Here is a 57,671-nt window from a genome sequence, read left to right on the forward strand (position 1 = left end):
GCCGCGTTGTCGAGCGCCAACTCGGCATACATCCGTTTGAGCTTGGCGTTCTCGGACTCGAGCTCCTTGACCCGCCGCAGCTCGGACGCCTCCAAGCCGCCGTACTTGCTCTTCCACTGGTAATAGGTCGCCGTGCTGATGCCGACTTGGCGACAGATGTCTTTGACTGGAACGCCTGCGTCGGCCTGCTTCAGCGTGGCGATGATCTGTGTCTCGGTGAACTTCGATGTGCGCATGGAACCTCCTGACTTGGGAACGATGCCAGAAAGATCTACTTATGCGGTGTCTGCGGATCAGGGGAGCTTACGGAACCGCGATGGGGCGAGGCAACACTCGGCCGCCAGCGTGCGCCGAACGGCGACACCGGACGCAGCCGCGCAGCGGCAGGCGATGCGCTCCCAGCCCATAACGGCAAGCGCCATCGCTGGCGTTTGATCCAGTCTGCCGTCGGGGAATGGACCTGCGCGTGTCGGAATTTAAATCCACACGTGAAAAAAAAATACGCGCCATTCAGCTGCGTCTCCGTCTGAAATATCAACGACCTACAGCTGCTCGCTTTATTTGAAATTCCCGCCCGATCTTTAATCAGAGTGGCGAACTGGTGAATTTGACCTGCCTAACGCACCGGATTACGCACAATGGGCGTCTGCACCTGACCTCGCTTGGTATATTCCCAGCAATACATTCAATTAAACAAAAAAGGGAAATGAGCAAATTAGTATAATTTCGCGGCCAGCAATCCCGCCACGAAGGCGCAGCGCTAGAGTCCGTTAGATCCGCTAACCTGCGCTTGAATTCGATACCAGAGTAGTGATTTCACTGACAACGCTGATGCCATTCCCTGATTCACGAAGACCGCAGTCGCATTTAGGATAGCCGCCCCCCGAGATTTGTGATGCCTCATTGTTGAGTACGCTCCTACACCAATCTGCGGACTGACCTGCCAGTGCGCTCTTAATTCGTTTTGGCTATGGATTAAATCGGCAAAGCCTATGTGCGCAAATTTCTCTGAATAGCAACTGTCCATTCACATTTTAGAGAACGTGGATAGCGCCGTTAAACAATCCGCAAGCACTCGGCTAATGCCGAACGCAATATCCGATGCTCCGCGAGCGCATTCCTTAGGAACGAAAGGCGCAGCGGTCGAGAATGAATAACGCGTGAAATTAATGCCTTCGCTGGCGATCGCCGGCGCGGGGACCTTCTGCGCCAAATTTGAATCACCAGCAGTAGCGGCGCACTCAATAAACTGGAATCGACAAACCAATGAATCGCTCGCTACTCGCAACCACCATCGCCTCCTGCCTCATCCTGACCGCCTGCGGCGGCGGCGGCGGTGGCGGCAACGTCCGTAGCGACGCGCCGCAGACCACCGTGATCGCACCGACACCGACGACCCCGCCGCCGGCAGCGGATCCGCTGCCCGCACCCGCACCCGCACCGACGCCGGCCCCGCCACGCTACCAGGGCGTGGGCAGCAATCTGCTGGTGCCGACCAATGCGGATCTGGCGCAGCAGGCTGGCGCGCGTGGCCAGGGCGTGAAGCTGGCGGTGCTGGACGACAACCTGGTGCCGAGCTACGCGCCGATCAGCGGCAAGGTCGACAGCTTCAACGATTACACCGCCAGCCCGGGCACGCCCGAATCGTCGGCCAATGCCCTGCGCGGCCATGGCACGATTGTGTCTGCGCTGGTGCTGGGCTCCGCGCAGGACGGCTTTGCCGGTGGCGTCGCGCCGGATGCGGACCTGTTCTACGCGCGCATCTGCGCCGAAAATTCCTGCGGCACGCAGCAGACCCGTCGCGCGGCGGTGGACCTGGCCGCGGCCGGCGTGCGGATCGCCAACCTTTCCATCGGTGCCTCCTACCCCGATGCCGCCGCCAGTGCCAACGCTGCGCTGGCCTGGAAGTACGCACTGACCCCGTTGGTGCAGGCCGATGCGCTGATCGTGGCCTCCACTGGCAACGAAGGGGCGGCAGAAGCCTCCTACCCGGCCGCAACGCCGGTGCAGGAAGCCAGCGTGCGCAACAACTGGCTGGCCGTCGGTGCGATCAATATCGATAGCGCCGGCAATGCCGCCGGCCTGACCAGCTATTCCAATCATTGCGGCGCCGCTGCGCAGTGGTGCCTGGTCGCGCCGGGCAGCTATACCGCCCCGGCCCTGGCCGGCACCGAACTGCAGGGCCAGATTGCCGGCACCTCGTTCTCCACCGCCGCCGTCAGCGGTGTCGCTGCGCAGGTGCTGGGCGTGTATCCGTGGATGAGCGCTTCCAACCTGCAGCAAACCCTGCTGACCACCGCCACCGACCTGGGCGACCCGGGCGTGGACGCGCTGTACGGCTGGGGCCTGGTCAATGCGGCCAAGGCGATCAAGGGCCCGGGCCAGTTCGCAAGCAACTGGGCGGCCAATGTGACCGCTGGCTACGACAGCACCTTCAGCAACGACATCTCCGGCGCGGGCAGCCTGACCAAGAGCGGCGCAGGCAAGCTCACCCTGAGCGGCACCAATACCTATAGCGGCGGCACCACGATTCAGGATGGCGTGCTGTCGCTCACCGGCAGCCTGCGTTCGGATCTTCTGGTGGCCAATTCGGCCACCTTCGAATCGCGCGGCGGTGTCGTCAACGGCAACTACAGCCTGGTCAACGCGACCGGCACCACGGCCATCGAACTGGGCAAAGGCCTCGCCGTCACCGGCCAGGCCAGCCTGAAGGGCAATCTGCTGTTGCTGCCGGAGGCGGCCGGCTACACCGTCGGCAGCACCGAGAAGATCGTCAAGGCGGGCGTCCTGCAAGGCACGTTCGACCGCGTGCAGTACGCCAACAATTTCTTCTGGACCGCGGCACTGTCTTACGACCCGACCACCGTCACCGCGACCCTGACCCGCAATGCCTCCGCGGCCAGCGCACAGGCGGCCGGTGCGCCGCAGTCGGTGGTCAACGGTGCGAACCAGGCCGACGCGCTGGTCAAGGTGCTGGATACGCGGGTCGCCTCGGGCGACACCGACAACCTGGGCGGCCTGATCAGCGCCACCGGTTCGCTGATTGCAGCATCCGATGCGCAGGTTGCTGCATCGCTGCCGACCCTGACCGGCCAGGTGCACGGCATCGAGCGTACGCTGGGCTTCCAGTCTGCGCTCAACGACGCACGTGTCGCCGCCGACCGCCTGCCCTACCTGGCCGATACCACCACGCTGACCACCTGGATGCAGGGCAGCTACCTGGACGGCGATCTGGGCCGTAGCGGTTTCGATTCGGCCGATTACACCCAGCAGGCCACCACCTTCGGCGTGGATCTGCCGATGGGCAACGCCGGCACCATCGTCGGTGCGGCCGTGACCTCCGGCCAGGACCGTGCGCACATCGCGGCGTCGTCGAGCCGACTGCGCTCGGACCGGTATGCGATGACCGCCTACCTGTACCAGCCGATCGGCCGGGCGTATCTGTCGGCGACCGGTTCGTACGGCATGAGCAACGTCGAAACCGAGCGCAACGTGCAGGCCGGCAGCATCGGCGAGCGCCTGCAGGACCGTCGCCACGACACCAACTGGTCGGCACGCGCGGAAATCGGCCTGATGCCGCAGGCCGGGTTGTCGCCGTTCGTGGCCGCCGGTGTGGTGAGCCAGACCCAGGATGCCTTCAGCGAAGCCTCGGTCACGGGTCTGGGCTTGAGCGCGAACAGCGACACCCTGCGCGCAGGCTATGGCGAGGTGGGTGTGCGTGGCCATCTGGCACGCGGCAAATGGGGCTTCGATGGTCTGGTGGCGTATCGCTCGCTGCTGGGCAACCCGAATTCCGACTTCTCGGCGTGGTTCACCGGCTTGCCGGAAGCGCGTTTCAATGTCGCCGGCGAGCCGGTGTCCAAGCAGTCGCTGCGCGCCTCGGTCGGCCTGCGTTACCAGCTCAACGATGCGTTCTCCATCTACGGCAACGTGGGTGCCGAGCGCGGTCGTTCGGACACCAACAGCATCAATGCCAACGTCGGCCTGCGCTGGCAGTTCTGATCGCAGCCGATGCAGCGGTGCTGCAGGTGACGCACGTGATGATGTCGCGCACACGGCTGCGCGACAGATAAAAGAAAGGCCCCGGCATGTCCGGGGCCTTTTCGTTGACGGCCGCATGCGAATGCCGAACTGCCAAGCGCTTGGCTGACACGGCGTCCTGCTTGCCGACCGCGCGCAGGCGATACGAAGGTATATCGATGCGATGTCCATGGACTGGCGAAAACGCCCGAAAACCCCTGGTTTCGCGCACTGACGGCTGGCACCATGCACGCCATTGACGCGGCTGCAGCACGCGTTGCAACTGCGCCAGCCCCGGTGGCTGGCGCGCAACCTCACACCTGTAGCGATGCGCCATGGGTGCCAGGCGATGCCGATGAACGCCGCTGCCGGCAGCGAGCGTAGATCCCTCGCCGATGCAACCGCGCCCTGCGTTCGCGCATCGCCGACCGCGGGTGCAAGGCCTTCCCTCTCCCCGTTCGAGTCATCGCATGCCGTCCCCCTTCCTGCGTTCTACGCTGGCAGCTGCCTGTGTGTGCAGCTTGCTCGCTGGCTGCGGAGCCACGCCGCCGCCGGCCGCTCCCTCGCCGCTGCTGATCCACACCAACATGCAGGTGATGGTGCCGGCGCACTCGCCCTTGCGTGCCAGCCTGCGCGTGCAGGCGGTGCGCAGCCAACCCATCGCACCGCTGCTGCAGATGCCGGCCGTGATCGAGGTCTTGCCCGAGCGGCTGGTGCGGGTCGTGCCGCCGTTGGCCGGGCGCGTGGTCGCACTGCCCAAGCCCCTGGGCGACACCGTGCGTGCTGGCGATGTGCTGTGCGTGCTGGATTCTGCCGAACTTGCCAGTGCCTACAGCGATGCCGGCAAGGCGCGCGCCACGCTGGAACAGGCACGTCTGGAACTTGCCCGGCAGAAGGCGCTGGCAGCGGACAGCATTTCCGCCGCACGCGATCTGCAGGCAGCGCAGCAGGCCTTCGACAGCGCGCAGAACGATGCACGGGCGGCCAGCGATCGCCTGGCCCAGCTGGGTGTTGCTGCGCAGGCGAGCTCGCACCGGCGCTATGTCGTGCGTGCGCCCATTGCAGGCCGCGTGGTGGACCTGAGCGCTGCGCTGGGCGGCTTCTGGAACGACACGTCAGCGTCACTGATGACGGTGGCCGATATCTCGCAGGTGTGGCTCACCGCCAGCGTGCCGGAACGCGAGATTGGCCAGGTCTTCGAAGGTCAGCCGGTCACTGCCAGCCTGGAGGCCTATCCAGCCCAACGCTTCGTCGGCCAGGTGCAACACCTGGATGATTTGCTCGACCCCGCCACCCGCACATTGAAAGTCAGGGTGGCCTTAGAGAACCGCGATGGCCTGCTCAAGCCGGGCATGTTTGCGCGCGCCCAGTTCCACTCGCGTCCCCAACAGGCCCTGCTGGTGCCCGACAGCGCGCTCTTGCAGATGGGACTGTACACGCGGGTGTTCATCGAAACCGCGCCGTTCGCTTATCGCTCGCGCATCGTGGCCACCGGCCGCGCGATGGATGGGTATACCGAGATCCTGTCCGGCCTGAAGGCCGGCGAGCGTGTGGTGATCCAGGACGGAGCCTTGCTCAATGATTGAGGCGATCACCACCACCTGCTTCCAGCGGCGCGGCATCGTCTGGCTGGTCTTCGTACTCATTGCGTTATACGGCACATGTAGCTGGACGCAGCTGCCGGTGGAGGCTTACCCGGACATCGCCGATGTCACCTCGCAGGTGGTCACGCAGGTCCCGGGCCTGGGTGCGGAAGAAGTGGAACAGCAGATCACCGTGCCGCTGGAACGTGCGTTGATGGGCACGCCCGGCCTGCATGTGTTGCGCTCGCGCAGCCTGTTCGCTCTTTCGTTGATCACGCTCGTCTTCGACGATGGAACGGAAGGCTACTTCGCGCGGCAGCGCGTGCTGGAACGCATACAGGCGGTCACCCTGCCCTACGGCGCGATTCCCGGGCTCGACCCATATACCTCGCCCACCGGCGAGATTTATCGCTACACGCTGGAATCGAAAACACGCAGCCTGCGCGAGCTGTCCGATCTGCAATTCTGGACGGTGATTCCGCGCCTGCAGAAGGTGCCAGGCGTGGCCGATGTGACCAACTTCGGCGGCCTTACCACGCAGTTTTCGCTGGCGCTGGAGCCGGACCGCTTGACCCGGTACGGGGTGTCGCTGCAGCAGGTCAAGAGCGCCATCACCAGCAACAACGCCGATGGCGGCGGCAGCGTGATGGACCGTGGCGAACAAAGCTACGTGATCCGCGGCATCGGCCTGCTGCATTCGTTGCAGGACATCGGCAACGTGGTGGTGAGCAGCGGCAATGGCGTGCCGGTCCTGGTCAAGGACCTGGGCGAGGTGCGCTACGACAATGTCGAGCGACGCGCCATTCTGGGCAAGGACGGCAACCCGGACACGATCGAAGGCATCGCGTTGCTGCTCAAGGACAGTAACCCCTCGGTGGCCTTGCAAGGCCTCCACAGCGCCGTGGAGGAACTCAACAACAGCGCGTTGCCCAAGGACGTCAAGCTGGTGCCGTATCTGGATCGCACCGCGTTGATCGACGCCACAATGCACACGGTGAGCGCCACGATGACCGAAGGCATGCTGCTGGTGTGCGTGGTGCTGTTGATCTTCCTGGGTAGCCCGCGCGCGGCGGCGATCGTGTCGTTGACCATCCCGCTGTCGTTGTTGATCGCCTTCAGCTTCATGCACCACCTCAAGATTCCCGCCAATCTGTTGTCGTTGGGCGCGATCGACTTCGGCATCCTGGTCGATGGCGCAGTGGTGCTGGTGGAAAACGTCTTGCGCCTGCGCGAAGAAAACAGCCAGCGTGCATTGACGGCGCGCGTTGCCATCGACGCCACCCTGCAAGTGGCGCGGCCCATCTTCTTCGGCATGGCAGTGATCGGGTGTGCGTACCTGCCGCTGCTGGCATTCGAGCGCATCGAATACAAGCTGTTTTCGCCAATGGCCTACGCGGTGGGCGCGGCCTTGATCGGTGCGCTGCTGGTGGCGCTGGCACTGATTCCTGGCCTGGCGTGGCTGGCATTCCGCAAGCCGCGCAAGATGCTGCACAACCGCGTACTGGAAAAACTTGGGCAGCGCTATCGCGCAGTGCTGGAACGCAGCGTGGGCCGACGCGGTTGGCTGCTGGCTTGCGCTGCGCTGGCGCTTTGCGTGCTGGCGGTGTTGGGGGGCAGCATCGGCCGCGACTTCTTGCCCTACATCGATGAAGGATCGCTGTGGCTGCAGGTGCAGATGCCGCCGGGCATCACCCTGGACAAGGCCGCCAGCATGGCCAATGCCTTACGCAAGGCCACGCTGGAATTTCCAGAGGTGTCGTACGTGGTCACCCAGACCGGGCGCAACGACGACGGCACCGACTACTGGACGCCTTCGCATATCGAAGCGAGCGTGGGCCGGCGTCCCTACAAGGAATGGCCCGCCGGCATGGACAAGCAGGCATTGATCGCTGCGCTCGGCGCACGTTATGCCCGGATGCCCGGTTACACGGTGAGCATGATGCAGCCGATGATCGACGGCGTGCAGGACAAGCTCTCCGGCGCGCACAGCGACCTGACCGTGAAGGTGTTCGGCGACGATCTGCAGCAGGTTCGCGGCGTTGCCGACCAGGTGGCCTCCGCCTTGCACAAGGTGCCCGGGGCTGCGGACATCGCCGTGGATGTAGAACCGCCCCTGCCCAACCTGCAGGTGCGTTTCGACCGCGAGGCGGCAGCGCGCTATGGCATCAATGCGGCCGATGTGTCGGATCTGATTTCCACCGGCATCGGCGGCAGCCCGATCGGGCAGATGTATCTCGGTCAGAAGAGTTACGACCTTACCGTGCGCTTTCCGCAACGGTATCGCAACGATCCGCAGGCCATTGGCGCGTTACGCCTGCGCACCGCTGCCGGCGCCGAGATACCGCTCTCGGCGGTGGCCAGCATCGCGACCACCAGCGGCCAGAGCGTGATCGTGCGCGAGATGGGCCGGCGCAACATCATCGTGCGGCTCAACGTGCGCGGCCGCGATCTGTCCAGTTTTCTGAGCGATGCGCAGGCCACGCTCGCGCGGCAAGTGCACCTGGACCCGCAGCACATGCAGCTGGTGTGGGGCGGCCAGTTCGAGAACCTGCAGCGCGCCCAGGCGCGCTTGCTGGTGGTGCTGCCGACCACCTTGTGCATCATGTTCGTGTTGCTGTTCGGCGCGTTCGGCAACCTGCGCCAACCGACATTGGTGCTTGCCGCCGTGCCGCTGGCCATGATCGGCGGATTGGCTGCACTGCATCTGCGCGGGATGACGCTCAATGTCTCCAGCGCGGTAGGTTTCATCGCCTTGTTCGGGGTCGCGGTCCTGAACGCGGTGCTGATGCTCGCGCAAATCAACCGACTGCGCCAAGACGTGGGCATGTCCTTGCGGGAGGCGGTGGTGGCCGGCGCGGTGAGCCGCATGCGTCCGGTCCTGATGACCGCGACGGTGGCAGCGCTCGGCCTGGCACCGGCGATGCTCGCCACTGGCCTGGGCAGCGATGTGCAGCGCCCCTTGGCCACGGTGGTGGTTGGCGGCTTGGTCACCGCCACGCTACTCACCTTGGTGTTGTTGCCATCGCTCTACTACCTGATGGAAGCCTTCGTCGCAACGCGCCAGGGCCGCCAGTGGACGACACCATGACAGACGTTCGCAACGCATTGCTCGCCAGTGCCGTGGCGGCATCGCTCGCCGCCTGCGCAGTAGGACCGGACTTTCAGCGCCCCGCTGCGCCTGCTGCCGATCGCTACACCGCCAACGCGTTACCGGTAACGACCGCAGCCGCCGACGTAGCACATGGTGGTACGCAAGAGTTCGAGCCTGGGCAGGAACTGCCGGCCGCCTGGTGACGCGCATTCGGCTCGCCGCAACTGAATGCTGTGGTGGAGCGGGCATTGCGTGCCAATCCGGATCTGCAAGCCGCCGACGCAGCGCTTCGCCAGGCGCAACAGACGCTGGCCGCGCAACGCGGTGCCTGGCGACCGCAAGCGGATCTGCGTGTGGATGCCAGCCGGCAACGCGACTCGGTGGTGCCAGCGCCGGATGCCGGCATCGACACACCGTATGCGCTACGCACCGCCCAACTCAGCGTCAGCTATACGCTGGACGTGTTTGGCGGCACGCGGCGGCAAGTGGAAGCGGCCGGTGCGCAGGCACAGGCGCAGCGCGATCAGCGCGATGCGGCGTACCTGAGCCTCACCGCCAACGTGGTGAACGCGGCCATCGGCGAAGCGGCCGTGCGCGCGCAACTGGATGCGGCGCGTGCGCAGGTCGCCATCGCCAAGCAGCTCTGCACGCTCACCGAGCGCCAGCAGACGCTTGGCGCACTCGGCGCAGCGCAGGTGCTGGCCCAACGCACTGCGCTGGCACAGGCGCAGGCCGCGGTGCCGGCACTGGAAAAGCAGCTGGAACAACAACGGACCCTGCTCGCGATTCTGGGCGGGCAACTGCCTGGCGACGCTGCGGGTGAGGCATTTACGCTGGATACCTTGCAGCTTCCGGCGCAACTGCCGTTATCGTTGCCCTCGCGGTTGCTCGATCGCCGCCCGGACATCCGCGCCGCCGAAGCGCAGGCGCATGCTGCCAGCGCATTGATCGGCGTGGCGGCGGCTGCGCGCTTGCCGTCCATTAGCTTAAGTGCGGCCAGCGGCGGCTCTGCATCCGGTGTCGGGCGCATGTTCGCGGCCGGCAATACGCAATGGTCGGTGGCCGGCGGCCTGTTGCAGCCACTGTTCCATGGCGGCGCGCTTGCGCATCAGCAACGGGCGGCCGAAGCTGGCTACACGCAGGCAATGGCGCAGTACCGCAGCGTGGTGTTGAACGCATTTGGCGAGGTTTCCAACGCGCTCACCGCGCTGCAGAGCGACGCGCAGAGCCTGCACGCCTGTGCCGATGCGCAAGCGCTGGCGGAGCGCACGCTGGCGCTGGTGCAACGTCAACAGGCGGTCGGTGCGGTGGGCATGGCAGATCTGCTGCAGGCGCAGCAGGCCTACCAGAGCACGCAGGCCGCCACGGTCCAGGCACAGGCCGCGCGCTACACCGACACCGTGGCGCTGTATCAGGCCCTGGGTGGCGGGCCGTGGTGGTCGCCAGCGGCCCGGACGCCCAAGCCCGCGGTTCCATGAATCACGCGCTGCATCCAGCGCCGGTTGCGTAACGGCGGCGCCGCCAGCTGAGACAATCGCCGCCATGCGCATGACCTTTCTCTTCCGCTCGCCACCCACGCGTACCGACCTGCTTGGCATGGTCGGGCTGGTGGCGGGCATGGCGGCGATCTTCGTGGCCGATACCTTCACCGACTACGCGGTGGCGGCAGCCTTGTTCTATACGTTGGTGGTGCTGCTGTCGGTGCGTCTGCTGACGCGCACGGGCGTGGTGCTGCTGGCGGGCACCTGCCTGGTGCTGATCGTGCTCAGCTTCCATCTCACCCCGGCCGGCAGCTACCGCGTGGGCGTAATCAACTCCTGCATCAGCGCGGTGGTGGTGGCGGTCACCACGTATCTAGCGGTGCAGATGGAAGCGGCCAAGGCCAGCGCACATGCCGCACAGGCACGGCTGTTGCGGCTCACCCGCAGCGGCAGCATGGGCGGGCTGGCCGCATCGATCGCGCACGAAGTCAATCAACCCTTGGCCGCCATCGTGACCAGTGGCAATGCCTGCCAGCGCTGGTTGGCGCAGCAACCGCCCAACCTGGCCAAGGCCGCTGCCGCTCTGGAACGCATGCTCGCCGACGCCGGCCGCGCCAGCGCCATCATCGCGCGCATGCGTGCGCTGGCGCGTGGCGAAGCCAGCCAACGCCAGCCGCTGGATCTGAACCGCACCGTGCTCGACATGATTGCCCTCACCCGTGGCGAAACCGAGCGTCATGGCATCGCGCTGTCGCTGGAGCTGGACCCTGCCCTGCCCGCGGTGCTGGCCGATGGCGTACAGATCCAGCAGGTCATCGGCAATCTGTTGCTCAACGCAGTGGAGGCACTGGCCACCTTGCCGGACGAGGCGCGCAGCATCCACATACGCTCGCACATCGATGGTGCGTGGGCATGCCTGTGCATCGACGATACCGGCCCGGGGTTGTCCGACGACGCACTGGCGCATGTGTTCGAGGCATTCTGGAGCACCAAGGACGATGGCATGGGCATTGGCTTGAGCATCAGCCGCACCATCATGGAAGCCAACGGCGGGCAGATCTGGGCCGAGCCGGCCGGTGTCCGCGGCGCGCGCTTCGGCCTGCGTTTCCCCTTGGTCGCGACGGAGCGCAGGCAATGAGCGAGCTGGCTCCGGTGGTGTATCTCATCGACGACGATGCCTCGATGCGCGCCGCGCTGGAGGATCTGTTCGCCTCGGTCGGCTTGCAGGTCTATGCGTTCGGTTCCACCGATCAATTCCTCGCGCATCGGTTGCACGAGGCACCCGCCTGCCTGGTGCTCGACATCCGGATGCCGGGCCAGAGCGGGATGGAGTTCCATCGGCGCATGGTCGACTCCGGCTTCGCCCTGCCCACCATCTTCATTACCGGCCATGGCGATATCGCGATGAGCGTGGAGGCGATGAAGAACGGCGCGATCGAATTCCTGACCAAACCGTTCCGCGATCAGGCCTTGCTGGACGCGATTCAGGACGGCATCCGCCGCGACCGCGTGCGTCGCCAGAACGAGGCGGTCGCCGCAGAACTGCGTGCACGTTGGGAGTCGCTGAGTAGCGGCGAGCAGGATGTCACGCGATTGGTGGTGCAAGGCCTGTTGAACAAGCAGATTGCCGCGCGCCTGCATCTGAGCGAGATCACCGTGAAGGTGCGGCGTGGCCAAGCCATGCGCAAGATGCAGGCTGGCTCGTTGGCCGAACTGGTGCGCCTGGCCGAACGCATCGGGCTGTGATGCGCGCGATGTGACCGGTGTGCGAGCGTGCTGTGCTGCATGCCCGCGCACGCGCCATCGGCGGGCATCCCGCCGCCGTGACGGCCTGCGTGCTCCCGGATGACAGCGCGCCATGAAGCGGTATCCACGCAGCGTTTTTTCGGCTCTCGATGTCATGCATTGACCTGGTCACCGCAACGCACACGAATGTTCCGGTGCGCATCTTGCGACGCGCGCGACAGGCACAGGAATGCAGGCAAAAAAACGCCCCGGCATCCGGGGCGTTTTTCTCATTTCCAGTGTCAAGCACGCCGCAAGACAAGGCTCAGAAGCTTACTCCCCAGGTCACCTGACCACCGTACGCCGTCTGCCCGTCGCCGCTGAGTCCTTGCAGCGACAGTGCCAGCCGGCTGCGGGGCGAGGTGATCAGGCTCACGCCCAGCTCGCCGATGGCCGCGTTCTTGGCCAGGGTGACGCTTTGCACCGAGAACTCCGAGGCGGTGCCGACGAAGCCGGCCGAGCGCTGCACGGAACGGTCGCCGAAGGCATGCCGCCAACCTGCCGACGCATACAACGCCGCCTTCTGGCCGAGGTCCCAATGACCACGCATACCCAGCGTGGCGGTACTGAAGGTGTCGCTGGCACTATCCACCGAGAGCCCGGAAATGCCGCCGCGTTCGGTGAAACCGTCGGTCTTCAGGCGGGTGTAATCGGCCGCGATGAACGGGCTGTACACCGCGCCCTTGGTACGCAGATTCCAGGCCGCTTCCACCGACACCGTCACCGCGGTGGCGTCGTAGCTGCTGTCCAGGCGCTCTTCGAGCACGCCGGGCAACATCACCCGGCGCGTGCTGTCGACGCGATAGCTGGCGTAATCCACCGCACCTTGCAGCGAGAACGCAGACCAGTCGGCCCGGCCATACACGCCGGCATGCGTGCCGTCCACGTCGGCACGGTCGCCCCATTCGCGCGACCAGCTCTCGATGTCCTGGTTGCCCACCGCGATGCCCACCACGCTGCGTTCGCCGAAGCGACGTTCCGCACCGGCCATCACGCCGTTGTCCTCGCGACGTACCGACACCGCATTGGCATCGCCATCGACGCGGTTGGGCAGGCTGCGCCCGGTGATCCACACCGTGGTGTCGCCGACCAGCGTGTCCTGGCTGTCGCCACGCAGATGGTTACCGATGCCGCTGTTGAGGAAGCGGCTGTCCAGCAACGCGGTTGCGGTGCTGGCATGGCTTTCGCCCGACAGCGAGGCGAACGCCGTGCGCACCGCTTCCGGGTCGTCGGGCAAGCGCACGACGGCCTGATAGATCGGGCTGGTGTTCGGCAGGCCGTCCACAGCCGCCGCAGCGGACTGCTGGTTCGGCGTGGTGACCGCGTCCACCATGCCCACCGTATTGCGCCCGAACGTCACCGACAACGCCGTGGCGGTGGTGCTCACATTCGGCTCGATAAACGCGTAGTCGGAAACGACGTTGGTGAACTGCCCGGTTAGGCCACCGCCGGCGCTGATCACCGGAATCTCCGTAAACAGCGGCAGGTCGGTCGCACGCACCAACGCCAGGGTGGTGCCGGTGGCCACGGTGGCTGCGCCACCGACCGTCACTGGCGTCACCACACCGCCGTCGCCGGGCGTCACCTGCAACGTAGAGCCTGGCGCAAACGTGGCGTTGCCGCCGACGCTGATGGTGCCACCGGCACCGCCGATGGCGACCGTGCCCGACGACACCAGGCTGCCGACACTGCCGCTGCCGGTGAGCGTGCCGCCCGGACCCACCGTCACCGGTCCGCCCAGCGCGGCGCCCGGGTTGGCGGGGTTGCCTACGCTCAAGGTGCCTGCCGCGATGGTGGTCGGACCAGTAAAACCACCGCTGTTTGCGGTGATCAGCAGCGTGCCCGCGCCGTCCTTGAGCAAGCTGCCCGCGCCAGACAGCGTTCCCGCATAGGTGCCATTGCCCGCCTGTTGGAAGACCAATGCGCTGTTGTTGGCGATATTGCCTTGCAGGCTGCTGGTATCGCCGATCAATGTGCCCGCGTTGACGGTCGTACCGCCCAGGTAACCGTTGACGCCATCCAGGGTGAGCGCACCGGTGCCGTTCTTGACCAGCACGCCGCTGCCGGTGACGTTGCCGGCGTAGGTCCCATCGGTCGCCTGATCGAACACCAGCACTGCGTTGTCGACAATGTTGCCCTGCAGGCTGTCGGTCGTGCCGATCAGGCTGCCACCGGCGATGGTGGTGCCGCCGCTATAGGTGTTGGGCGCCACCAAGGTCAACGCGCCGGCGCCTTGCTTGATCACGCTACCGGTGCCGCTGACCACGCCGGCGAACGCGCCGTCGCTGGCCTGATCGAAGATCAACGTCGCGTTGTCGACCACATCGCCCTGCAGGCTGGTGGTGTTGCCGACCAGGCTGCCGGCGCTGATGACGGTGCCGCCGGTATACGTATTGGCGCCAAGCAATTGCAGCACGCCGCTGCCAGTCTTTTCCAGCGAGCCACTACCGCTGACCGCGCCGGCATACACACCGCCGGCGGCCTGGTTGAACACCAACGCTGCATTGTTGGTGATATCGCCCTGCAAGCTGGCGGTGTCGCCGACCAGGATGCCGGCCGCAATGGTGGTGCCACCGGTGTAGCCATTGGCGCCGTTGAGCAGCAGTGCGCCGGCACCCTGCTTGATCACAGTGCCAGTGCCGGTGATCGAACCGGAAAACACGCCATCGGTCACCTGGTTGAACGCCAAGGTTGCGTTATCGACGATGGCGCCTTGCAGGCTTGCGCTATCGCCCACCAGCGTGCCGGCTGCGATCGTGGTGCCACCACTGTAAGTATTGCTGCCGTCGAGCGTCAGCACGCCGGTGTTGGTCTTGATCAAGGTCCCGCTACCGCTGATGTTGCCGGCAAGCGTGAGGTCGGCCGGGTTGTCGACGGTAAGCGCCGCGCCCAGCGTGACCGCGTTGCCCAATGCCGCGGCAACCGCATTGCTCAGCACCGAATCGCCGGTGACCGACAAGGTGCCGCTCCCCAGGGCGCTGTTGCCGGACACCGCCAAGCTGCCATCGCTGAGCACCGTGCCCCCGGCATAGCTGTTGTTGCCGCTGAGCGTGAGCGTGGACGTGCCGTTCTTGATCAAGCTGCCTGCACCGCTGATCGCACCGGTCAATGCCAGATCGTTGCTGCCCGGCAGCGTCAGCGCGCCATCGATCACCACCGCGTTGGCGAGCGCCAATGCTTGGTTGGTATCGAGCGTGGTGCCTGCTGCGGCAGTCAGCGTGCCGGCGCCCAGCGCTTGCGCATTGCCCAACACCAGGCTGCCGCCGCCGAGCGCGGTGCCGCCGGTGTAGGTGTTGGCGCCAGACAGTACCAGCGTGCCGGTGTCGAGCTTCTGCAGGGTGCCGGTGCCGCCGATGGCGACATCGATGGTGCCGGTCACGCCGGGGTCGACACGGATGATGGTGTTCGCTGCATTGGCGCTCAATGCGCCACCGCCTGCATCGCTCAGCACATAGCCATCGGTGATGAATTGCATGCCGGTGATGCCCTGGGTGCCTTGCACGCCCACGTTGCCCGCGGCGCCTGCGAAGACCGCAAAGCTGTTCTGCCAATCGCTGTTGGTCAGCCCATCGACCGACGTCCAATTGGTGGCGCCGGCGGTCCACACGCCGGTGCCGCCATCGGCGCTGCCGTTGGCGACGGTCTGCGCGCCATCCCAGAACTGCACGTTGCTGCCAGAAGCCAACAACACCACATTGACCTGCTGCGCCAACGAGGTCTGCAGCGTGAGCTGGGTGGGATCGACCGTGCCCGGCAGTGTGCCGAAACCCATGCCATTGTTGGTCAAGGTGCCGGTGTAATCGATCAGGCGATACACGCCAGTGCCGAAGCCGCCGATGTCGGTGATGTTGAGCGTGCCCCCCAGCGTGAGGTCGCCGTTGACCGCAAGTACCCCGGTCTGGCTGGGAATTCCCAGGAACGCATCGAGCGTGGCATTGGACGCCATGCTCAGGCTGCCGGTGGTCAGCAGCGCACCGCTGGTCACCACCAGGCGGCCACCGTCATTTACCGTGACCGCGGCGTTGACCACGCCGCTGCCGCTCAACGTGCCGCCGGTGCCCACGGTGACGCCACCGGCACTGCCCAGCGTGCCATCCACATCCAGCGTGCCCGCCGTGATCTGCGTGGTGCCGCCGATCGCGCTGGTGCCGGTGAGCTGCACGTTGCCGGTGCCGACTTTTTCAAGATTGCCGGCGTCGTTCAACCCACCTGCGAAGGTGCTACTGACGTTGCCAACGCCCAGTTGCAAGGTGCTGCCACCCTGGATCGCGACATTGCCCAGGCCGGTCAGGCTGCTCAACGCGGTATTGCTGCCGAGCGACAGCCCTGCCCCTGCCGCAACATCCACGCTGGCGGTCGTCCCCAACGTGCCGGTGGCGGTGGTGGCAAGCACGCCGCCCTGCACCGACACCGGGCCACTGATCAGGTTGCTGCCAGACAAGGTCAAGGTACCCAGACCCGTCTTGGTCAGCGCGCCCGCGCCACTGAGCGCGCCGGTCAACGCCAGATCATCCGCACTGGCGATGGTCAGGTTGGCGCCCAGGTTGACGTTGTTGCCCAGGGCCAGGGCAATGGCATTGCTCAACGTCGCATCGCCCAGCACCGACAGGCTGCCTGTGCCGAGTGCGGCGTTGTTGCCCACCGCCAGCGTGCCGGCATTCAACACGCTGCCGCCGAGATAGCTGTTGCTGCCATCCAGCGTGAGCGTGGAGGCGCCGTTCTTGATCAAGCTGCCGGCACCGCTGATGGCGCCGGTCAGTGCCAGATTGTTGCTGCCGGGCACGGTCAACGCACCATCGAGCACCACCGCGTTGCCGATCGCCAACGCTTGGTTGGTATCGAGCGTGGTGCCCGCTGCGGCGGTCAGCGTGCCGGTGCCCAGCGCTTGTGCATTGCCCAACACCAGACTGCCACCGCCGAGCGCGGTGCCACCGGTGTAGATGTTGGGACCACTCAGCACCAGCGTGCCGGTGTCGAGTTTCTGCACACCGCCGGTGCCGGTGATGGCCACATCGATGCTCGCCGTAGCACCCGGGTCGACGCGGATGGCGGTCAACGGGTCGATTACCGCCAGTGCACCCGCGCCGGCATCGGTCAGCTGATATCCATCGGTCACGAACTGCAAGCCGCCAATGTTCTGCGTGCCCTGCACGCCCACCGTGCCCGCCGTACCGGAAAACACGGCGAAGTCGCCTTGCCACGTGCTGTTGGCGCTACCGTCCTGGCCGGTCCAGTTGGTGGCCGCACCCCAGGTGCCGGCGCCGCCATCGACAGTGCCATTGGCCGTGGTCTGCACACCATCCCAGAACTGCACGATGCTGCCCGGCGCGGTCACCACAAGATTGAGTTGCTGACCGATGGCGGTCTGCAGGGCGAGCTGGCTGATGTCCACGCTGCCCGGAAACAGGCCGATCAGCATGCCGTTATTGGTGAGCGCGCCGGTGTAGTCGATCAAGCGATACACGCCGGTGCCGAAGCCGCCGAGATCGGTGATGTTGAGCGTACCGTCCAGGGTGAGATCGCCATTGACGGCCAGCAAGCGGGTTGCGCTTGGCGCGGCCAATGCCACATCGACGAATGCGCCGGGTGCCAGCGTCAACGCGCCCACGCTCAACGACGAACCGCTGGTGAGTGCGAGCCTGCCGCCATCGCTGACGGTGACCGCCGCACCCACGTTACCGGCGGCGCCGGTGCCGGTCAGCGTGCCGCCCGATGCAACGTTCAAGACGCTGGTGCCGAGACTGCCGACCACATCGAGCGTGCCCGCACTGACCTGCGTGCTGCCACCGATCGCACTGCTACCGAGCAAACGCACGGTGCCGGTCCCCACCTTGTCCAGGTTGCCGCCACCGCCCAGGCTGCCGGCGAAATCGCCGCCGCCCAATTGCAGCGTGGCGCCGGTAGCGGTATCGACACCGCCCGCACCGCTGAGCGCGTTGATCAGGCCGCCGTTGGCCAGATTCAACAGCGCGCCTGCCGCGACATCGACAGTGCTGGCGTTGCCCAACGAGGCCGAAGTGCTGGCCACGACGGTACCGGCCTGGATCGCCAGCGGGCCGGTGTAGCTGTTGTTGCCGCTCAAGGTCAGCGTGCCGAGGCCGGTCTTGATCAGGCTTCCGCTTCCGCTGATGGCACCGCTGGCCAGCATGTCTGCGGCGTTATCCACGGTGAGCGCGGCGCCCAGCGCGATATCGTTGCCTAGCGCCACGGCGACGGCATTGCTCAATACCGAATTGCCGAGCACCGACAGGCCGCCGGTACCGAGCGCATTGTCGGCTCCCACCGCGATGGTGCCTGCGGTCAGGCTGGTGCCGCCGCTGTAGCTGTTGTTGGCAGTGAGCGACAGTGTGGTGGCGCCATTCTTGATCAGGCTGCCGGTGCCGCCGATGCTGCCGTTCAAGGCCAGATCGTTGCTGCCGACCAGCGTCAGTTGATCGTTCAACACGACGTTGTTGCCTACCGTCAACGCGGCAGTGGCATCCAGTTCGGCAGGGCCGTTGACCAGCACGTCACCCGCGCCAAGCGCCGCATTGTTCCCAAGCACCAGCCTGCCTGCGTCCAGCGCAACGCCGCCGGTGAAGGTATTGGCGTTGCTCAACGTCAAGGTGGCGTTGCCCTGCTTATCGATGCCACCGATGCCGCTGAGCACGCCGTTGAGCGCAATATCCTGCGTGCCTGGCAGGGTCAACGTGCCATTCAAGGCGACTGCATTGCCCAGCGCCACGGCGGTGCTTGCATCCAGTGCGGTACCGCCTGCGGCGGTCAAGGTACCTGCGCCCAACGCCGTGTTGCTGCCAACCAGCAACGAACCGCTCTGCAATTGCAGCCCTCCGCTCCAGGTGTTGTTGCCGTTGAGGGTCAGTGCTTGCGCGCCTGTCTTGATCAAGCTGCCGGCGCCATCGATCGCGCCGTCGAGCGTGAGGTTTTGTCCATCGATCGTCAGCGCACCGTTGGTGGTGAGCGCGTTCTGCAAGGTCACCGCAGCCGCTGCGGTGAGCAGCGTGCCGTTGGCGGCAGTGAGTGCCCCGCTACCGAGCGCGGTATTGCTGCCCACGACCAGGGCGCCGTCGTTCAACACGGTGCCGCCGGCGTAACTGTTGTTTCCGTTGAGCGTGAGCGCTCCGGTGCCTTGCTTGACCAGGCTGCCGGTGCCGCTCACGGTGCCGGTCAAGCCCAGGGTGTTGTTGCCGATCAACGACAACGCACCATTCAGCACCACATCGTTGCCAAGCGTGGTTGCCGCGGTGGCCTGCAGTTGCGTGCCGCCGGCTGCGGTCAACGCACCGCTGCCCAGTGCCGCGCCGCTGCCGATCGACAAGCGACCCGCGTTGAGATCCATACCGCCAGCGAAGGTGTTCGCGCCGGTCAGCGTCAGCGCTGCAGCGCCGTCTTTGATCAGGCCACCGATGCCGCTGATGCCACCGGTGAGGGTCAGGTCCTGGCTGCCGCCAAGTTGCAGATCCGCATCCAGCACCACGTTGTTGGCCACCACGCGTGCAGCGGTGCTATCGAGCAGGCCGCCACTCACGTTCAGGCTGCCCGCCCCGAGTGCGCTATCGCTGCCCAGAATCAGACTGCCTGCCGTCAGACGGGTGCCGCCCAGATAGCTGTTGTTGCCGCTGAGGGTCAAGCTGGCAGGGCCGAGTTTGTCCAGGCTGCCGGCGCCACCGATGCCTCCGGTCAGCGTGAGCGCGTTGCTGCCACCCACAGTGAGCTGCCCTGCTAGTGCAATTGCATTGGCGAGCGTGCTCACTGCTGCGCTGTCCAACGTCGTGCCGGCCGCCGCGGTCAAGGTCCCGCTACCCAGCGCGGTATTGCTGCCCACCGTGAGCCTGCCGGTGTTGAGCGCGGTGCCACCGGTATAGGTGTTGTTGCCGCTGAGCGTGAGATCGCCGCCGGCCTTGACCAGGCTGCCGGCACCGCTGATGGCGCCGCCCAAGGTCAACGCTTGCGCGCCATTGAGGGTCAGCGCACCGGTGCTCAGCGTCACTGCGTTGCTCAGCGCGGCAGCGGCGGTGTTTTGCAAGGTCGCAAAACCAGTGACATTCAACGCACCGGTGCCCAGTGCGGTGCCGCTGGCCACCTGCAAGGTGCCCGCGTTGAGGCTGGTGCCGCCGGTGTCGGTATTCAGACCAGCCAGCGTCAGCGTCCCGCCGCCGAGTTTGTTCAATGCGCCGGCGCCGCTGATGGTGCCGGTGAGACTCAAACCGTTGCCGCTACTGCCGACGCCCAAGGTTCCGGCCAGCGCGATCGCGTTGCCCAGCGTGGACGCGGCCGTGGCATCGAGCTCACCACCGCTGGCGGTGAGCGTGCCGGTGCCCAGGGCCGCATTCGAACCGACCACCAGCCGCCCGGTGCTGAGCGTGGTGCCGCCGGTGTAGGTGTTGGCGTTGGTCAGCGTGAGATCGCCGGTGCCGCTCTTGATCAAACTGCCGGCACCGTTGATGGCACCGCTGAGCGTGAGCGCTTGTGTGCCGGTCCAGTTCAACGGCGCAGCAAGGCTGATGCCATTGGTCACCGTCAATGGCGCAGTGGTGCTCAGGCTGGATGCGCCGGTGACATTCAATGCGCCCGTGCCGAGCGCGGACGCGGTACCCAGCTGCAGCGTGCCCGCTGCGAGCGTGGTGCCGCCGCTGTAGGTATTGGTGCCGCTGAGCGAAAGCGTCCCTGTGCCGGTTTTATTGACCCCGCCGACGCCGGCCAGCGTGCCGCTCAAGGTCAATGCGTTGCCGCTGGTACCCAGGCCCAGCGTATTGGTGAGCGCAAAGTTGTTGGTCAAGGTCAGCGGTGCAGTGTTATCCAGCAAACCGCCTGCCGCAGTGACCGTGCCAGTGCCGAGCGCACCGGAGGTCTCCAACAGCACGCTACCGGCACCCAGGGTGGTGCCACCGCTGTAGGTATTGCTGCCGCCCAAGGTCAGCGTGCCGGCGCCAACCTTGTTGAGCGTCCCGGTGCCACTGACCGTCCCTCCGATTCGCAGCGCGTTTGCGCCTCCAATACCAACCGTGTTGCTCAGCGAAAACGCATTGGCCAGGTTCACTGCGGTACCTGCCAATACGCTGCCGCCGGATGCGGTGACCGTGCCGGTGCCCAAGGCGCTGTTGGTGCCCACCGTTAACGCACCACTGACCAGATTGACGCCACCGCTGAACGTGCCGGTACCGGTCAGCGCCAGTCCGCCGGTGCCGGTCTTGGTCAACGCACCGGTGCCGGTGATTGCACTGCCGACGGTCAGGTTGTTGGTGCCCTGTACGGTCAGGCCGCCCGCGCCAAGCGCAACGCCATTGCTCGGCGCAAGGGTCAGGCCCGCAGCCGTGGCTTCGAGCGTGCCGCCGTTGGCGGTGATGGTACTGCCCAACTGCGCAGCATTGGCGAACTGCAACACGCCGCCATTGAGCGCGCTGTTGGCGAAGTTGCTCGCGCCGCCCACCGACCAGGTGCCGCTATTGACGCGCAAATTGCCGAAATTGATGTATTGCGCAGTGCTCAACGTCCCGGTGCCGGTGCTGCCGCTGCCGGTACCGACCGCAGAATTTTGCAGGATCAGCGTGTTGTTTCCGCCCAGGCCTCCATCCACCACACCGGTTTGCGCGAAGCTCAGCAAACCGCCGGGGCCGAGCAATTCCAGGGCAAGGCCTCCCGCGCTGTTGACGCTGCCACCGGTGACTGCGGTGAAGCTGTTGGTGCTGCCCGCCCCCATCGAAACGCTGCCATTGATGGTGCCCGAGTTGACGAACGTATTGCCGGTGGCCGAACTCTGAAAGCCCACCCGTCCGTTGATGGTGCCGGTATTGACCGCATTGACGATGCCTCCACCGGTCACCGCGATCACCGGCGTGTCCGACCCCAGAATCGAAAGCCCTGCCAAGGGGCGACTATCGATCACGCCGGCATTGTTGATCTGCACCGTCCCGTTGCTGGCCGACGTCAGCCCCAGTGCCATGCCGTCGAGATTGAGCAGATTGGCGCCGAGCAGGCCGCCAGTGCCGTAGAGCGTGCCGCTGGCAAGATTGTTGACGGTGACTGCAGTGGAGCTGGCATTGCCCATGGTCACGCCGCTGCTCAGTACCGAGAGCAGTCCAAGCACGGAAGGGTCGATGGTGCCGGCGTTGTTGAGTGTGGAATTGGTACCGCTCAGGGCAATGGCGGTGCCGCCCAACAAGCCTGCGGTCATCTGGCTGCCGGAGGCGACATTCACGGTCAGGTTGTTGGCGCTACTGGAAAAGCTGTTACTGGTGACCGGCGTACCCGAGCAGGTGACCGTTGCGCCTGCCGCGGGGACGGCCGGCGTGCATGCGGCCCAGGCCAGCATCGGTGCGGCGGCCCCCACCGCAAGGACCACCAGGGCCGGCAATTGACGACGGGTAGAGCCAGGCTTGCGACGCCGACGCACCAATTCATGCGTCACCACCCAATTGCCAATGGCTGCGTTCCAGACCAGCGCAAATGCACGATTCATTTGAATTCCCCCTGATTGCCGAGCAGAGACCAGCGCGCACCCATGCACGCGCCTCCAAAGACGGGATTGGAATGACGGTAGATCCGGTTTAAATAATCCAGGCCAGTTCAACAGTAAGGCCGGTAGACAGAAGCCCCTATACAAGGAAGAGCGGTGTTAATACCAATACTGAGTTACTGCGACGCTAGATTAATAGGCGAATCAATCAGCCTAAAACTGTGTCGAATATCACTAAGCTTGAACTCATCCATGACACACGCCGATTCTGTGAACTGATTTGCTCGTGCTCGTTAATTGCATTTCGCGACCTCATCAGTAAGAGCTCACGATGTCCAAAGTAATTGCTTCACAATCAAAACAGGAGCTTACCGAATTTTTTAAGGACAAAGATTGGATGAGGCTGGATTATTAAAAGCAGGCTGATGCATTATTACGATCCGGCATTGCATTGCCTTATAACAATCGTTTTCAGTGAAAATTGCTGCGTCGCAAAAGTCCGATACATGCACTCGCAGACGTCCTGCCAATTTATGAGCTCGCTCTCATGAGTAAGACCACTTCACCAGTCGACAGCGACGGAGGAGTGCAATATTTGTATATCTCAGGCGTAGCGGCAGCAGTTATTGTCGGGGCTGCCAGCTTGTTTACCGCTTGGAACCACCCCGACGCTGATAGGGAATGTACGAATCGTGCAGACCTCATCACCTATCGATGACCCCGGTTTGTTTCTAGTAGAGGTGTAGTGTGATCTTCGACACGGAACCTGACGCCATGACGCTAGCCCCGGACGACAAACCGCAGGATCGCCACTTCGACTGGTCAGGCGTGCCGATCGACCTGGGTGGCATGGAGCCACTCGAGCAAATCGCACGATTGCTTTGCCATGCCCTGGTTGCGCCGGCTGCTGCGCTGACCATCACCGAGGGCGGGCGCCTACGCGTGCTGGCAGCGCGTGGTATCAGCAGCAGTCATGTCGAGCAGGCCATGGAGTTGTGCAAGCAGGTTCCGGCAGCGCCCAATGGCGTGACCGAGTTGATCGAGCATGCAACGCTTGCGCAAATCAAACTGGGCGATGCCGCCTTCCCCGGCTTGCCTGCACGCTTTATCGCCTGTGTGCCGGTGGGTGCTCCGCAGACAGGCATTTCCGGGACCCTGTGCGTGATCGACACACGCGAGCGCCGGCTGGCGAGCCAGGAGCACCAGCAACTGCTGATGTTCGCCAACGTGGCTGCCGCACAACTGGAATTGCAGTTCGGTGCAGGCAGGCGCGAACCGCATAGCGGCTTGCTCAATACGCGCCAGCTTCAATCGGATCTGGACGCCCTCGCCTTCGGCAGTCATAGCGTGCCCACCATTGCTGCATTTATTGAGGTCTACGATACCCAGGCCGCCAACGAGGCGCGCCAGGCACTGGGCATGCAGCCGTTGGAAGAATTGGTTCGCCACGCCAGCTATGTGTTGACGCGCGCTTTGCGCGGCAAGGCCACGGTGTACCACGTGGCCTCGATGCGCTTTGCGTTCTTCCTGCTCAACTCCGCGCCGGACGAGATGGAAGACCTGCTGCTGGATCTGCGCGACATGCTGCACAAGCCGGTGGATGCCGCCGGCGTACCGATGTCGCTGACCTTTCATGCCGGTGTGGTGCGCTTTGCTCCGCAGCAGCCGGACACAAACGACGTGATGCGCAAGGGCCTGGTGGCGCTGGGCGATGCCATCAATAACCATGCCATCGTGTGCTGGTATAGCGCTTCGCACGACGATGCGATCCAACGCTCCTACCGTTTGGCACTGGATGCCGAAAAGGCCCTGGATGCCGGTGATTTCCGGCTGGTGTTCCAGCCGCGCATCGATCTTGAAGACCTATCGGTGACCGGCTTCGAGGCGTTGCTGCGCTGGAATCACGCCAGTATGGGCCCGATCGGTCCCGACGAATTCATCCCGCTCTTCGAAAAAACCGCACTGATGTGCACGGTCACCAATTGGGTGATCGAAAGCGCCTTGGTACAGCTGGCGAAGTGGCGTGCCCAGGGCTTGGATTTTTCCATGTCCATCAACCTGTCCTCGCGCGATTTCGGCAACATCAATCTGGCAGCCGATGTGATCAACCGCTGCAAGGATCTGGCGATTCCCACCACATGCATCGAGCTGGAGATCACCGAAGGCCGCTGGCTGCGCAGCAATGTCGAAGCGGTGCCGCGGCTGCGGGCGTTGCGCGATGCAGGCGTGAGCGTGGCCATCGACGATTTCGGCACCGGTTATAGCAATTTCGGCTATCTCACCGAGTTGCCGGTCAATGTGCTCAAGCTGGACCGGTCGCTGGTGACTGGCATCGCCACCAAAACCGGCATGCAGATGCGCGCCGAGGCGGTAGTGCGCCTGGCCGACGCATTGGGTTATCGCACCGTGGCCGAGGGCATCGAGCACGCCGATGAGATCGCCTTGCTGCGGAGTTGGGGATGCGATGAGGCGCAGGGGTATCTGCTGGCCAAACCCATGGAAGCGCACCTGGTGGCTGATTACGTCAAACAGACCGCGGCGCTGCGGCGCCTGCCGTAAAGCCGCGGCGGCGCGCGGAGCCTGCCGGGCAGGCAATCGCACCGCGCCGCTATGCGGTTGCATGCGCGATGCCTTGTGATGCGATGCACGTCCGAACTCTTGCCTGCAATGCAGCAAAGCCCCGCTCAACTGAGATCGTGCAGGTCCTTGCCTAGCGGCGCACTCAGTGCCCAATCGGAGAACCGCACCTTCAGCCCGGCGCGCTCGGGCGTACAGCACATCGGCCCGACCAGGTAGGCGCTTGCTGGCGGGAATGGACACAGCCGCACCAACGGCCAGCGACGGCCGTCCGCAGAGACCTGCAGGCGTAGCACACCGTCGGCAACCGTGGCACGGATCCAGAAATCCTTGGGGTCGGCTTCGTAAGGACCAGTTGCCCAATCCGATACCGGGTTGGTCAACACGCTGCTGAGCATGGCACGCCCGTCGCTGAGTTCGATCCCGGCCTTGACCCAGTGCTGCTCGTTCACGCGCACCATGATGCCGACCTGGTCGTACAAGGCTTCGTACTGCGCGCGCACACGCAGTTGCGCGGTGAAGCCTGCGCCGGCCTTGATGCCCAGAAAGTGCCCGCTGTCGCGGGTGAATCCGTAGTGCGTCTTGCGCCAGAAGTCGGTCGCCTGGTCGGTCACCACATCCAACGTGTCGCCGTTGATCGCGAGTGTCTTCGGCCGGTTGAGCCAGGTTCCGGCGTGCCAGCTGCTGTCCTGCGCCATGGTGTTCCTCGGGCTGGTCTGTTGTGCAAACGCGCCACCACTGAGCGTCATCCCGACCACGCCAGCCAACACGCGCCTGCGTGCGCCATGGAATGCATCGTGTTGCATGGATCTGCGCTCCTGCCACTTATGAAAGCGGAGTTTACGTGCTGTACGCGCAAGGCCGCATGCGTGCGGCGCGTCCCCTGTTCGCCATGCAGGCAACGCGCCAGTCCGTGCTGCGACGATGCGCGGCCGTGCAGACGCGTCGCATACATGCGACGTCGCCGCAGAACCCAGACCCGAATCCGCACGCGAGCAATGGCTGTGCGCGGCGTACAGAGATTTGCCGGCCAACCCTGCGGTTTACGCGCCTAAGAGCGGCTAACAAACGTAGCGAGCAGTCGTCAGGTGGATGTGGACGGCGCGGAGGAACCGGAGTGCACGCGTGGTCCATGCCGACTCCGAGCACCGGCCGCGCCCGCCTGGCGGCTGCACAGTTGTTTTGTCAGCCGCTCTAAGTGCCTCGCCCTCAGTGCTGCGCCAATGCGTAGTCGATTGCCGCGCAAATTGCCGCGACCTGCGCAGCATTGCATTGGTCGGGTGTGGCGCGCGGGCTATCCGGATAGACCTCGGTGGTCGTGCGATACCGCGCATCGGTGACGCCGGCGCACAGGCCCAGTCGCCGCACCGGATAATTGATGACCCCGTGCCCCATCACCGGTGCACCGATAAGTCGCCCATCCGCATCGGCGGGCGCGATATGCGTCACCTCGGCCACCGCCGCGATCACCGCCTGTTGGAAGGCGGGCTGCGGATCTTCACTGTCGCCGACCAGATAAAACCCGTCCGGAATGCTCCCCGGCACAAACACCGCACCGTCGCGCGCCGCCAACGCGGGGCGAAACTCGCTCTCGTCGCTATCGGTGGTTTCGTGCAGGTCGATATGCACAAGCAATCGTCCGGAAGTCGCAGCCACCACCCGCATCAGCGCAGCCGACTCTTCGGCCGGGCTGTTGTTGCGAAACGCGCGATTCGGATCCACTGCATCGGCATTCCAACGCTGGATGCGCTCATAACCCCAGGGATTGATGCACGGCGCCACCAGTAGATTGCATCTGCCTGCGTAGTCGGAAGCACGCTGCTGCAGAAATTGCAGCGCACCTTGCACGCCGCTGGTTTCGTAGCCGTGTACGCCGCCAGTGACCAACACGCATGGCAGGCTGTGATCCCACTGCGCGCTGCGTAGTGCCAGCAGGGGATACTCCCCTTGCGCATGGGCAATGGTGCCGTACTGCACGCGCTGGTACTGCTCGGCCAGTGTTGCGATCTGCTGCACGACATCGTCCGCATAACTGCGCTGCTGCAGCTGGCGTGCGCGCCACATGGCGCGTTCCGGCTCGCCCCACGGTTGCCCGGGCGTGCCGATCGGATACGTTAGGTTGGTCGTCATTGCAGGCATCGGTGCGAGGAAAGCGCCAAGGGTAAGCGCTCTGGACGCAGAAGCAAAAAGGCCCCGTACTGCGGGGCCGATGAAACCTGCGCAGCTGACGTTTACTTCTTTGCGGTGACCCCTGGGGTGGCGTCGCGGACCAGGAACTCTTCAGTCAACTCCGGCAGATGCGCCAGTAGCCAATCGGCCATGGCCTGCTCCTGGGGCAGGATCTGCTCGCACACGCGCTGCGTTTCGGTATCGCCCACCGTCTTGGCGGCACCCAGCAACGCGGTGTAGGTGGCGATCTCCAGGTTCTCGAACACGTAGCTGGCCATCGCGCCCTTGACGATTTCGTCGGAGGTGGTCATGCCGCCCATCGCCTGCCCGAATGCGGCCATCTTGCCCATGGCGTCCTTGATGATCGACGGCGAACCGCCCAGGCGCTCGATACACGACTCGACCAAGCGCTGTTGCCCCAGCGTCTCTTCCAGATGCTGCTCGATGCGGGCTTTGAGCTGGGGGTAGTGCTCGATGCGTGCGGCCTGGGCCTTGAGCATCTGCTCGGCCTGCTGCTCCATTGCATGCGCATCGCGCAGCCAGTCCATCAGATTTTCTTGGGGTTCGGCCATGGGGTTCTCCTGTTTGTTTGCGATATGTCCAGCCTGCAGCGGCGCGGATGAAAGATGTGACTGTTCCAAGTGAACGCTGCGTGCGCCGTCTACGTGCCATAGACATGGCGAGGAGGGACTGCGACCGCCATCCACAGACTGTTTAGATGCGGTCACAACAAACTGAGGACCTTTCCCGGCGCTCTCTCAGGACCCGCATACAACGCTGACCGCGCTGACCACCTGAGGTCGAATGCGTCCGGCTACCGGTCGCGGGGACTATGCATGCTGCGGCGGTGCGGTGAGCCCGCAATCCGGAGGGCTGCAAATCCTGCCGAGGTTAGAAGCTGCAGCATGGCTGGAGTGAAATTTTTTCATGCAATCGATGTCGGACGTCATGCACGACTGCAAAAATTTCCCGCCTGCGCTCGATGCATTGCACAGCAGGCGCTCGTGGATCTTTCAAGGTGCACAGAACATCACGCACGATGATTGCGTGCAAAAATTTGCAATCGATTGTGCATCCATCGCGTGCACCAATCGGTTTGCTTCGACCAAAACAGCACAGGCGCTCGGCCGCAGGGGCGTAGCGCCTGTGTCCAACCTCCGGCAAGATTCGCTCCCGAACCGGCGCACCATGGCACGCCGATGGCTGGATTAAGCGGATTCTTCCTGCGGCTTGGCCTGCTTGGAACGCCCGCCCTTGCTGCCGATCCGCGACATGTGGTCGCGATCGCGGCTCACGGCCTGGCCGCCCTTACGGCCAGCTTCGCGCGCTTCGTCGCTAGTAAATTCGTGCGCATTGCCGCTGGCATGCGCGGCTTTGCCACCGCTACTCGCCAACAGGCGGCGCTTCTCCGGATCCAATGCGGCAAAGCCGCGCCGGCTACGGGTCGTGTTTTGTCCGTCTTCCACTGTGCCTCCTCTCGATGCTTCGGTTACGCCTGGGTGATGGGCTAACCGCAACATTCGTGCCAACCTCAAAAGGCAGGCCCCACGGTGCACTGCGGATGGATGCAGGAAAAAACGGCTGCGCTCGCTGTGCAAATCTTGCACACCTTCCCATCGCCGGACGATTCGGCCTACCTCCCAGGTGGATAGCGCTATCACGGGGCGCAACTGCGGTCTGCAGCCGCTAGACAGATTGCGCAGGCGTCGCAGGATCAGCTGCGGTGCCTGGATCAACCGCCGCCGCTACTGCAGGCGTGTTCCGATCTCGCGTAGTCTGATTGCCACGCACGGCGAGGAATCAGCCGTCAGCGTTTGGCCCACCAGATCGCCTGCATGAGGCCATCGCCTCGGTGATGGCGTGCGCCGCGCCTCGCAAGGCGCGTGCTGTCGATACCGCAGATCGCTCGGCCGATTCGCTACGGGCAGCTCAGACAGCGGCGCAGCCACAGGTCGAAACAGGCAATGCACGCACACATAACTGCGCACGGATCTGGACGCGCACTGATGCGCCTTCAGTGCGCCACGTCGATACACCCTGCGAAAGACTTTGCGGTTGTGTGCAGGCCGGTACCACTGGCCGACGTCGACACTAGGCCGTAACCATTACGAATGCATGCCGTCCACGCGCGGATGCGGCTGGCCCAGAGGCTCGGCAAGGAGTCTTCGGGATGCGCACGCACCATGTCACACGGAAACCGTGAGCCCGAGTGGCCCTGCCTTGCAGCCGCGTCATCGGTGGTGTGCTGTCCCCACCCCACTGCCTGCACCGCCATCGGCCCATCGCGGTCGTCGCACGCTGCAGCAGCTTCGGACAAAGCATCGCCCACCAGCAACAAGGTCGGCAGACCCGGTGGCAGCGCGGCGGCTGTCGTCCCGAGGTCGCCCAGGGCGGTGAGGCGACGTTGCTGCTCCGGCCGCGTGGCGGCCTGCACGATGGCGGCGGGTGTGCTGGCCGGCAAACGCGCCAGCAATGCAGCGGCCAGCGCATCTGCGCGGCGCAGGCCCATGTAGATACCCAGCGTCGTGCCGCTGGCCGCAAGCGCGCCCCAGTTCGGCTCGCCGTGGTCGTGCGTGTGCGCGGTGACGAAGGTGATGCCGTGGCAGTGGCTGCGATGGGTCAGCGAGACGTCCAGTGCGGCCACCGCAGCGAATGCCGCACTCACGCCGTCGATCACCTGCACACCGACACCGGCACGACGCAGGAAGGCGATCTCTTCGCCAGCGTGGCCGAACAGCAGCGCATCGTCCCCTTTCACGCGCACCACGCGCCGGCCCTGCAACGCGTAGCGACGCATCAGTCGGCAGATGAACTCCTGCGGTGTCGAACGGCATCCGCCACGTTGTTTGAGTTGTGCAACGTGGCGCCGTCGTCGATGGCGTCGTGCATCGCCGCGGCCGAGACATGCATGCAGGTGCACACGATCGGATCGCCAGGCGCTGTGGGTATGCGTGAAGACCGACAGCCGCGCACCACGCCACGGCTTGCCAGCCAATGCGGTCGCAAGCAACGATCGATTGGCGTCGCTGGGTTGCGCGGCCGTGAGCAGCACGCCGTCGATATGGCGATGCCCGTCGTGCATGCGCCAGCCAACGCGGCGCATCGGCCCGCGGCGCAGGTCGCGGTACTCCAGCACATCCGCGCCGGCCGGCAGATGCAACGCGGCGACCAGGCGATCCATCCACATGGCATCGGGCGCGCGTTCGCAGGCGGCATGCAGCACGACCCAACCCCGGCTGTATTCGGCCATGGCCACGATACGGCGCGCCACTTCGGTCAGTTTGACGCCCTGCTTCATCGCCTGCTGGCGTAATGCCGCATAAGCATCGGCCTCGCTCAGGCCACGTTTTTCCATCAGCAAGCCCTTCGCGCGGTCGATCTGCTTGCGGTCCTGCAGCGCCTGCCGCTTTCCTGCGCAAAACGGGCCAGCGCCACCTGCACGATGGGCGCAACCGCGCGGGCGCCAGACCATCCACCACATACGCCGTCACCCCCGCGCCGACCGCTGCATGAATCAACGCATCCTCGCCATCGCCAGAGAACATCACCACCGGCCGCGGCGCGTGCGCATGCAACATCGACAGCTGCTCCAAGGTATCGCGGGAAGGCGAATCCACATCGATCACCACTACATCCGGCTGCTGGCGTTGCACGGCATGCAGCAGTGCACCGACCGAGGCCACGTCATCGAGCACCTGGTAGCCGGCGCGCGTCAGTGGCTGGCGCAGTTCGCCGATCGGCTTTTCGGTATCGTTGACCAGCAAAACACGCATTGACGGCAGCGAGGCATGGACGTGGCCCGATGGTGCCATGCAACATGCTGCTGCGAGCCATCTTTTCGGAGTGTGTCCGATGCCGTTGTTCCCGTTGTTCGCCAACCTGCAGGGGCGCGCCGTGCTGGTCATCGGTGGCGGCGAAGTCGCCACACGCAAGGTGCTGGCGCTGCTCAAGGCGCAGGCGCACATCCGGCTGTATGCGCACGCGCTTTCGCCCGAACTTGCCCAGCTGCTGCAGGCCGGGCGCTTTGAACAGATGACAGGCGAGTTCGATCCTGGCTGGATCGACACCGTGTGGCTGGTCGTCGCGGCCACCGACGATGTGGAGCTGAATCAACGTGTCGCCGCAGCGGCCGGCGCGCGCCAGCGCCTGGTCAATGTCGTGGACGATGCCGAGCTCTCCACCTACCAGGTACCGGCCATTGTCGACCGCGATCCGCTGGTGGTTGCGATTTCGTCGGCAGGCGCGGCGCCGATGCTGGCGCGCCGACTGCGCGAGCGACTGGAGCGCGAACTGCATGCGTCGGTCGGTACGCTGGCGGCCTTGTTCGCCCAGCACCGCGAGCGCATTCGTCAGCAGTTGCCGGACATGAACCGGCGGCGCCGCTGGTTCGATCAGGTGATCGACGGCCAGGTGCCGCAATTGCTGCAGGCCGGCGATACCGCCGCCGCCGAAGCCGCCTTTGCCGCCGCGCTGGAGGCGGTGGACAGCGTTCCAGCGCGCGGCAGCGTGCAATGGGTTGGTGCCGGCCCGGGCGATCCGGGCCTGCTTACGCTCAATGCCTTGCGCGCCCTGAACCTGGCCGACGTGCTGCTGCTGGCGACGGACGTGCCCACCGCGGTGGTGGAACTGGCGCGCCGGGACGCGCAACGGCACGCCTGGCCGCAGACGCTGGGCGCGCAGCAGGCCGTCGTAGTGGAGTTGGTCGGCGCCGGTCTGCAGGTTGTGGTCCTGCGCATGGGCAGCGGCGATGCCATCCCGGCGGAGCTGGAAGCCGCCCTGCACGCGCAGGGCATCCTGTCAGTGGGGGTGCCGGGGTTGCCGCTCCGCTAGGTTTTGCCAAGCGCGTTGCCGGGTTCGACGCGCTTGGACGCGACTGCGCACGGCTCGCGAGCAACGCTCGGCGCGCCGTGCGCTGCTGCCGGCGCGTGCATTCGCCACACCGATCGCCGGAGCGCGGAGCGACGCCTCAAGTCATCACTCCCGCGGCAATCGCTTGCGCGTGCTGTCGCGCACATCCACGTCGAAGGTGACCTGCAAGGTCATCGCCTCGGCATGCCCAGCGCCCGCATCGAAACTGAACTGAAGCCCGTCGCGGCGCGGTAACTGGCGTGCGTGTTCCTCCAGCGCATCGCGCGGGATCGCCAGCTGCCAATGATCGGTCGCGCAATTGCACGCGGCGTGACCGCCGGTGAGGCTCACGCTGTGTCTGACCAATCGTGCGCCCTGCCCGCTCGGCAACCGGCTGAGATTGTCGACGCGGCGCCCGGCCAGCAGGTCGGCCAGCTCGTCTTCGTCGATACGAAAGCGCAGATGTTGGCCTTCAATCTGGATTTTCATGGATCAGCCGGCTCCATTGCTCGGGCGTATTGCAATTGACGAATGCGGCGCGTTCGCTGGCAGTGACAGTCACGCGATGGCACTGCAGTGAATGCTGCAAGGCGCGCAGCGAGCGTGACGATGCAGCGCCCGCCATCAACGCCGCCAACGCCTCGCGCACGCCGGCATCCAGGCGCAGGCACATCGGCAGCATCTGGTCCTCGAAGGCCACACAGCGGTGCTGCGACGGCGCCAGCAGCTTGCCCAGCAACACGGCCGACAACAGCGGCATATCCACCGGCACCACCACCAGCGTGGTCGCGTCGTTCGCGCCCGCGATCACGCTCGCCAGCCCGCCGAGTGGACCCAGATCGGGCTGGAGGTCGGCAATGCCGGCGTACTCGGGCCGGTTGCCGCTGACCACCACGTGCTGCGCACCGGCCCGGCGTAGCAACGCCTGCATCTGTTCCAGCAACGGGCGCCCATGCCAGGGCAGCAACGCCTTGTCCTGCCCCATGCGCGACGAACGTCCACCGGCCAGCACTACGCCCGTCCACGGCCGCAGCAGCGTCATGCAACAGCCCCAGGATGGATGGCACGCACAGGCAGGTTCATGGCGCGATGGCCGGCGCGGCCGGTTGCAGGTGGCCCAAGCCGAAGACCTCGGCATGCGTGCTCGCTGCGGCGCCTTCGTCCTGCGGCTCCAGCACGGCCCAGACGTTGGCCTGCAGCAACGGCGCCACACGAAAGGATTCCTGCTGCGGCAGGATCTGCACCGACAACGCGCCGGCCACGCTGCACAGCAGCCGTGCCCGCAGATGCTGCCGCCAGAGCGGCCGGGCCTGCATCGGCGCCTCCAACGCGACGCGCAAGCCACGCTCGACCGGCATGCCCAACAAACCGCGCAATGCCGGCTCGACAAAAAAGCGCAGCCCGGCCGCACTGGCCATCGGGTTGCCGGGCAAGCCCGCGTACAGTGCGCCATCGCCGAAGCGTGCAAACAGTACCGGTTTGCCCGGTCGCACCGCGACCTTATGAAACAGCACTTCGGCAGCGTGGCGTGCCAACGCATCCGGGATGAAATCGTAACGACCGCGCGAAACGGCGCCGGTGCTCAGGATGAGATCGGCACCGGCATAGCGGGCCTGGGCCAGTGCCGCATCGAAGGCAGCATCGTCGTCGCCCACCTGCCCACGCCACACGACATCGGCGCCGGCGGCACGCAACCGAGCCAGCAGATAACTGCTGGTGCCGTCGCGGATCTGGCCCGGCTGCAGAGGTTGTGCGGGGTCGCCGATCAGTTCGCGTCCCGTGGCAATCAAGGCCACGCGCGGCTGCCGCAGCACCTGCACCTGCGCGCAGCCCAGGCCGGCGAGCAGCATCAGATGCGCACCGCGCAGTACGGTGCCGGCATCGATCACGCGATCGTGCAAGCGCACGTCTTCGCCGCGACGACGGATGTGCTGGCCCGCACGCACCGGCCGATGCAGGCGGATGCGGCTGGGGCGCTCGCCGTCGTGTTCGAGGATCTGCACTTGCTCGATCGGCACCACCGCATCGGCACCCGGGGGCACGCCGGCACCGGTCATGATTTCCCAGGCCGCGCCGCTCGCGGCCGCACCGGCATCCTGCCCTGCCGCAACGGTGCCGCTCACCACGTGCTCGCTGTCTGCCAACGCACCCATGCCCGCGGTCGCCAGTGCAAACCCATCCATTGCGCTGTTGTCGAAGGGCGGCAACTCTGCCTGGCTCGACAAGGCGTCGGCGAGCACGCGGCCCTCGGCATCGTCGCTTGCCACCCACTCGCTGGACAGGGTTGCGACGTGCGCGTGGACCAGCGCGAGTGCTTCGGCATAGCTGATCATGTGCAGGACAGTGCCGACCAATGGATGACCCGGCTAGGATACCGGCCCCTGGCGCAGCAGGTACAGGCGTGGCTAATGCGGCGCCGTCGTGTATCTAGCGATCGTGGTGTGCATCACGGGGCACCACGCTTGAAGCTGCTCGAACGGTACGCAGACAGTGTGCGCTGCAAGGTTGCAGGCCGTCACTGATCAACCGCACATATGCAAGTCGTCGACGTCGTGGGCTGGCTCGCCAGCATCATCCTGATCGCCACCTTGATCCGGCAGATCTACAAACAATGGCGCTCCGATGCCGCGCAGGGCGTCTCGCGCTGGTTGTTCATCGGCCAGATCAGCGCCTCGGTGTTGTTCATCCTTTACAGCTATCTGGTTGGCAACGCGGTGTTTATCGTCAGCAACGTGCTGATCCTGCTGACGGCCCTGACCGGCTACGCATTGCAGCGGGTCAAGCGCCGCAAGCTCGAACGCGCAGCGTAGATAGGCTGCGTCGACTCCGGCCGGCCGGTGAGCTAGTCAGCTGTTCTTTTTCGCCGACTTGCGTGGTGTCGCCGATCCGGCTGTGGCCCTCTTTGCGACGATCTTCTTCACCGCTTTTTTTGCAGTGACAGTGGACGTCTTCTTGGCCGCCGCCTTGGGCACGGCCGCCTTTTTCGCTGCGCCCGGCTTGCGCATCTTCGCCACAGGCGTGGTATCCGGCGTCGCTTCAGCGGGCGTATCCGGCACGCGCACGCTGATCCAGGTCGGTGCATGATCGCTGGCCTTTTCCAGCGCACGTACCCACTTGTCGACGCCGGCATCTTGCAAGCCGGGCGCCAGCGTGCGATTGAGCAGCAGATGATCGATGCGCAACCCACGGTCGCGCGCAAAGTGCTGACGGAAGTAATCCCAGAATGTATAGATCGGCGTCTGGCCGTGGATTGCCAGCAAGCTATCGGTCCACCCTTGCGCTAGCAGGGTCTGGTAGGCCGCACGGCTTTCCGGCTGCAGCAGGGCATCCTTGCGCCAGCCCTTGGGGTCGTAGATATCCGCATCGGTCGGCACCACATTGAAGTCGCCGATCAGCGCCACGGGATGCGGCAGGTCCACCAGCGTTTTCGCGTGCCGGATCAGGCGCTCGAACCATGCAAGCTTGTAGTCGAACTTCGGCCCGGGCTGCGGGTTGCCGTTGGGCAAATACAGGCAGGCCACCACCACGCCATGAATCGCCGCCTCCAGATAGCGGCTTTGCGTGTCGCGCGGATCCCAGGGCAACCCGCGGCGAATCTCCACTGGCTCGATACCCCGCGCAAGCAGTGCCACGCCATTCCAGGACTTTTCGCCCTGCCAGATCACACCGTACCCGGCATCGCGAATCGCCTGCTCAGGAAACGCAACCTGTGTTGACTTTAATTCCTGCAGGCCCACGATGTCCGGCTGATCGCGTTGCAACCATTCCAGCAGGTGCGGCAGACGGCTGGCAATACCATTGACGTTGAACGTCGCGATCTTACGTGAGGTGCCTGACATGGGCATGCAAGTGGCCGCTTCCGTGGTGCAACAGCATGACCGCCGCCTGATGAAGCCGATGCTCAAGCGAGGTGAAGCTGCACTGCGTGACACGGCCCTCGCTCACGCCTGGCAGACCGCCCGCGGTCTTAGCTTGAAGCACATTCATTGATGGGAAGCGCCATGCGACATTCCGCACTGTTGATCGGCGTTGCGCTCTGCGCCAGTTGCTCGCGCAGCCCGCCGTCGGTCACCCCGCCGGGCGCACCGGAAAGTGCCAAGACCAATGTGCTGGAAGCCGGCGCGAAAGTGCTGCAACCCAGCGGCCCGGTGGGCAAGCTGGACATCTACCTGGTTGGCTTTCATCCGATGAAGGACGCACCAGATGAGCAAATGCAGGCCCATCACTATTGCCAGCAGGTCAACGAAGATCTTGCGCAATGCGCGCTCTACGACGGCAACACCGACCGCGCCAACCTCACCGGTATCGAATACATCATCTCGGAGACGTTATTTGCGCAGTTGCCGGAACACGAGCGCAGCTTCTGGCATCCGCATAACGGTGAAATCCTTTCTGGCCAGCTTTCCGCCCCCAACCTGCCGCAGTTCGCCGAGAAGGAATTGATGCGCAGCAAGATCAACAGCTACGGCAAGACCTGGCACACCTGGCATTCGCGCAAGGGCACCACGCCCGGCGACACCTTGCCGCTGGGCGAGCCGATGCTGGCGTGGTCGTTCAATCGCGATGGGGAACTGCAGCAGCCGTTGGTTGCACAACGTGACCGGGCCGTCTCGGTGTCCACCGCAGAACGCCGCGCCAACCGTCAAGATCTTGTGCCGCTGGCAAAGCCACAAGAGGGCGTGGATGCATTGCATGCACATTTTCCAGATGCCCAACCCATTCCTGGCGTCACGGACGCAAGGGGCAACCACCCTTGAGCCCAGAAGAGGCCCTGCTGCACACGTGCAGCAGGGTCAGACGTGGTGCACGTGCTTGGCAATGCATTCAAGTCATGAAGAACTCGCGATGCAGCTGGCAGCATGCGCGCACCATGCGCTTGTTACGCACGCAGATGGCAAGCGATTCCCTGCCACGCTCGCAGGGCAACTCGGTGCTGCCAAGGTCTCTAGCGCTAGGGAACAAACCCCGCGCGCACGCACCCATCGTGCTTGTGCTTGAACATGTCGTAGCCCCGCACGGCGTCTTCCAACGGCATCTTATGGGTCAGCAGAAAGCCGGATTTCAATCGTCCAGCCTGCGCCAAGTCCAGCAACTTAGGCACGTATCGCTGCCCATGCTGCTGCGCGGTCCGTACCGTCAGGCCCTTGTTCATCACCGCACCCAGCGGAAACTTGTCCATCACCCCGTACACGCCCAGAACCGACAGGATGCCGCCTTTGCGGCAGGCGAGGATGGCCTCGCGCAGTGCCTGGCCGCGATCGGTGTGCAAGTGCAAGGCCTGCTTGACCCGATCGTAGGTGTGGCCGATGCCGGTGCCATGCGCCTCCATGCCGACCGCATCGATACACGCATCCGGACCACGCCCTCCGGTCATTTCGCGCAGGACATCCACCACGCTGTCGACCGCCGAATAGTCGATCACTTCCACACCTAACACATCGCGCGCCATCGCCAGACGCTCAGGTAACCGGTCGATGCCGATCACCCGCTCTGCGCCAAGGATGCGTGCGCTTTGCTGCGCCATCAGCCCCACCCCACCACAACCCCAGACCGCCACCGTGTCGCCGGGCTGGATATCGCAGAAGTCTGCGCCCATGAAACCGGTCGGCCCCGCATCCGACAGAAATAGCGCGTCCTCATCGGACACACCATCAGGCACCTCGAAACACCCGACATCCGCGTGCGGCACGCGGATGTAGGTGGCGTGCGACCCTGCGTAGCCGCCAAAGGCGTGCGTATAGCCGTAAATGCCGGCAGTTGGATGCCCAAGCAGCGGCTCCTGCATCTCCCAGTTAGGGTTGGTGTTGTCGCACAGCGAAAATTCCTTGCGCTCGCAATGCCAGCAACCGCCACAGGAGATAAACGACGGTACCACCACGCGCTGACCCACACGCACGTTCTTCATCGCGGTGCCTACCTCCACGACCGTACCCATGAATTCATGGCCGATGACATCGCCCTCGCGCATGGTTGGCAGGTAGCCGTCGATGAAATGCAGATCAGAACCACAGGTGGTGGTAAGCCCGACTTTCAGGATCACATCGCGTGGGTTGACTAGCACCGGGTCGGGCACGGTTTCCACGCGCAAATCGTTAACGCCATTCCAGCAAAGTGCTCGCACAGAAAAGCCCTCCTTAAGAATGCGCGTGCGTCGACGCACGCGCCGCTGGGGTATGCAACAAGGTCGGCACCTCGCCGGCTTCCAGCCATGCGCGCAGTCGCCGTAGTCCCTTGCCGGCCAGCACGTACGGCAAGGGATTCACCAGCTTGGTCAACACCTGCGCCAGCACGCCTTCAACCGCGTAGTGCAGACTTAGCGTCGCCTCGCTGGCTTCGCGCCCACGTGCAGGGTGCACCTGCAATACGATGGTGAGCTGCAGCCCATGCTCGCCCTCGGCGTCGTAACGCACCGACTCGCCCAGCCGCGCATCGGCGCGGCGCAGGATCACCTCCACATCCTGATGCAGTGGTGCATGCAGCTTCCAGCGTGACGCCTGGCCGTCGCCGGAGACCAGCTCGGCGGCGCCTTCCAGCACGCGTTGCTGCACATTTGCATCACACCAGGCATCCAGTATCTGGTGAGGTTCGGCACGAATGGTCATGCTGCGCACGATGTGCGTGCCTTCATCGTCGGTGCGTACCGGATTGATCGATAAAGCAGCCATGGCTCAAAGGGCTCCTACGTGCTTGCCGGCGGCCTGTAGCGCCTTGGCACTGCTCAGATGATCGGCGACGTGATGGCGCGTGGTCTGCAGGTGTTCGAGCACCGGCGGAGTCTTCGCCTGCGGGATCAGCTTCTTGTCGAGCGCCGTCAATGCATCGGTGTGGTCTTTCACCATCGCGGTGATATAGGCCGTTTCGAACGCATGACCGTCCAGCTTCTGCAGCTTGGCCAATTCCGCCTTGCCCTTTGTCATTTGCAGCGTTGCCCCCGTGGCGGACGTGTCCGGTTGCCACTTGGCGATCTTCTGGTTGTTGTCGGTGTGCTCCTTGACCATGCGCGTGGCGTAGTCGCGCGCGCCGCCCTGCACCTGCTTCTGCAATGCCAGATTTGCCGCGTTGACTTCGCTGGTGTTGATGGCACTCAAGATGCCGAGCGCCCCGCGCTCGCCAGGTGTCGCTGCACCTGCGGTTTGCTGCCCAGCGGCCGTTGCAGACTGTGTCGCGTTCTGCGCCTGCGCAGATACGCCAACGCCAACGCACAAGGCCAGGACAAGAATGATCGGGCGGCGCGTGCTCATGGAAGTCTCCAGCTGGATGATGTGGCTCGATGCTGGGCTTCGCTGCGTGATTCGATCGTCGCGCCAGCGTCGAGACCTGGCGAAGGACGCCTGCTGCAGCGCAACGCATCGTCACATTGTGCGAAGGTCGTGCAGCTGACGTTTTTTCTCCAGCCTTGAATTCGCGGACTAACACGCCACCGCGCGGCAACGCGGGAAACGCGTCATCGGGTAACGAAGATCCTGTTCCGGAACGACGTAATCGCTTGCATGCGCACCACGAGCCGGCCTGCCCCGCATCACCTGTACAGCCACCTCAAGTGAATCTCGCGCTGCAGCGCTGCAACGTCGACTTCACGGCATTCGCTCGACCTACCGCATCCCGTCAGCAGTTCCGCGTCACGCCCCAGGATCGGCCGGTCCCAGCTGGTTGGCGGCCAATATCTCGTCGATACGTTTGACGATCTGCGCGGCCTGCTCCTGCGACTGCGCCGCGCCGGTGATTTTCTCGGAACGGGCTCGGAACACATCCCAGAAGTCGTCCGGGTGCTGACTGCGCATGTCCGGCAATCCTTCGGCAAGCTGTTTCAGTTGTGCATCGATGTCAGGTGTCATCGCGGTCTCCTCTGCTGGGCTCACGCTACCGTTGCGCCGGTGAGCCTGATGCCAACGTCTCGCGCAGACCGCGTTATCCGCATCACAAACGGAAGCGAAAACCCAGCGTGTAAGTGCGTTCGGGCGATGCGATCTCGCGCGGGAAGTCGCCATGCCGCTGACCGAAATAATTGTTGGTCGTGGTGCCGAGCAGATTGGTGGCCTCGGCGAACAAGGTCACATGCTTGTTGAGCTCGTAATTGAAGGCCGCATCCAGCCACTTCTCCCGCCCCTGATTGATCTGCTCGGGCTGATCGCCTGAGCTGTTGAAACTCACCGCATAGTCGCCGCGCCAGTTGTAGGCGACCCGTGCCGAGAACCGCGCGTATTCGTACATCAGGATCGCGTTGTAGGAATTTTTGGACACGTTGGTCAACGGCTGGCCGATACCCTCGGGCGAATCGGCCTCGGCCGAGAGATACGTGTAGTTGAGCTGACTGCCGAAACCGGACCACCAACCCGGCAGAAAGTCGTAGAACTGCGTATACCCCACCTCCACGCCCTTCAAGCTGCCCTCGCCGGTATTGCGCGGTCGGCTGATCGAATAGACGATGCCATCGATGGATTCATCGGCTGCGTAATTCTGGATATAGCCATCGATCTTGCGATGAAAGCCGGCAACCGACAGCAAGGAGCCGGGACGGAAATACCATTCCAGCGACACATCGGCATTGCGCGATTCCACCGGACGCAGCTGCGGGTTGCCGCCATTGCCGCGCGCCGGCAACGATTCGGTGGACTGATACAAGGCCAGCTGCGGATTGAGATCGGCAAATTCCGGTCGCGTGATCGTCGTGCTGCCGGCGAGCCGCAGCATCAGATTTTCATGCAAGGTGAGGTTGGCGCTGTATTTCGGTAACACCTTGTCGATACGCCGATCGATGCTGACCGGGCTCAGCACGCCATCCAGCGACTGGCTGCCCTGCGATTGCGAATCCAATCGCGTCGCGCGCGCGCCGACACGTCCATCCACAGGAATGGACCCAAGCGAGAAACCGTAATTCACCTGCGCATAGATCGCATAGCTGTCTTCGCGATCGTTGAAGAACAAGGCAGGGTTTTCATCGGGCGGGCCCGGCGGCTGCCCCATCGAGGTACGCAGCTGGATGCTTTGCTGCAGCAGAAAATCCTGGTTGGCCGATGCCCAGCGATCGCTGGTGAATGCACGCGCGCCGTCGAGCATGTTGCCGGGCGTTACCGATGCCAGACCGGGCACGTCGCTCAAGTAGATCGGTGCGCCGCTCAGATTGTTGCGCGCGCCGGTATCCCCGGAGTGATTGGTCGCCGTCCGCCTGCTTGCGCGCGCACCCACGTCCACTGATCGCAACGGCCCCAGCTCCAGATCGACGGTGGCATCGGCCCGCCACGCCCACTCCTCGCCTTTCTGGGCGTTCCAGCTGTCGTAGTACTGACTCAGTTCCCAATTGCCTGGCGCGGTGATGTCGTACGCGCTGCCATCGGCCTGGGTAATCCAGACATCTGCAGCGCCTCCCGCCGAACGCATGTTCAATCGCGGCGCCTGCGTGTTCATGTCCAGCGTGAACGAGCGGTTCTCGGCGGTGCTATAGGTATAGGCGAGCTCGCTGCTCGCACGCATACGCTCGCCACTCCAACGCCCGCCCAGCGCAGCTTGGTAGGTGTCCGATGCGTTCTTGTGCGCCTGCGTGCTGGAGAGCGTGCGCATGTCGCGCGCCACCAGGCCGGCCAGCACATCACTGCCCGGCCGCACAACGACCGATTCGGTGTTCTCTGGCGTCGCCAGCCCCGGGAATGGCAACCAGTAATTCACTTGGGGCCGGTTGTCGTAACCGATGTACAGCGTGTCGAAATACACCTCGCTGTTGTCGCTCGGCGCCCATTGAAACGAAAAATTCGCCGACTTGCGCTTGCGATCGCCGCGCGCCATCAATCCCCCTGCGCTGTAAGGCACGTAAATCTGCTGGGCCGGATCGAGCGGGTTCGGCTTCGCATCGTAAGTGCCATACAACGTGTTGGATTCCTGATACGGGCGGCGTTGGTAGGACACGCTCCCCATCCAGCCCATGCGGCCCATCGCGGTGTCGCGGCGTTGGCTGATGGTGAGGCTGCCATTGGGAACGGTCTTGCCGGACTGATCGCCCCGCAACGCGCTTACGCTGCCGGCAATCGTGCTGTCCTGATCGAAATCGAACGGTCGCCGCAGATGCACATCGACCACCCCGGCGATGCCACCTTCCTGAAATTGCGCGCCGGTGGTCTTGTACACCTCCACGCTGCGCAGCAATTCGGCCGGAACATCGGCCAGCTCCATGTCGCGCCCCACCGTTGTGAAGACGTTGCGCCCATCCAGGGTCGTGATGACGTTCGGCAAACCGCGCACCAGCACCTGCCCCACTTCGCCGCCAGCGCGCGCCACCTGCACGCCGGTCACGCGTTGCAAGGCCGCAGCCACGCTGTTGTCGGGCAGCTTGCCGATGTCTTCGGCCACGATGGAATCGCTGATTTCCGCATTCGATTGTTTGATCGCAATGGCGCTTTCCACGCTGCTGCGCACGCCTTTGACCTGCACCGTCTCCAACGTGGACGTGGCGGGCGCCGCGCCATCGGCGTTGGACGCGGCCTGTTGCGCCGCCGCGTTGCAACTCAGGGCCAGTCCGATGCACAAACCCAGCGGTCGATACGTGTTGGCACGTCGCGCAACGTACGCGTGCTGGGATGGAATAAGCATCATGGCCTCCTGAGGCAGGCACTGCGACGACGCGGCTGGGCGCGCTGCGCAAGACAGGCAAACCGGGCCGGACGAGCCGCGAGGTGTTGAACAAGGCCGAATTACAGCGGTGCCGCTCGCAGTGCAGCGTGATCGCATCCGCCATCGCGCCGCGATCATGACGCGCCTTTCATCAGCAGCGAGGTGCGTGCGTGTCGTGGGCAAGATTGCACATCGCAGCTGCTGCGTTTGCGCGACAATGGCCGCATGAGCAGCCACGACATCTCTCCCGCCGACGCCCGTGCCCGCGCCCTGCAGGGCGCCTTGCTGGTCGACATCCGGCAACTGCATGAGCGTGCCAGCGGCCAGGCCGAAGGCGCGTTGGCGATCGCACAGAACTCCCTGGAAACGGAGCCTGCAGTCCATCTGCCCGAGCAAACCCGCGCAATCGTATTGATCTGCCAGAGCGGCAAACGCTCGGCGCATACGGCCGCCATCTTGCGCACGCACGGCTATGCGCACGTGGCATCGGTGGCCGGCGGCACCAGCGCATGGGCCAGCGCCGGCCTGCCCCTGGTACGCCCGACATTGCCGGCGGACGAGCAGGATTTTCTTGAGCGTTATTCACGCCATCTGCGTCTGTCGCAGGTCGGCCTGGAAGGTCAGCGGCGCCTGGCACGTGCACGGGTGTTGCTGATCGGCGCAGGCGGACTAGGCTCGCCTGCAGCGTTCTACCTCGCCGCAGCCGGTGTGGGGTATCTACGCATAGCCGACGACGACGTGGTGGACCGCAGCAACCTGCAACGCCAGATTCTGCACACCGAAGACAGCGTCGGCACTGCAAAGGTCGACTCCGCCGCACGGCGCATCGCCGCGCTCAACCCGCGCGTGGACATCGAGGCGGTGCAAACGCGCGTGACGGCCGACAATGTCGAAGCGCTGCTGCAGGACGTGGATGTGGTGGTCGATGGCGCAGATAATTTTCCCGCGCGGTATTTGCTCAACGATGCCTGCGTCAAACTCGCTAAACCGCTGGTCTACGGCGCCGTGCAGCAGTTCGAAGGACAGGTCAGCGTATTCGATGCCGGCCGCCACCGTGGTCATGCGCCTTGCTACCGCTGCCTGTTTCCCGAACCGCCGCCGCCGGAATTCGCGCCCAGTTGTGCCGAAGCTGGAGTGCTCGGCGTACTGCCCGGGGTGATCGGACTCCTGCAGGCTACCGAAGCGATCAAGTTGCTGCTCGGCATCGGCGACGGCCTCACTGGCCGCCTGCTCAGTTTCGATGCGTTGGCGATGCGCTTCCGCGACATCCGCTTGCCGCCGGACCCGCACTGCCCGGTCTGTGCGCCTGGCGCTGTGTTTACCGGTTATGCGGATTACGCGGCGTTCTGCGGTAGTGCGGTTGGTTGAGTTCAGCTCACAGCCGCGGTGTGGTGTCCGTCGGTTGCCTGATTGCCTTGCCACCGAAGCAACGAGGTGTATCGCTGCGTTGAGTATTTGGCGAGGTGGGCGTGGACGGCTGTCTTCCGCCGTCCCCTCACCCGACCCTTCTCCTGCCGAGAGCGGCTATCGAGCGATTCGCTCTCAATGTCGAGGCGTTCGCTTTTTCGAAGCGTTCGCTTTTACGCCGTGACCAAAACGCTTACGCAATTATCCTGCACGTTGACGCGTCGCGCCCGCACGTCGCATGCCCTGCGCATTGCGTAAACACTCCAACCAGGCGCGCGTCATCCTGCCGGGCACTATCGATCAAGCAAGCGCTCACAACGCGTACGGAATCACCCGCACGATTTCGCCGGCCTCGAAGCGCCGCGCCTGCTCGGGCAGCACGATCAATGCATTGCTGTCGGCCGCGCCACGCAGTAGATGTGAGGCGTCGCCGCGGTGCGGCAGTGCGGTCAGCCGCCCATCTTCGCCGCATTCCAATCGCCCACGCAGGAATTCCAGCCGCTCATGGCGCTTTTCCCATGGGCTTGCCAAGGCCGCATGCCAGACCGGGCGCGGCTCGCTGCGTCCCTGCAATCCATCCAGCAACGGCACGCCGTAGGCAATCAGCGTTGCCAGCACCGAGACCGGGTTGCCCGGCAGGCCCAAGACCAGGCAGCGACCAATCTGCCCCAACACCGCCGGCATTCCCGGGCGCATCCGCACACGCCAGAAATGGATGCGCCCCAATTCGCCGATCAGACGCGGCAGATAATCCTTTTCGCCAGCAGAAACGCCGCCGCAGGTGATCACCACATCGAACGCCGCGGCCGCATCTTCCAGCATGGTGCCGATACGTTGCGGGTCGTCCGGCAATGTCGGCCAGGCGGTCGGCGCGTAACCCAATGCACGCAGTTGCGCCATCAGCATGTCGCGGTTGCTGTTGTAGATCTGTCCCGGGCCGAGCGGCATGCCTGGTTCGATCAGCTCATCGCCCGTGGCCAGCACCGCAATGGTCGGGCGCGGCGCGACCGCAAGCCGCGACACCCCCAGCGCAGCAGCCAGACCGATGCGTGCAGGCGTCAGCACCTGCCCGGCCTGGATCACCAGATCGCCGGCGCGTACGTCGCTGCCGGCCAAGCGCACAGCTGCGCCCGATGCAGGCGCGGTCTGAAACCGCACCATGCCGTCGCGTTCGTCGGCATCTTCCTTGGGAATCACGGTATCGGCGCCATCGGGCAGTGGCGCGCCGGTAGTGATACGCAGGCATTGCCCGGCAGCCAGTGTGCCAGCCCAGCGCTCGCCGGCAAACTGTTCGCCAACCAGCTGCAACGACGCGTCGCCGGCCGCAATATCGGCGTGCCGCAGCGCAAAGCCATCCATCGCGCTGTTGGCGAATGGCGGCAGCGCCAGCGGTGCGATCAGGTCGCCTGCAGAGATCCGCCCATCGGCACGCGAGATGGCGATGTTTTCATCGGGCGAACGGTTGCTGGTCGCGACACTGTGCAGAATCTGCAGCGCCTGCGCGTACGGAATGCGGGAAGGATAATCGGTCATGCCGCGCAGGATACCAGCGCATCGCCAACGCGAAGGATGGCGGCATCACTCGGCCGCCGAAGCAGGAGATGGGCCTTAATGACGCGCTGCGCTACTAGCGACTTTCGCTTGCACCTGCACGCGCCGCCACCCGTGCCCACAAACGAACGCGTGCATGCGGCAGGACTGCATACAGCCTCGATCGGACGCTCAGGAAGATGCACGGAACGTGCAAATCCCGGGCTCTAAGAACGACTTACCGCGCACAGGCCACAGAGCCACACGCCTCCCGCACCGCCTGGACATCACGCCTCAGCCGGCCTGCGCGCCGTTACTTCCCTTTGACATGCCGCATCAGGCGCCGCTTGCGGGCCACCTGACGATCGGAAAGCGGATTCTTCTTGCCCTCGTACGGATTGGCGCCCTCACGGAAGATGAAACGCACCGGCGTACCAACCAGCTTGAAACGCTTCCGGAAGAAGTTTTCCAGATAGCGCTTGTACGATTCCGGCAGCACCTTCAGGCGCGTGCCATGCACGATGAAGGTCGGCGGATTCGCGCCGCCCGGGTGCACATACCGCAGCTTGGAGACATGCCCGCGAATGCTCGGCGGCGGGTTGGTCTCATAAGCGATTTCCAACGCCTGGTTCACTTCGCTGGTGCTGAACTCATGCGTGGCCGATGCATGGGCGCGGTGAATCGCCTGGAACAGCTCGCGCATGCCCGAGCCGTGCAATGCGGAAATCCGCACCGCCTCGGCCCAGTTGACGAAGCCCAGCTTGCGCGACAGCAGATCTTCGGCCTGCGCACGCTGGTAATCGCTTTGCCCGTCCCATTTATTGATCGCCACGACCAAGGCACGCCCGGCATCCAGGATTGCGCCGAGAATCGTCGCATCCTGATCGGTCACGCCTTCAGTGGCGTCCAGCATCAGCACCGCGACCTGGCATTGTTCGATCGCCTGCAGCGTCTTGAACGCGCTGAATTTCTCGACCGCCTCTTCCACCTTGCCGCGCCGTCGCAGGCCGGCGGTGTCGATCAGGCGGTACTGACGGCCATCGCGCTCCAGGTCCACGGCGATCGAATCGCGCGTGGTACCCGGCACTTCCGAGGCGATCATGCGTTCTTCGCCCAGCAGGCGATTGACCAGGGTCGACTTGCCCACATTCGGGCGCCCCACGAAGGCGATGCGTACGCGCGCCGGGTCGTTGTCCAGCAGCTCGCCGGCCCCTTCCTCGGGCAAGCGCGCACCCACCTCGTCAAGCAATTCGTCGATGCCCTGCCGATGCGCGGCAGACAACGCCACCACGTCGGAGAAGCCGTAGCGCGCGAATTCCGAGCGCACGGTTTCTTCGTCGGTGCCGTCGATCTTGTTGATCACCAGCACGGTCGGCCGCGCCAATTTGCGCAACCAGGCCAGAATCTCGTCATCGAGCGAGGACGCGCCTTCGCGGCCATCGACCACGAACAGCACCAGATCGGCTTCGCCGGCGGCGGCCCGTGCCTGGCGGGCCGTGGCCCCGGCAAGACCTTCCTCGTCGCCGGCGATACCACCGGTATCGACGACGATGAACGGCTGCTGCTCGTCGAGACGGCAGACCCCGTAGTTGCGGTCGCGAGTGACGCCTGGCTGGTCGTGAACCAGCGCGTCACGGGTGCGCGTCAGCGCATTGAAGATGGTGGACTTGCCGACATTGGGCCGTCCAACCAGGGCGACCAGGGGCAGCATCGCAAGGTCCTTATTGTGCCAACCGGAAGGCGGTGAGATCGCCGTCGGTGTTTTGTACCAGCAAAATGCCGTCGACCACCTGCGGCTGCGCCAGCAGCGTATCGCGTCCGGCACGTGCGCGCGCAGCCAGTGCGCCGTCGCTGAGTTTCAGCCAGTGCAGATAGCCCTTGTAGTCGCCGACCACGGCGTAATCGCCCTGGATGGCCACACCGGTCAGCGAACGGCGTGCCAACGCAGCCTGCGACCACATCGCCGCACCGCTGCTCTTGTCCAGCCCCCACACCGATCCGGCGTTGTCCGATACGACCACAACCGCCGACGACACACCAACGCCGCCGGCGCCGCCATGATCGCGCGTCCACAGCGGACGGCCGCTCGGGCCTTCCAGTGCGAGGGTTTCATTCTTGAAGCTGGTCGCGTACAGCGTGGTGCCATCCAGCACCGGCGCGCCATCGACGTCGGACATGCGCTCCAGCTCGGTACGGCCTTCCGGCACGCCGATGGCCTGCTCCCACAACGGGCGACCGTCCTGCAGCGCCAGCGCACTCAAGGTACCGCTGTCGTTACCGACGAACACCACGCCCGGGCCGGTCACGATCGGCGCATTGCCGCGGACGGACAAGGTCGGGCCTTCTTCGGCGTGGAACCAGCGACGCTCGCCGGTTGCGGCATCAAACGCGGTCACCCGACCGTCGTTGCTACGCACCAGCACCAGGTTCTGTGCGATGGCCGGCGCAGCGATCACTTCGTTCGGCACTTTGGCCCGCCACTTTTCAGTGCCGTCTGCCTGGTTCAGGGCGATCACATCGCCGGACAGGCTACCAATCACCACCAGGCCCTCGCCCACACCGGGACCACCGGACAGACGCTGCTTGAACTTGCGGTCGTTACGCTCTTCTTTCTTGGGCTTGTATTCCCAGACGCGCTTGCCAGTCTGCAGGTCGAGTGCCTCCACGCCACCGGTGATCGCCGCTGCATATACCTTGCCGTCGGCCACTGCCGGGCGCTGACGGACGCCGATATGCCCTTCACCCTTGCCGATGCCGGCAGACCAGATCTTCTCGACCTTGACCGATGGCTCGAACTTCACCAACTCGGCAGGTTCCTGCGCCTTCTTGGCGGCAGCATCCTTCCCGGCAAACCAGCCCTTGACGGTGCTGCAGCCAGCCAGCGACAGACCCATCACGGCAATCAACGCAATGCGCTTGTACATATCAACCTGCTTCATCAAATCTGCTCCGCCGGATCGGGCACCTTGCCGCCCACATCCATCAGCTTGGTTTCCAGCAACCGGCGCTGCGGCGAGGCCACATCCACCGTGGTCAGGGCCTTGGTGTACAGCGCTCGCGCCTCATCCGGCTTACCCTGCACGACCAACGCGTCGGCGCGGATCTCCAGACTGGCGTGATCCTGCGCATCGGCCAGCACCTTGATCGCTTCGTCGGGCTTGCCGCTTTCAGTCAGCAGGCGCGCCAGGCGCTGCTGCACGATCTGCTTGAGCTCGCCTTCGGCGGGCACGTCGCGCAAGGTCTTGATCGCCTCGGCATTCTTGCCGGCATCCACCTGGGCCTTGGCCAGCCGCAGCGCCGCCAGCTCGGCGTAAATGCCGCCCTTGCCGTCGTCCAGCGCCACGATGTCCTTGGCGGCCTTGTCCAGGTCCTTGGCCTGAATCGACTTCACCACCGCCTCGTAGCGGCCATTGGCCTCGACCAATGCGGTGTTGGTGCGCGTCTGCCACCACTGCCACCCCAGGATCAGCGCCAGACCAAGCAGGACACCGCCCACCAGACCCGCGCCATTCTTTCTCAACCAGGAACGAACGCGTTCGCCTTGTTCGTGTTCGTCCAGCAGATCGTCGATCGCCATGCGTACTCTCGCTCCGTCATCCCGGAGGCGCGGAACATCAAAAGGGATAAATGAAAAACCGCAGTCCGCTTCACTCGGAAGCACGTACCACGGAGCCGTCGGAGGATACCGCAAAACGGGCCACGTTAGCGCGCTGGAACGGTTTCACGTCGACGATACTGCCGCCTTGCTGAACCTGTACCGCCGAAGCATTGCCGAGCACGATGCGCCCCACCTGACCGGGCGAATACGTGCGTTGTTCACCGGCACGTATCAGGGCTTTTTCGACCGCACTGCCATCCGGTGCCAGGATCTGCACCCAGCTGTCGCCGCTGAAACTCAACGACAAACTGCCGCCAGGAGCAACTGCCTCCGCAGGCGCCTGGACGTCGGCGGTAGCACGCGGCACCGGGGTCATCGATGCGATATACGGCGCCGGCTGTTCGCGCGGCGCTGCGGCGGCCTGCGTTGCTGGATTGCGTGGCGCAGCGGACTTTGCAGCCTCCGGCATGCTGTCCAAGGACACCGTGCTTGGCGCCTTGCCATCCAGATGCGAGCGCGTCGCATACCAGACCGGTACCGCAAACACGCCGGTAATGACCACATACATGGCCTTGCGCGCGGTGCTTTCGAGAATGCGCCGCGCACGCGGCGTATGCGTGTGACTCACCAGCTTGACCGGCTCGATCGGCGCAATCGTGGCCTGCTGCAACAGCGGCTCCAGATCGACCTGCAACAAGCGCGCATAGCTGCGCAGCTGCCCGCGTACGAACACCGGCGCGCCCAGCCGCTGCCAGTCCTCCTGCTCCAACGCGTGCACCACGTGTGCCGGCATGCGCAACTTGCCGGCCACCTCGTCCACACTCAGGCCTGCCGCCTCGCGCGCTTCGCGCAAATGCTGTCCGCAGCCCTTTTCCTGCTCGAAAAGGTTCGGATTGGAATCACTGATCACAATGCATTGGCCCCGGGAGTAGCGGTCGCTGCGTCAGGGAATTCCTTGACCAACCGCTGTTGGTAACGGCCGGCAGCTACCTCGTCGCCTAGCCCTTGCTCGATCTGAATGGCGAGTTGTAACACGGAAGCAGTTGCCGGTGCAGCCGCAAGGCGGCGTTCGATAAAAGCGCGGGCTTCGAAATAATTGCGGCGCCTGGCTTCCAGACGTGCCATCGATTCGAGCGCATACGGATTATTCGGGTCTAAATCGAGCGCTTTGCGCAGATCGCCTGCTGCTCGCTCAGGCTGTCCTGCCTTAAGCGCGCAACCGCCGGCATTGCCCAATGCAGACGCAGGCGACGCGTACGTCCGGTCGGCCAGTGCGCGATCGAACCAGGTCAACGCTTCGCTGGGCGAGCCATTCGCGCACAACCAGGCGCCATAGTTATTCAGCACGTCGCCGCGTTGCGGCGCGATTTCTGCGGCCCGCCGGTACGACGCACCAGCTGCCGACGCATCGCCCCTGGCGCCCTGAATCAGCGCCAGCAGGCCGATGGCATCCACCGACTGCGGGTCCTTTTTCAAGGCGGCGCGCACCTGCTCTTCGGCACTGGCGTAATCGCCGGTCTGCAGCCGGTTGCGGGCCAGACCCAATTTCTCCTGGACGGCCAGGCGATTCTTGGTGGCCTTGTCGTCGCGGAACGAATACACCGGCGCGACTTCCTCCACACTCTTGGCCGAGCCGGCCTTGGCATTGCGACCACCGCAGCCGACCGCGCTCAGCGCGATCGCCACGGCCGCCATTAACGCGAGTTCACGCTGCCGCATCTCGATCGGCCTGCCCTTCCAATGTGCGGCGGAACTCCGCCTGGCGACGGGTACGGTCCATGACCTGCCCCTTGAGCTGCCCGCACGCGGCGTCGATGTCGTCGCCACGGGTGCGGCGAACCATCGTCAACACCTGCGCATCGAGCAGGATCTTCTGGAACGCGCGAATCTCGGTCTCGCCTGAGCGCTCATAGCGCGTCCCAGGAAACGGATTGAACGGAATCAGATTGACCTTGCCGGCGTCCTTGGACTGCACGGCGTTGTCGAACTGCCGCATCAACCTGGCCAACTGGCGCGCATGCTCCGGCTGGTCGTTGATGCCTTTCATCAGCGTGTATTCGAATGTCACCGAATCGCGTTTCTTGCTGCCGCGCAAGTAGCGTGCGCACGACTCCATCAACTCGGCGATCGGGTATTTCTTGTTCAACGGCACCAGGCTTTCCCGCAGCGCATCGTTGGCTGCATGCAGCGAGACCGCCAGCGAGACGTCGCTTTCGGTGGAGAGCCGGTCGATCATCGGCACCAGGCCGGAGGTCGACAGCGTGACCCGCTTGCTGGCCAGCCCGTAGCCAAGATCGTCGCGCATTACGCTCATCGCACGCACGACGTTGTCGAAATTCATCAGCGGCTCGCCCATGCCCATCATCACCACATTGGTGAGACGGCGCTGCTGGTGCGGCACATTGCCCAGATGGCGCGCCGCCACCCACACCTGGCCGATGATTTCGGCCGTGGTGAGGTTGCGGTTGAAGCCCTGGGTAGCGGTCGAACAAAAGCTGCAGTTCAAGCCGCAGCCGACCTGGGAGGACACGCACAGCGTGCCACGGCCCTTGTCGGGGATGTACACGGTTTCGATGGCGTTCTTGCCGTCGGTGCCCATGGCCAACAGCCATTTGTGGGTGCCGTCGGCCGAAGGCTTGTCGAACACCACGTTCGGGACGAGAACCTCGGCGTGTTGGTGCAACTTCGCACGCAGCGCCTTGCCGAGGTCCGTCATCTGGTCGAAATCGGTGACGTAGCGATGATGGATCCACTTCATTACCTGATGGGCACGGTAACGCGCCTCGCCAAGCGTATCGGCGAAGAAGCGCTCCAGCCCCTCGCGATCGAGGTCGAGCAGGTTCTGCTTGCGCGGCTCCGGGGTACGGACGGAGCCGTCCTGCAGCACGGAAGGGATCACGACCTCATTCACGATTCGACTCACTCGGCCTCAGCGCGAGACCACTTCGGTGGCGGCAAAGAAATACGCGACTTCGTTGGCAGCGTTCTCGACCGAATCCGAGCCGTGGGCAGCATTGGCATCGATCGAATCGGCGAAGTCGGCGCGGATGGTGCCCGGCGCAGCGTCCTTGGGATTGGTCGCGCCCAGCAGGTCACGGTGTGCGGCGACGGCGTTCTCGCCTTCCAGCGCCTGGATCATCACCGGGCCGGAAATCATGAACTCGACCAGCGCGTTGAAGAACGGACGCTCGCGATGAACGGCGTAGAAGCCTTCGGCTTCACGACGCGACAGCTGCTTGTACTTGGCGGCCACGACCTTCAGGCCAGCCTTTTCGAAGCGGCTGTAGATTTCGCCGATGACGTTCTTGGCAACGGCGTCGGGCTTGATGATGGACAGGGTGCGCTCCAGCGCCATGGGAAGTTCTCCGTTGGGCGGGCCACTGAAGGCCCGAGGTTATCATGAAAAAAACCCGCGACAAAACGCGGGCTTAGGCTTCTTTGCGATGGTCAATTCTATCTCGTCAACGCCGCGTTTGCACACCGCCTCCTGAATCGTGCTGCGTTGCGACATGACCTGCCAGCGGGCGAGCCCGTAGACTCAAACAATCGTTTGATTGAGTCCTGTCTTCGCGCATGCCCAAGCCCGCCCACTTCTCCACCAAGGACCGCATTCTCGGTGCGGCCGAGGAGCTGTTCGCCCAGCACGGGTTTGCAGGCACGTCGCTGCGCCAGCTGACCACGCAGGCCGACGTCAATATCGCCGCGGTCAACTATCACTTCGGCTCCAAGGAAAACCTGGTCAACGAGGTGTTCCGCCGGCGCATGGACGAAATGACCGCAGCGCGCCTGCAGCAGCTGGAAACGGCGAAGAAGTCGCAGCCCGGCGAGCTGACGGCCGTGCTCGCTGCCTTCGTCGAGCCGGCGTTGGCGATGGCGCAGGACCGCCAGAACGGCGGCGCGTTCGTACGCGTGATCGCACGCGCGTACGCCGAAAAGAACGACAACCTGCGCAAGTTCCTGTCCGACCACTACGGGCATGTCCTGCGCGAATTCGGCAAGGCCATTGCCGGCTGCGTGCCGGGCCTGAGCAAGGAAGAGCTGTACTGGCGGCTGGACTTTCTTGCCGGCGCACTGACCTATGCCATGGCCGACTTCGGACTCATCAAGCGGCCTGCGGGCGTCAGCGAGGCCGACCACCGCGCGCGCGCGGCGCGCGAACTCATTCGTTTCGCGGAACCCGGTTTCCGTGCTCATTCCACACCGTAAACGTTCCACAAGAGGCCTATCGCTATGTCCAACCCGTTGCTAGTCCGTCGTGCCGCCGTGCTCGGTGCCGGCGTCATGGGCGCGCAGATCGCCGCCCACCTCACCAATGCCGGTGTCGACACCGTGTTGTTCGACCTGCCTGCCAAGGAAGGCCCGGCCGACGGCATCGTACTCAAGGCGATCGCCAATCTCGGCAAGCTGAGCCCTGCCCCGCTCGCCAGCAAGGCGCTAGCCGAGGCGATCACGCCAGCCAACTACGAGAGCGGTCTGGAGCAACTGCGCGACTGCGATCTGATCATCGAAGCGATCGCCGAACGCATGGACTGGAAGCAGGACCTGTACAAGAAGATCGCCCCGTTCGTCTCTGAGCATGCAGTGCTGGCATCCAACACCTCCGGCCTGGGCATCAACAAGCTGTCGGATGTGCTGCCCGAGCAGCTGCGCCATCGTTTTTGCGGCGTGCACTTCTTCAACCCGCCGCGCTACATGCACCTGGCCGAGTTGATTCCGGCCAAGGGCACCGACAAGGCCGTGCTCGAGGGCCTGGAAGCCTTCCTGGTCACCACGCTCGGCAAGGGCGTGGTGTATGCCAAGGACACGCCGAACTTCATCGGCAACCGCATCGGCGTGTTCTCGATCCTGTCCACCATCCATCACACGCAGGAATTCGGCCTGGGTTTCGACGAAGTCGATGCGCTGACCGGCCCGCTGGTCGGCCGTCCCAAGTCGGCCACCTACCGCACCTCCGATGTGGTCGGCCTGGACACCATGGCGCACGTCATCAAGACCATGGGCGACACCTTGCCGGACGACCCGTGGCATCAGTATTTCAAGTCGCCGAAGTGGCTGGAGGCGCTGATCGCCAAGGGCGCGCTGGGCCAGAAGGTCGGGGCCGGCATCTTCCGCAAGGTCGGCAAGGACATCGTGGTGCTGGACCTGCACAAGCAGGACTACCGCGCCGCCGATCGCAGTGCCGCGCCGGAAGTGGTCGAGATCCTCAAGATCAAGAATCCGGCCGAGAAGTTCGCCAAGCTGCGCGAGAGCCAGCATCCGCAGGCGCAGTTCCTGTGGGCGAGCTTCCGCGACCTGTTCCACTACAGCGCCTTCCATCTGGCCGATATCGCCGAGACCGCACGCGATGTGGATCTGGCGATTCGCTGGGGCTACGGTTGGTCGCTGGGCCCGTTCGAGACCTGGCAGGCAGCCGGCTGGAAGCAGGTGGCGCAGTGGATCGCCGAAGACATCTCCAACGGCAAGAGCATGAGCAGCGCACCGTTACCTAACTGGGTGTTCGACGGTCGCGATGGCGTGCATGGCGCCGAGGGCTCGTATAGCCCGGCGCGCGACGCCAAGCTGCCGCGCTCGTCGCTGCCGGTGTACAAACGCCAGCGCTTCCCCGATCCGTTGCTTGGCGAGCAGTTCTCGCCGGGCGAAACCGTGTTCGAAAACGACGGCGTGCGCATGTGGCACGACGGCGACGACATCGCGGTGGTCAGCTTCAAGACCAAGATGAACACCGTTTCCGACCACGTGCTCAACGGCTTGCAGGACGTCGTTGGCCGCGCCGAGAAGGACTTCGCTGGCCTGGTGATCTGGCAGCAGAAGGAGCCCTTCTCCGCCGGCGCCGATCTGGCCGGCGCGCTCGGCCTGCTGCAGGCTGGCAAGGTCGATGCCTTCGAAGCATTGGTCGCCAATTTCCAGGCCACCAGCCAGCGCATCAAGTACGCGCAGGTGCCGGTGATCTCGGCCGTGCGCGGCTTGGCACTGGGCGGCGGTTGCGAGTTCCAGATGCACAGCGCCAAGACGGTGGCCTCGCTGGAGAGCTACATCGGCTTGGTCGAAGCTGGCGTCGGCCTGCTGCCGGCCGGCGGCGGCCTGAAGGAAATCGCGGTACGTGCATCGATCGCCGCAGGCCCGGGCGGCGACGTGTTTGCCGAGCTCAAAAAGACCTTCGAAACCGTGGCAATGGCCAAGGTCTCCAACTCGGCGGTCAATGCCAAGGAACTGGGCCTGCTGCGCGCCACCGACAAAGTGGTGTTCAACAGCTACGAGAGCCTGCACATCGCCAAGGCCGAAGCGCGCGCACTGGCCGAGGGCGGCTACCGCGCCCCGCTGCCGGCACGCCATATCCAGGTTGCCGGCGACGTCGGCATCGCCACCTTCAAGATGCTGCTGGTCAACATGCTGGAAGGTCGCTTCATCAGCGAATACGACTATGAAATCGCCAGCCGCATCGCCACGGTGGTGTGCGGTGGCGAAGTCGATCGCGGCGCGCTGGTCGATGAAGAATGGCTGCTCAAGCTGGAGCGCAAGCACTTCGTCGAACTGGCCCAGCAGGAAAAGACCCAGGCCCGGATTGGGCACATGTTGAAGACGGGCAAGCCGTTGAGGAACTGAGAATCGGGAGTGGGGAATCGGGAATGGGTAAAAGCCCAACCTACTCCCCGCTTCTCCCAATTATCTGCTGGGTGATGAAGATGGCGAACCCAGGCGAATCCGCACTTGCGATTCCCGATTCCCCTCTCCCCATTCCCGGCTTTCGGAGATAGCCAAATGAGCAAACAGATTCAAGAAGCCTACATCGTCGCCGCCACGCGTACGCCGATAGGCAAGGCGCCGAAGGGCGTGTTCCGCAACACCCGCCCCGACGACATGCTGGCGCACGTGCTGCGCGCCGTGGTCGCGCAGGCGCCGGGCATCGATACCTCGCGCATCGACGACGCCATCATCGGCTGCGCCATGCCCGAAGGCGAGCAAGGCATGAACGTGGCGCGCATTGGCGTGCTGCTAGCGGGCCTGCCCAATTCGGTGGCCGGTCAGACCATCAACCGCTTCTGTTCGTCCGGCATCCAGGCCATCGCCATGGCGGCCGACCAGATTCGTCTGGGCAATGCCGACCTGATGCTGGCCGGCGGCACGGAGTCGATGTCGATGGTGCCGATGATGGGCAACAAGGTGGCGATGTCGCCAAGCGTGTTCGCCGACGACCATGTGGCCATTGCGTACGGCATGGGCATCACTGCCGAGAAGGTCGCAGAAGAGTGGAAGGTGTCGCGCGAAGACCAGGATGCGTTCGCGCTGGCCTCGCACCAGAAAGCGATCGCGGCGATTGCGGCCGGCGAGTTCCGCGACGAAATCAGCCCGTACGAAATCCACTCGCATCAGCCCGACTTGGCCGGCAATGTGATCGCCCTGCGCAAGCGCCTGGTCGACACCGACGAAGGTCCGCGTCCGGACAGCTCGCTCGAGGGCCTGGCCAAGCTGCGCCCGGTGTTCCGCAACGGCCAGTTCGGCGGCAGCGTCACCGCCGGCAATTCGTCGCAGATGAGCGATGGTGCCGGCGCGGTGCTGCTGGCCTCCGAGCAGGCGATCAAGGATTACGGCCTGACTCCGCTGGCCCGCTTCGTCAGCTTCTTGGTCGCTGGGGTGCGCCCGGAAGTCATGGGTATCGGACCGATCGCCGCCATTCCCAAGGCGCTCAAGCAGGCCGGCCTGACCAAGGACCAGCTGGACTGGATCGAGCTCAACGAAGCCTTCGCGGCACAGGCGTTGGCGGTCATCCGCGACAGCGAGCTGGATCCATCCAAGGTCAACCCACTGGGCGGCGCAATCGCCCTTGGCCACCCGCTGGGCGCCACCGGCGCGATCCGTGCCGCCACGCTGGTGCATGGCCTGCGCCGTCGTCAGCAGAAGTACGGCATGGTCACCATGTGCATCGGGACCGGCATGGGCGCTGCGGGCATCATTGAAGCGCTGTAAGGCGCGCTGGAGCGCCGGGTCGGCCTTCCGGGTCGATCTGGTGTCTCCATCGGTGTCATCGACCTGCGGAGATCAGGTCAGCGATCAAATTTCCATGCTGTCGCCAAAAGGGCGTGCGCAAGCACGCCCTTTGCTCTGCCGGTCAACGCGGTCTCGCCAACGTCGCGGCGAGGCGATCCAACGCATATCCCCCGCGTCATTGAAACGCGATGCATTGCATTCTGCTGCATCGGTCGTCTCGCCGCGGCGATTGAAGCTGGCGATGTAGATACGGCAATGGGCACGCCGCAGACACCGCGACCAGGCGGTCGCGCTCAGCGCGTCACCAGCCATTGACCGGTCCGCGCACCTGCGAAGACCAGCGCCAGTCCAGCCAGCAAGGTCACCGCCAGATAGATGCCGATCATCGTCGAGCGGTCGGTGCGCGCGAATACCAGGCACTCCATCATCAGCGACGAAAACGTGGTCAGCCCGCCGATCACCCCAACGATCAACAAGGCCCGCAGCGGCCAGCTCGATGGCCCGCGTGCATCCAGCCAGACCAGCAACACGCCGGCAA

At 64.6% G+C, this 57,671-nt stretch carries 38 protein-coding genes, 1 other RNA gene and 3 pseudogenes (1 of these 42 running past the window's edge); 15 read left to right on the top strand and 27 right to left on the bottom strand.

Going from position 1 to position 57,671, the window contains the following annotated elements; all coding sequences use genetic code 11:
- Nucleotides 1-236 (bottom strand): transposase (locus F7R02_RS02705; RefSeq protein ID WP_151210044.1); only part of this gene is annotated, 236 nt, incomplete at its 3' end.
- 1,030 nt (nt 237-1,266) lie between these two features.
- Here F7R02_RS02705 and F7R02_RS02710 point away from each other — a divergent pair.
- The 6 genes and pseudogenes from F7R02_RS02710 to F7R02_RS02740 all read left to right on the top strand — a co-directional run bounded on the left by F7R02_RS02710 (nt 1,267) and on the right by F7R02_RS02740 (nt 11,921).
- Complete coding sequence (locus F7R02_RS02710; protein WP_011051362.1) at nt 1,267-4,002, top strand: S8 family serine peptidase; 2,736 nt, start codon at nt 1,267-1,269, stop codon at nt 4,000-4,002.
- A gap of 488 nt (nt 4,003-4,490) precedes the next feature.
- Nucleotides 4,491-5,606 (top strand): efflux RND transporter periplasmic adaptor subunit, encoded by a 1,116-nt coding sequence (locus F7R02_RS02720; RefSeq protein ID WP_078590948.1) that lies wholly within the window; start codon nt 4,491-4,493, stop codon nt 5,604-5,606.
- Nucleotides 5,599-8,691: an efflux RND transporter permease subunit gene (locus F7R02_RS02725; protein ID WP_078590949.1), complete on the top strand. Its 3,093-nt coding sequence runs from the start codon at nt 5,599-5,601 to the stop codon at nt 8,689-8,691. Before F7R02_RS02720 ends, F7R02_RS02725 begins: the two co-directional genes overlap by 8 nt.
- A pseudogene (locus F7R02_RS02730) lies at nt 8,688-10,172 on the top strand (efflux transporter outer membrane subunit). The gene F7R02_RS02725 and the pseudogene F7R02_RS02730 overlap by 4 nt, the downstream one beginning before the upstream one ends.
- A gap of 118 nt (nt 10,173-10,290) precedes the next feature.
- The gene (locus F7R02_RS02735; protein ID WP_078590989.1) at nt 10,291-11,313 is read left to right on the top strand and encodes a sensor histidine kinase; all 1,023 of its coding nucleotides are present in this window, start codon (nt 10,291-10,293) and stop codon (nt 11,311-11,313) included.
- On the top strand, nt 11,310-11,921 hold the full coding sequence (locus F7R02_RS02740; protein WP_005916054.1) for a response regulator transcription factor: 612 nt from the start codon (nt 11,310-11,312) through the stop codon (nt 11,919-11,921). The genes F7R02_RS02735 and F7R02_RS02740 overlap by 4 nt, the downstream gene beginning before the upstream one ends.
- A gap of 304 nt (nt 11,922-12,225) precedes the next feature.
- Here the strand turns inward: F7R02_RS02740 and F7R02_RS02745 are convergent, their stop codons facing one another.
- On the bottom strand, nt 12,226-22,419 hold the full coding sequence (locus F7R02_RS02745) for an autotransporter-associated beta strand repeat-containing protein (RefSeq protein WP_078590950.1): 10,194 nt from the start codon (nt 22,417-22,419) through the stop codon (nt 12,226-12,228).
- A 744-nt stretch (nt 22,420-23,163) separates the two neighbouring features.
- Between F7R02_RS02745 and F7R02_RS02750 the strand changes: the two genes are divergently transcribed.
- Entirely contained in the window at nt 23,164-24,975 is a 1,812-nt protein-coding gene (locus tag F7R02_RS02750) for an EAL domain-containing protein (RefSeq protein ID WP_078590951.1), read from the top strand.
- A 125-nt stretch (nt 24,976-25,100) separates the two neighbouring features.
- Here F7R02_RS02750 and F7R02_RS02755 read toward each other — a convergent pair whose 3' ends face one another.
- The 7 genes and pseudogenes from F7R02_RS02755 to F7R02_RS02790 form a co-directional block, all read right to left on the bottom strand.
- Nucleotides 25,101-25,799 (bottom strand): DUF1349 domain-containing protein, encoded by a 699-nt coding sequence (locus tag F7R02_RS02755; RefSeq protein WP_078590952.1) that lies wholly within the window; start codon nt 25,797-25,799, stop codon nt 25,101-25,103.
- Between the two features lie 253 nt (nt 25,800-26,052).
- Nucleotides 26,053-26,127: non-coding RNA, sX9 sRNA (locus F7R02_RS02760), on the bottom strand.
- 75 nt (nt 26,128-26,202) lie between these two features.
- Nucleotides 26,203-27,123: a M14 family metallopeptidase gene (locus tag F7R02_RS02765; protein ID WP_078590953.1), complete on the bottom strand. Its 921-nt coding sequence runs from the start codon at nt 27,121-27,123 to the stop codon at nt 26,203-26,205.
- 101 nt (nt 27,124-27,224) lie between these two features.
- The gene (locus F7R02_RS02770) at nt 27,225-27,734 is read right to left on the bottom strand and encodes a ferritin-like domain-containing protein (protein ID WP_008575404.1); all 510 of its coding nucleotides are present in this window, start codon (nt 27,732-27,734) and stop codon (nt 27,225-27,227) included.
- Nucleotides 27,735-28,370: 636 nt separating this feature from the next.
- Nucleotides 28,371-28,628, bottom strand: coding sequence for a KGG domain-containing protein (locus F7R02_RS02780; protein WP_005916070.1), 258 nt, complete (start codon nt 28,626-28,628; stop codon nt 28,371-28,373).
- 788 nt (nt 28,629-29,416) lie between these two features.
- Nucleotides 29,417-30,007, bottom strand: a pseudogene (locus tag F7R02_RS02785) (uroporphyrinogen-III C-methyltransferase); the annotation flags it as partial.
- Between the two features lie 396 nt (nt 30,008-30,403).
- Nucleotides 30,404-30,935: pseudogene (locus F7R02_RS02790) on the bottom strand (ANTAR domain-containing response regulator); the annotation flags it as partial.
- A 79-nt stretch (nt 30,936-31,014) separates the two neighbouring features.
- Between F7R02_RS02790 and F7R02_RS02795 the strand changes: the two are divergent.
- Entirely contained in the window at nt 31,015-31,992 is a 978-nt protein-coding gene (locus tag F7R02_RS02795; RefSeq protein WP_078590955.1) for an NAD(P)-dependent oxidoreductase, read from the top strand.
- 144 nt (nt 31,993-32,136) lie between these two features.
- On the opposite strand, the gene F7R02_RS02800 is transcribed toward F7R02_RS02795, so the two are convergent.
- Genes F7R02_RS02800 through F7R02_RS02810 form a run of 3 tightly spaced genes read right to left on the bottom strand, consistent with a single transcriptional unit; the run spans nt 32,137 to nt 34,364 of the window.
- Nucleotides 32,137-32,499: a hypothetical protein gene (locus F7R02_RS02800; RefSeq protein WP_078590956.1), complete on the bottom strand. Its 363-nt coding sequence runs from the start codon at nt 32,497-32,499 to the stop codon at nt 32,137-32,139.
- Nucleotides 32,483-33,052: a molybdenum cofactor guanylyltransferase gene (gene mobA, locus F7R02_RS02805; protein ID WP_005916083.1), complete on the bottom strand. Its 570-nt coding sequence runs from the start codon at nt 33,050-33,052 to the stop codon at nt 32,483-32,485. Before mobA ends, F7R02_RS02800 begins: the two co-directional genes overlap by 17 nt.
- A 37-nt stretch (nt 33,053-33,089) precedes the next feature.
- On the bottom strand, nt 33,090-34,364 hold the full coding sequence (locus tag F7R02_RS02810) for a molybdopterin molybdotransferase MoeA (protein ID WP_139371075.1): 1,275 nt from the start codon (nt 34,362-34,364) through the stop codon (nt 33,090-33,092).
- A 180-nt stretch (nt 34,365-34,544) separates the two neighbouring features.
- Here F7R02_RS02810 and F7R02_RS02815 point away from each other — a divergent pair, with 180 nt between their 5' ends.
- Nucleotides 34,545-34,820, top strand: a complete 276-nt coding sequence (locus tag F7R02_RS02815) for a PQ-loop repeat-containing protein (RefSeq protein WP_078517229.1) — start codon at nt 34,545-34,547, stop codon at nt 34,818-34,820.
- A 36-nt stretch (nt 34,821-34,856) separates the two neighbouring features.
- Here F7R02_RS02815 and xth read toward each other — a convergent pair whose 3' ends face one another.
- Nucleotides 34,857-35,849, bottom strand: a complete 993-nt coding sequence (gene xth, locus F7R02_RS02820; RefSeq protein WP_078590957.1) for an exodeoxyribonuclease III — start codon at nt 35,847-35,849, stop codon at nt 34,857-34,859.
- On the opposite strand from xth, the gene F7R02_RS26285 reads away from it, so the two are divergent.
- Nucleotides 35,848-36,000: a hypothetical protein gene (locus tag F7R02_RS26285; RefSeq protein WP_167520951.1), complete on the top strand. Its 153-nt coding sequence runs from the start codon at nt 35,848-35,850 to the stop codon at nt 35,998-36,000. The genes xth and F7R02_RS26285 overlap by 2 nt on opposite strands.
- On the top strand, nt 35,997-36,767 hold the full coding sequence (locus tag F7R02_RS02825) for an OBAP family protein (RefSeq protein ID WP_026006777.1): 771 nt from the start codon (nt 35,997-35,999) through the stop codon (nt 36,765-36,767). Before F7R02_RS26285 ends, F7R02_RS02825 begins: the two co-directional genes overlap by 4 nt.
- A 194-nt stretch (nt 36,768-36,961) precedes the next feature.
- Here F7R02_RS02825 and F7R02_RS02830 read toward each other — a convergent pair whose 3' ends face one another.
- The 5 genes from F7R02_RS02830 to F7R02_RS02850 all read right to left on the bottom strand — a co-directional run bounded on the left by F7R02_RS02830 (nt 36,962) and on the right by F7R02_RS02850 (nt 42,591).
- On the bottom strand, nt 36,962-38,131 hold the full coding sequence (locus tag F7R02_RS02830; RefSeq protein WP_078590958.1) for a zinc-dependent alcohol dehydrogenase: 1,170 nt from the start codon (nt 38,129-38,131) through the stop codon (nt 36,962-36,964).
- Nucleotides 38,132-38,144: 13 nt separating this feature from the next.
- The gene (locus tag F7R02_RS02835) at nt 38,145-38,675 is read right to left on the bottom strand and encodes an SRPBCC family protein (protein ID WP_005933336.1); all 531 of its coding nucleotides are present in this window, start codon (nt 38,673-38,675) and stop codon (nt 38,145-38,147) included.
- Between the two features lie 3 nt (nt 38,676-38,678).
- Nucleotides 38,679-39,251 (bottom strand): DUF4142 domain-containing protein, encoded by a 573-nt coding sequence (locus tag F7R02_RS02840; RefSeq protein ID WP_078590959.1) that lies wholly within the window; start codon nt 39,249-39,251, stop codon nt 38,679-38,681.
- Between the two features lie 378 nt (nt 39,252-39,629).
- Complete coding sequence (locus tag F7R02_RS02845; protein WP_003482865.1) at nt 39,630-39,845, bottom strand: hypothetical protein; 216 nt, start codon at nt 39,843-39,845, stop codon at nt 39,630-39,632.
- 82 nt (nt 39,846-39,927) lie between these two features.
- Nucleotides 39,928-42,591 (bottom strand): TonB-dependent receptor, encoded by a 2,664-nt coding sequence (locus F7R02_RS02850; RefSeq protein ID WP_167520952.1) that lies wholly within the window; start codon nt 42,589-42,591, stop codon nt 39,928-39,930.
- 183 nt (nt 42,592-42,774) lie between these two features.
- Between F7R02_RS02850 and moeB the strand changes: the two genes are divergently transcribed.
- Nucleotides 42,775-43,980 (top strand): molybdopterin-synthase adenylyltransferase MoeB, encoded by a 1,206-nt coding sequence (gene moeB, locus F7R02_RS02860; protein ID WP_172107298.1) that lies wholly within the window; start codon nt 42,775-42,777, stop codon nt 43,978-43,980.
- A gap of 351 nt (nt 43,981-44,331) precedes the next feature.
- Here moeB and F7R02_RS02865 read toward each other — a convergent pair whose 3' ends face one another.
- From F7R02_RS02865 to ndk, 8 genes are all read right to left on the bottom strand, one after another.
- Nucleotides 44,332-45,552, bottom strand: a complete 1,221-nt coding sequence (locus F7R02_RS02865; RefSeq protein ID WP_005921291.1) for a molybdopterin molybdotransferase MoeA — start codon at nt 45,550-45,552, stop codon at nt 44,332-44,334.
- 310 nt (nt 45,553-45,862) lie between these two features.
- Nucleotides 45,863-47,260, bottom strand: coding sequence for a ribosome biogenesis GTPase Der (gene der / locus F7R02_RS02870; protein ID WP_003482878.1), 1,398 nt, complete (start codon nt 47,258-47,260; stop codon nt 45,863-45,865).
- Nucleotides 47,261-47,270: 10 nt separating this feature from the next.
- Nucleotides 47,271-48,488 (bottom strand): outer membrane protein assembly factor BamB, encoded by a 1,218-nt coding sequence (gene bamB, locus F7R02_RS02875; protein WP_167520953.1) that lies wholly within the window; start codon nt 48,486-48,488, stop codon nt 47,271-47,273.
- Nucleotides 48,488-49,126 (bottom strand): YfgM family protein, encoded by a 639-nt coding sequence (locus tag F7R02_RS02880; RefSeq protein ID WP_078590961.1) that lies wholly within the window; start codon nt 49,124-49,126, stop codon nt 48,488-48,490. The genes bamB and F7R02_RS02880 overlap by 1 nt, the downstream gene beginning before the upstream one ends.
- Before the next feature lie 70 nt (nt 49,127-49,196).
- Entirely contained in the window at nt 49,197-50,057 is an 861-nt protein-coding gene (locus tag F7R02_RS02885; RefSeq protein ID WP_078590962.1) for a helix-turn-helix domain-containing protein, read from the bottom strand.
- A complete protein-coding gene (pilW, locus tag F7R02_RS02890) occupies nt 50,054-50,842 on the bottom strand; it encodes a type IV pilus biogenesis/stability protein PilW (RefSeq protein WP_078590963.1) in 789 nt (262 codons plus the stop codon). The genes F7R02_RS02885 and pilW overlap by 4 nt, the downstream gene beginning before the upstream one ends.
- A 10-nt stretch (nt 50,843-50,852) precedes the next feature.
- Complete coding sequence (gene rlmN, locus F7R02_RS02895) at nt 50,853-52,058, bottom strand: dual-specificity RNA methyltransferase RlmN (RefSeq protein ID WP_005921296.1); 1,206 nt, start codon at nt 52,056-52,058, stop codon at nt 50,853-50,855.
- An 18-nt stretch (nt 52,059-52,076) separates the two neighbouring features.
- Nucleotides 52,077-52,502, bottom strand: coding sequence for a nucleoside-diphosphate kinase (gene ndk, locus F7R02_RS02900; protein ID WP_002812972.1), 426 nt, complete (start codon nt 52,500-52,502; stop codon nt 52,077-52,079).
- Nucleotides 52,503-52,720: 218 nt separating this feature from the next.
- Between ndk and F7R02_RS02905 the strand changes: the two genes are divergently transcribed.
- The 3 genes from F7R02_RS02905 (at nt 52,721) to F7R02_RS02915 (ending at nt 57,112) form a co-directional block, all read left to right on the top strand.
- Nucleotides 52,721-53,353: a TetR/AcrR family transcriptional regulator gene (locus tag F7R02_RS02905; RefSeq protein ID WP_003482890.1), complete on the top strand. Its 633-nt coding sequence runs from the start codon at nt 52,721-52,723 to the stop codon at nt 53,351-53,353.
- Between the two features lie 24 nt (nt 53,354-53,377).
- Entirely contained in the window at nt 53,378-55,750 is a 2,373-nt protein-coding gene (locus tag F7R02_RS02910) for a 3-hydroxyacyl-CoA dehydrogenase/enoyl-CoA hydratase family protein (protein ID WP_016848745.1), read from the top strand.
- 156 nt (nt 55,751-55,906) lie between these two features.
- Complete coding sequence (locus tag F7R02_RS02915) at nt 55,907-57,112, top strand: acetyl-CoA C-acyltransferase (RefSeq protein ID WP_078590964.1); 1,206 nt, start codon at nt 55,907-55,909, stop codon at nt 57,110-57,112.
- Between the two features lie 314 nt (nt 57,113-57,426).
- On the opposite strand, the gene crcB is transcribed toward F7R02_RS02915, so the two are convergent.
- Nucleotides 57,427-57,671 carry the 3' portion of a fluoride efflux transporter CrcB gene (gene crcB, locus F7R02_RS02925; RefSeq protein ID WP_003482896.1) on the bottom strand. Its footprint extends 157 nt past the window's final position, so the window shows 245 of its 402 coding nt (coding positions 158-402); its start codon lies off the right edge, out of view; the stop codon is at nt 57,427-57,429.

Source organism: Xanthomonas cissicola (genome assembly GCF_008801575.1).
GTDB classification, from domain to species: Bacteria; Pseudomonadota; Gammaproteobacteria; order Xanthomonadales; family Xanthomonadaceae; genus Xanthomonas; species Xanthomonas cissicola.

Coding starts and splice junctions, on each gene's coding strand:
- F7R02_RS02915 (WP_078590964.1), top strand. CDS start 55,907: ATGAGCAAACAGATTCAAGAAGCCTACATCGTCGCCGCCACGCGTACG.
- F7R02_RS02850 (WP_167520952.1), bottom strand. CDS start 42,591: ATGCTTATTCCATCCCAGCACGCGTACGTTGCGCGACGTGCCAACACG.
- F7R02_RS02845 (WP_003482865.1), bottom strand. CDS start 39,845: ATGACACCTGACATCGATGCACAACTGAAACAGCTTGCCGAAGGATTG.
- ndk (WP_002812972.1), bottom strand. CDS start 52,502: ATGGCGCTGGAGCGCACCCTGTCCATCATCAAGCCCGACGCCGTTGCC.
- F7R02_RS02745 (WP_078590950.1), bottom strand. CDS start 22,419: ATGAATCGTGCATTTGCGCTGGTCTGGAACGCAGCCATTGGCAATTGG.
- F7R02_RS02735 (WP_078590989.1), top strand. CDS start 10,291: ATGGTCGGGCTGGTGGCGGGCATGGCGGCGATCTTCGTGGCCGATACC.
- F7R02_RS02765 (WP_078590953.1), bottom strand. CDS start 27,123: ATGACGACCAACCTAACGTATCCGATCGGCACGCCCGGGCAACCGTGG.
- F7R02_RS02840 (WP_078590959.1), bottom strand. CDS start 39,251: ATGAGCACGCGCCGCCCGATCATTCTTGTCCTGGCCTTGTGCGTTGGC.
- pilW (WP_078590963.1), bottom strand. CDS start 50,842: ATGGCGGCCGTGGCGATCGCGCTGAGCGCGGTCGGCTGCGGTGGTCGC.
- F7R02_RS02755 (WP_078590952.1), bottom strand. CDS start 25,799: ATGCAACACGATGCATTCCATGGCGCACGCAGGCGCGTGTTGGCTGGC.
- F7R02_RS02795 (WP_078590955.1), top strand. CDS start 31,015: ATGCCGTTGTTCCCGTTGTTCGCCAACCTGCAGGGGCGCGCCGTGCTG.
- F7R02_RS02770 (WP_008575404.1), bottom strand. CDS start 27,734: ATGGCCGAACCCCAAGAAAATCTGATGGACTGGCTGCGCGATGCGCAT.
- F7R02_RS02720 (WP_078590948.1), top strand. CDS start 4,491: ATGCCGTCCCCCTTCCTGCGTTCTACGCTGGCAGCTGCCTGTGTGTGC.
- F7R02_RS02800 (WP_078590956.1), bottom strand. CDS start 32,499: ATGAAAATCCAGATTGAAGGCCAACATCTGCGCTTTCGTATCGACGAA.
- der (WP_003482878.1), bottom strand. CDS start 47,260: ATGCTGCCCCTGGTCGCCCTGGTTGGACGGCCCAATGTCGGCAAGTCC.
- F7R02_RS02725 (WP_078590949.1), top strand. CDS start 5,599: ATGATTGAGGCGATCACCACCACCTGCTTCCAGCGGCGCGGCATCGTC.
- mobA (WP_005916083.1), bottom strand. CDS start 33,052: ATGACGCTGCTGCGGCCGTGGACGGGCGTAGTGCTGGCCGGTGGACGT.
- F7R02_RS02740 (WP_005916054.1), top strand. CDS start 11,310: ATGAGCGAGCTGGCTCCGGTGGTGTATCTCATCGACGACGATGCCTCG.
- F7R02_RS02835 (WP_005933336.1), bottom strand. CDS start 38,675: ATGGCTGCTTTATCGATCAATCCGGTACGCACCGACGATGAAGGCACG.
- F7R02_RS02710 (WP_011051362.1), top strand. CDS start 1,267: ATGAATCGCTCGCTACTCGCAACCACCATCGCCTCCTGCCTCATCCTG.
- F7R02_RS02880 (WP_078590961.1), bottom strand. CDS start 49,126: ATGGCGATCGACGATCTGCTGGACGAACACGAACAAGGCGAACGCGTT.
- F7R02_RS02905 (WP_003482890.1), top strand. CDS start 52,721: ATGCCCAAGCCCGCCCACTTCTCCACCAAGGACCGCATTCTCGGTGCG.
- xth (WP_078590957.1), bottom strand. CDS start 35,849: ATGTCAGGCACCTCACGTAAGATCGCGACGTTCAACGTCAATGGTATT.
- F7R02_RS02865 (WP_005921291.1), bottom strand. CDS start 45,552: ATGACCGATTATCCTTCCCGCATTCCGTACGCGCAGGCGCTGCAGATT.
- F7R02_RS02815 (WP_078517229.1), top strand. CDS start 34,545: ATGCAAGTCGTCGACGTCGTGGGCTGGCTCGCCAGCATCATCCTGATC.
- F7R02_RS26285 (WP_167520951.1), top strand. CDS start 35,848: ATGGGCATGCAAGTGGCCGCTTCCGTGGTGCAACAGCATGACCGCCGC.
- F7R02_RS02910 (WP_016848745.1), top strand. CDS start 53,378: ATGTCCAACCCGTTGCTAGTCCGTCGTGCCGCCGTGCTCGGTGCCGGC.
- bamB (WP_167520953.1), bottom strand. CDS start 48,488: ATGAAGCAGGTTGATATGTACAAGCGCATTGCGTTGATTGCCGTGATG.